Raw genomic sequence first — 57,671 nt, forward strand, 5'->3', positions numbered from 1 at the left:
TGGAATGAAACGGCTTTAGAAGTGATGCTTCATAAAGCGCTTAATAAAGCGAATGAAATCTGCTTCGGCTAGCTTCGCGCACTTCAATGTTTGGGCGTGAGACAGTTCTACATCTCCCAAGCCTTCTGCCATGTTGGTGATCGCACACACTGCCAATACGGGTAAGCCGCAATGCGCCGCAGAAATCACTTCTGGCACGACCGACATGCCCACCACATCACCACCGATGATTTGCATCATGCGGATTTCGGCTGCGGTCTCAAAGTTGGGGCCTGTGTAAGAGACAAACACACCTTCATTCAGGTGAATGCCATTGGCTTTGCCGACTTCAAACGCTTCTGCGCGCAGGTCTTTGTCGTACGCATTGGCGAGGCTGAAGAACCTCGGGCCGTACTCTTCATCATTCGGACCGATCATTGGCGATTCAGGCATGGTATTGATGTGGTCATGAAATACCACCAGAGAACCGACGTCGATGCGTTCAGGGCGAAGTGAGCCTGCCGCGTTGGTGACGAGCAGAAACTCACAGCCCAGCTTTTTAAAGGTGCGCACGGGCGTTGTCATGACCTTCATTGAGCCGTGTTCGTAGTAGTGACCGCGACCTTTCATGCACACTACGTCTACGCCGCCCATGGTACCAAGCACCAACTCACCAGAGTGGCCTTGCACGGTGCTAACCGGAAACCCTTCGAGCTCTTCGTATGGAATGACCACTTTGTCTTGTAGCTCGTCTGCCAATACGCCTAAGCCAGAGCCTAAAATAAACGCTGCTTTAGGTTGGAAGTTTGGTTTGCGTTCGCGAATGGTTTGTAGCGCGCCGATTACTGGATCCTGATTCATGTTAGTCACCTTCTGGTTGTGTGTTGATTCCATTGTGTGACTTTCTGCGCTGGTTATCTTTGCTTTATTCGCTACTATCATCCTTAAAAAGAGGATGATGAAATTCGCTAGGACTCAATGCATGAAGTCAGAACCATTTGAGCGCGTGACGCTGAAGATGCTGCGTTACTTTTACGCGGTCGCACAAACCAAGCATTTCACTAAGGCCGCCGAGAATCTCAATATCACCAATTCGCCGTTGAGCAATCGCATCAAAGAGTTGGAAGAGGTGCTTAACGTCAAACTGTTTGAGCGTGATTCAAGAAACGTCATGCTGACGGAGGCCGGGCGATTGTTGGAGTCCAAATGCCAACTGATTTTTCAGACCTTAAATGTCTCGCTCAATCAAGTGCAGCAAGTGGGTTTGAACCAGAGAAATATCCTGCGAGTTGGTGTGGTAAGTAGCGCATTTTGGGGCGGATTTGATCGTCTGTTGCAGGGCTTCCATGCTGAGCATGACACTTATCACGCCGACATTTTTGACCTCAACCCAGAGACGCAAAAGAAGCATCTGAGCGAGAAGAAAATCGACGTGGGCATTGTACGTTTTGCCGATGCACTCAACATTTATCCGTATCAGTCGGTGTCTTTGGGCAAAGATGTGTTTGTGGTGGCGGTGTCGGAGCAACATGAGTTAGCCAGCAAATCTTTGCTGCGGCTCCAAGATTTAAAGACGTGTGAGTTTGCGTTTATGAGCTTGGCGAATTCTGCCTCGGCAAACTTCACCATCAATGCCTGTCTGCAAGAAGGCTTTTCACCCCATATTGGCAAACAAGTGGTGGAGCCAAGCACCTTGATGGCGTATGTAGCAAACAGCAATACCGTGACGTTGGTGCCGTCGACGTTTTCTCAGCATCATTGGCATGGGATTCGTTTTATCAAGCTGAAAGAGTCACTGCGTGCAGACTTGTGTCTGATTCATGACGGTAAGCAGGAGAGTGCTATCAAAGCCGAGTTTATTCGCACGCTATTGGAGAATGCGAGTTAAGCATGGGCAAACAAAAAAGGTCACCCTAAGGTGACCTTTTCAAATGATTTGCTGAAATCAGCAATGCGATTAGCGCGCAATTAACGCATCGTTACGAACTCTTCAGAGCCCGTTGGGTGGATAGCCACAACAGAGTCGAAGTCTGCTTTGGTTGCGCCCATCTTCATTGCTACGCCGAAGCCTTGGATCATTTCATCTACCGTGAAACCGATGCCATGTAGACCAACAACCGTTTCTTCTTCACCCGCACATACAAGCTTCATTTTACATGGTTGACGGTGCTTAGTAACGGCGGTGTACATCGCAGTAAAGCCAGATGTGTAGACTTTGATGTTGTCTTTGCCGTACTTCTCTTCCGCTTCTTGCGTTGTAAGACCGATAGTGCCGATTGGTGGGTGGCTAAATACCACAGTTGGTACCAAATCGTAGTCCATCTTCGCGTTTGGTTTGTTGTTGAACAAACGCTCAGAAAGTTGACGACCCGCTTTCACTGCTACTGGTGTTAGCTCGATACCGCCTTCCATGATGTCACCCACACAGTAGATGCCTTTCACGTTGGTTTCTTGGTATTCGTCTACCTTAATGTAGCCTTTTTCGTTCGTTGCCACGCCAGTTGACGCTAGGTTGATTGCATCCGTTGCTGGGTGACGACCGATTGCCCAAATCAGTTGGTCAACGTTTTGGCTCTCACCGTTTTCTAGGTGCAGAGTTAGGCTGCCATCGGCTTCTTTTACCACTTCTTTTGGTACAGAATGGGTGTGCAGTGTTGGGCCTTCTGCTTCCATTACTTCAACCAACGTATCGATGATCATTGGGTCAAAGCTACGCAGTGGTGACTCTTTACGTACGAACAGGTGCGTTTCTGTACCTAGTGCGTGCAGTACGCCAGCAATTTCAACTGCGATGTAGCCAGCGCCGACAACCGCAACGCGTTTTGGTTGCTCTGCTAGGTCGAAGAAGCCGTTTGAATCGATGCCGTATTCAGCGCCTGGAATGTTTGGAATAGTAGGACGACCACCAACCGCGATTAGGATGTGATCCGCAGTATAATGTTCACCGTTTACTTCTACAGTTTTCTCGTCAACAAACTTAGCAAAGCCTTTAATCACGTTTACTTTGTTGTTGCCAAGAACGCGATCGTAAGATTGGTGAATACGACCAATGTACGCCTGACGACTCTCAACCAGTTTGCTCCAGTCGAAACCTTTCACGTCGACATCAAAACCGTAATCTTCTGCGTACAGGTTCATTGCTTCTGCGATTTGTGCGCCGTGCCACATCACTTTCTTCGGTACACAACCTACGTTTACACAGGTACCACCGAGATCTTGAGCTTCGATTAGCGCAACTTTCGCGCCGTACATCGCCGCACGGTTTGCAGATGCGATGCCGCCACTGCCGCCACCGATACAGATATAGTCAAAATGAGTCGCCATTACTTTCTCCAAGAGCTTATAAATTTTATCTGGTACATAGATAGATTGGGATGACCTTGCCTGAACTCAATGCCACCGTTATCCCACTATCATAAATCGAATGTAACGAATTCCTAAATGGGAAAAAGTGACATTGCTTATGACAAATAGCGATGAGAGGTACAAAAAGAAGAATAAGCGCGATCAGACGGCGGAGTTGAGAGCATAAAAAAGCGCAACGAAAATGTCGTTGCGCTGAGAGGTTTCGGTGCAGAAGTGTTTACTCTGGCACAATCCAGTCCACTTTCCAGTGGCCGGTGGCTGGTGCGATCGCGTCTTGCAGGAATGGCAGAATCTCTTTCATCTGGCTTTCTAGTTTCCACGGTGGGTTAATCACAATCATGCCGGATGCCGTCATGCCGCGCTCGTTGGTATCGGGTGCGACACCCAATTCGATTTGCAGAATTTTACGAATGCCAAGACCTTCTAGACCTTCAATCATGTCTTCGATGTCGTGACGGTTTACCACTGGGTACCAAATCGCGTAGATGCCCGTTGCCCAACGTTTGTGGCTTTGGTAAATCGCTTGCACCACATCGCGGTACTCTTTAGCTAGCTCGTATGGCGGGTCAATCAGTACCAAGCCACGACGTTCTTGCGGTGGTAGGCTGCCTTTTAGACGCTTAAAGCCATCTTCTTTGTAGATGCTGACTTGGCGGTCGCGATGGAATTCTTGTTCCAGCAATGGATGATCGGCTGGGTGCAGCTCTGTCAGTACCATGCGGTCTTGTGGGCGGATTTGCGCACGCGCCACACGCGGTGAGCCTGGGTAGTAGCGCAGCTTATCGCCGTTGTTGAGTGCTTTGATGGCATCGATGTAGATTTTGATGTCTTCAGGAATATTTGGGTTATCCCAAATACGTGCGATGCCTTGTTTGTATTCGCCCGTTTTCTCAGACCATTCGTGAGTCAGATCGTAACGGCCCACACCCGAGTGGGTATCGTGATAAACGAATGGCTTATCTTTTTGTTTCAGCGCATCAAGAATGAGGCTTTGAACGATGTGTTTGACCACGTCGGCATGGTTGCCAGCGTGGAAGCTGTGGCGGTAACTTAACAAATTAAACTCTCGAAACACTCTTTGGCTGAGTGTGGTCTGTGATTTCAGATACAATAAATTTTCGGTGTGTTGAGGGTATTATACCCAACATCCTTGCAGATGCAGAATCTCCGTTTGATTTTGCGCGACTTAAAATGCACTCACTATTGAAATCTCTTTAAGTCACCCATACTTACTAAACATATTGAACCTAAGTGGGATCGCAGTGCTCCAATAGAGTGCTCTGCCACTTAGGCAGAATAAGACTCAGGGACAGAGCAAGCTCTCGTTGATCATCCGGTCATCGCAGCATAGAGAAAGGGAACGGAGCTCCCCCAATCCATGTTGTCGGCTTACTTGTGCATTGGGTCCGCCTATTTTATGGGCAGTCATAGAGCCAAAACACAAAAGGAATTATTCATGTCTAATCCACTTCTAACGTTTACGGACCTACCTCCGTTTTCGCAAATCAAACCAGAACACATTAAACCTGCTGTCGAGCAGGCGATTGCAGATTGTCGCGCCAAAGTTGAAGAGGTGCTAAAAGACAACACCAACCCAACTTGGGAAAATGTGATTGCTCCTCTAGAAGAAATTGATGACCGTCTGAGCCGCATTTGGTCGCCAGTTGGTCACATGAACTCTGTGGTGAACAGCGAAGCTCTGCGTGAAGCGTACGAAAGCTGCTTACCAATTTTGTCGGAATACGGCACTTGGGTTGGTCAGCACAAAGGCCTGTACGAAGCGTACAAAACCATCAAAGCGAGCGAAGAATTTGCAACGCTAACGCGTGCCCAGCAGAAAACCATCACCGATGCGCTACGTGACTTCGAATTGTCGGGCATTGGCTTGCCATCAGACGAGCAGCACCGTTACGGCGAGAGCAGCAAACGCATGTCTGAGCTGAGCTCTAAATTCTCCAACAATGTGCTGGATGCCACCATGGGTTGGACCAAGCACATCACGGATGAGAAAGACCTCGCGGGTATGCCAGAATCGGCGTTGGCAGCAGCAAAAGCCGCTGCAGAAGCAAAAGAGCTCGATGGCTACCTGATCACGCTGGATATCCCATCTTACCTACCTGTCATGACGTACTGCGACAACCAAGAGTTGCGTAAAGAAGTGTACGAAGCGTACGTGACGCGCGCTTCTGATCGTGGTCCAAACGCAGGCAAATGGGATAACTCAGAAATCATTACTGAGCAGCTAAAACTGCGTCATGAAATCGCACGTATGCTGGGCTTCAACACCTTCAGTGAGAAGTCGTTGGCGACGAAAATGGCAGAAACTCCGGCTCAAGTGCTTGGCTTCCTAAATGACTTAGCGACACGTGCGAAACCGCAGGGTGAGCGCGAAATTGAAGAGTTGCGTCAGTTTACTAAGGGCGAATTTGGCGTTGAAGAGCTGAACGTGTGGGATATCGCTTACTACAGCGAGAAGCAAAAACAGCACTTGTTCCAAATCTCGGACGAAGAGCTGCGCCCATACTTCCCAGAGTCAAAAGTCGTGAGCGGTCTGTTTGAAGTGTTAAACCGCGTGTTTGGCATGACCGTTACTGAGCGTGAAGGCGTAGACACTTGGCACGAATCTGTGCGCTTTTTCGATATCTTTGACGCTGAAGGCACACTACGTGGCAGCTTCTACCTAGATCTCTACGCTCGTGAACACAAACGTGGCGGCGCGTGGATGGATGACTGTCGTGGTCGTCGTATTACGCTATCTGGCGAACTGCAAACGCCGGTTGCGTACCTAACCTGTAACTTCAACCGTCCAGTAGGCGACAAGCCAGCACTGTTTACGCACGATGAAGTTGTGACACTTTTCCATGAATTTGGTCACGGCATCCACCACATGCTGACGCAGGTAGAAACTGGCGCGGTATCAGGCATTAATGGCGTACCTTGGGATGCGGTTGAGCTACCAAGTCAGTTCCTAGAAAACTGGTGTTGGGAACAAGACGCGCTGGCGTTCATTTCTGGTCACTACGAAACGGGCGAGCCGCTACCAAAAGTGATGCTAGACAAAATGCTCGCGGCGAAAAACTTCCAATCTGCGATGGGTATTTTGCGTCAGCTAGAATTCGGCTTGTTCGACTTCACGCTTCATACTGAATATGACCCAGAAGTGGGTGCACGTGTGCTGGAAACCTTGGCAGAAGTGAAAGAGAAAGTGGCAGTTGTTCCAGCGGTTGAGTGGGCGCGTTTCTCACACAGCTTTGGTCACATCTTCGCTGGTGGTTACAGCGCGGGTTACTACAGCTACCTATGGGCAGAAGTGTTGTCGTCAGACGCATTCTCTCGTTTTGAAGAAGAAGGTATCTTCAACAAAGAGACGGGTCAAAGCTTCCTGAACAACATTCTAGAAATGGGTGGCAGTGAAGAGCCAATGGAGCTGTTTAAGCGCTTCCGTGGTCGTGAACCACAAATCGATGCACTGCTGCGCCATTCGGGTATTGCGGCGTAAATTGAGCAAAAAACACCAAGGCCAACCGTTCGGTTGGCCTTTTTTGTACATTTTTTATAAAAAATTTTACGGATTCACGTTGCGGTTGATCGGGTTTTGCAACGATATCAATGTCTCCGTGGACTGAACCTCATCAATGGCTTGCAGCTTATCAATCAGCACAAATTGCAGTTCTTCAATCGATTTGCACATCAATTTGACGAATATGTTATACGCGCCTGTGGTGTAGTAAGCTTCCACTACCTCATCGAGAGCATTGAGTTTTTCTAACGCGGAATGGTAGTCACGCGCCGCGTTAAGGTTAATACCAATAAAGCAACATACATCGTAGCCGAGCTTCTTGGTATTTACGATCACCTCCGTACCCTCGATTATGTCAGCCGATTTCATTTTCTCGATACGCACATGAATGGTGGCAGGGCTGACATCGAACTGCTTAGCCATTTCGGCGTAAGGCGTTCTGGCGTCTGCCATAAGTGTTTTTAAGATTGCGCGGTCAAGGTCGTCGAGTTTCGGCAGGCTCGCATTCATACTATTATTTCCGTTGGGTATGAGAGTTACGTCTCTTTTATACTCACAGCGGACACGATTCACAAGGTTTGGCAGGGGTAACTGCGGGTTAACTCCGATGCTATGGAGAGAATGTGCAGCGTTTTCTGATTTTGGTCGCCTTATTCTGGAGTGCATGTGCCTGGAGTGAACTGACACTTGCTCAAGAGCCGAAGGTGCTTGTCGTCCATTCTTATCACCAAGGATTCTTTTGGACGGACTCCATTCAGCGCGGGATCGATCAACAACTCGATGACCGCGAGATGGACATGCGCGTCTTATACTTGGATTCCAAGCGCAACCAGAGCGAGCAGTTTTTTACCCAGCTCGAATCACTCTATCGCACTAAGTTGAGCGATGAGCGTTTTGATGCCATTTTGGTGACGGACAACAATGCATTGGAATTGATGCAGCACTTGGCGCCGCTGATCAAAGACACGCCAGTGATTTTCTGTGGCATCAACAATTACCGTCCTTCCTTTCATCAATCACTTAACGCAACCGGCGTGATTGAGAACGTCGATTTAGAAGCGAACTTAGCGCTGATCGAGCGTTTGCATCCAGACAACAAGCAGATTTACATCATCAGTGATCATTCGGTGACTGGTGCGATACTTCGCGACGAGATTGACGATTTTATCCAACAACATGACCGTTATCGCAACAAGATCACTCAACTTGTCCCTGACAATGTTGAAGCATTGAAGCAAAAAATCGCTCAACTCAATAAAGAAAATGTGGTGCTGTTTTGGACTTACTACCGCGACAAAGATGGCGTGGTCGGCAGCGAGCGTGACTGGATTCAGATCAACAAGGCCTCCAACGCGCCATTGTTTATGGTGCACGATGTAGGATTGGGTCATGGTGCGGTGGGCGGCGTGATTCAAAGCGGTTATCGGCAAGGTGTTGAAGCGGCTAGATTACTTGAACAAGTGCTCGACCACCCACAAGAACCATTACCTCCGGTGGTGAATGGCGATTCTGAAATCAAGCTCGATTACCAAGCGGTCGTGCGCTGGGGGTTGGGCGCAGAGCAAGAATCCTCGGCGGTCTTTTTTAATAAGCCGATGGAATTTTCGGAGCGTTTCGCCAAAGAAATTCGCTTGTTTGGCAGTTTGTTCGTGTTGATGCTGGTGGCTATTTTGCTACTGAGCTACTACTTGCAACGCATTCGTCGCAGCGAGACAGCTGCTCGTGAAAGCCAAGCGATTTTAGAGTCCATTTTTGACCAAAGTATGCAGTACATGGGGATTTTGGATAAACATGGTTTGCTTAAATCTGGCAACGATCGTCTGCAATCTTTACTCTATCATCAGGAATTACGCTTAGATAAGCCACTTTGGCTACATCAAAACTGGAGTGAGCAAGCACGCCACGCGATCGCCGATTATTTTGACGCACCGCAGCAACAAGTTTCGACATTTGAAGCCGAAATCTGGAGCAAAGAGCACGGCTCTATGGTACTCGAAATTTCCTTAAAGCCGTTCTCCCAGCAGGTAGGCAAACAAAAGCAGTATCTGTTTGAGGCGCGTGATATCACCAGCCGTAAGTTGATGGAAGATAAGCTCTATCAGCGTGAGTCGAGCTTGCGTAATTACTACGAGCAGCAGCCCGTGATGATGGTGACGCTCGACACCCACAACCGCATCCAAGAAGTGAACCGATTCGCGCAACTGTTATTGGGCTACGAGCCGCTTGAGATGCTCGGCCATCGCCTGCGAGAGTTCTATCTTGATGACAAAGCACTGTTCCCACGCCAGGTGTTGTTGCAACCGAGTCATCAAGTTCATGATGTATGGAGACGTGAAATCGAGTATCGCCATGCTGACGGGCACAGTGTTTGGGTACGCGAAAACATTCGACCGCTCAACGATTCCGATCAGTTGCTGATTGTGGGTGAAGACATTTCAGAGACCAAGCTTTTGGCTGAGAAGTTAGAGTATCAGGCGCGTTATGATTTATTGACGGGGACATACAACCGCAACCACTTTGAGTTGGAGTTGAAAACTGCGCTGCGTGAAGTGGATAGCCACCGCCGAGTGCATGCGATGTTATACCTCGATCTCGACCAGTTGAAAGTGCTTAATGACACCGTTGGGCACGATGCGGGCGATGCCGCGATTCAATTTTGCGCCAGCATGTTGGAAGAGGTGCTGCCATACAATTCCGTGCTTGCGCGAATGGGCGGCGATGAATTCGCGGTGCTACTGAAAGATTGCGACGAGTATGGCGCGATCAATATTGCGAAGGTGATTATCTCCACATTGGGTGAGCACCTGTTTATCTGGGAAGACACACGCTTATTCATCAGTTGCTCGGTCGGCATTCGTATCATCGACCACACGGCAGAAACGCCGCAAATGGTGCACGCGCAAGCAGATTCGGCGTGCCATGCGGCGAAAGAGCAGGGGCGTAACCGTTACAATCTATTCAGCTTAGATAATGAAGAGTTGCAGCGTCGTCAGATGGAAATGCAGAGCGTCAACTTGGTGCACGAGGCGTTGTCTAATCAACGCTTGGAGCTGTTTGCTCAACGAGTGATGAATTTGCAGTCGCCAGAGTCGCTGATGTATTTTGAGATTTTGGTGCGTATTCGTGACGCGCAGGGTAACTACGTCTCTCCGGCGATTTTCATTCCCGCTTCCGAGCGTTATAACATTGCGCATTGGATTGATAAGCAGGTGATCAACCAAGCGCTTGAATGGTTTGAACAGCGACCAGACGTAGTGGAAAAGTTGGGGCGTTGCTCGATTAACCTTTCTGGTCAATCCATGGGGAATCAGGAATTTATCGATTTTCTCTTCGAACGATTGAAAAACTCGACCATGCCGTGCGAAAAAATCTGTTTAGAAATCACAGAGACGGCGGCCATGGGCAATTTGGATCAAGCCATCGACTTTTTCACCAGAGCCAAATCGCTCGGTTGTATGATTGCGCTGGACGATTTTGGTTCGGGCTTGTCTTCTTTTGGTTACTTGAAGAAACTTCCTGTAGATATCGTGAAAATTGATGGCCTTTTCGTACGAGATATCGACGTGAATGAAATGGACCGAGTAATGGTTCGCTCCATCAATGATTTGGCGAAGCAGCTTGGCAAAGTAACGGTGGCGGAATTTGTCGAAAACGAGCAAGTCATGCAGCACTTGATCGACCTTGGTGTGGATTACGGGCAAGGCTATGGCATTGGTCACCCGAAACCGTTGGCAGAATTGGTCGAGAATCTCTCTTCGCTTTAACCTTGGCATCTCGCCGCCAATCTAGCTTTTAGAGGTAACTTGGGTATACACTCAGCGCCAGTTACCTCGATTTTTATTGGAGCCTCCTTTTGCAACTGCAATTGATCTGTGAAGACCCGTCTCAACAATCTCATCTCGACGAACTGGCTGCGCGTTGGCAGCTTTCTCACACTGACGAGAGCGACTTTGCTTTGGTGCTGACTGCGGAGCGTTTAGAGCTGCGTAAAGTCGATGAGCCTAAGCTCGGTGCGATTTTTGTCGATTTGATTGGTGGCGCGGTGGGTCATCGCCGTAAATTCGGTGGCGGTAAAGGGCAAGCGATCGCAAAAGCCGCAGGCTTGAACAAAGGTGCGACCCCAACCGTGTTAGACGGCACGGCTGGCCTTGGTCGTGACGCGTTTGTGCTCGCATCGCTAGGTTGTAAAGTGCAGATGGTCGAGCGTCACCCAGTCGTGGCGGCCTTGTTGGATGACGGTTTGGCTCGCGCGAAACAAGACCCAGAAATCGGCTCGTGGGTATCTGAGCGTATGTCGCTGATCCATGCCTCCAGCCATGACGCGCTGGATCAACTGGCGCAAGACAGCGAGTTTGTGAAACCGGATGTGGTGTATCTCGACCCGATGTACCCACACCCAGAAAACAAAAAGAAATCCGCGTTGGTGAAAAAAGAGATGCGCGTCTTCCAATCTTTGGTGGGAGCGGATTTGGATGCCGATGGATTGCTCGAGCCTGCTCTGGCGTTGGCAACGAAACGCGTGGTGGTTAAGCGCCCGGACTACGCGAATTGGCTGAACGAGCAAAAGCCAAGCATGGCGATTGAAACCAAAAAGAACCGTTTCGACGTCTACGTCAAAGCCTCGATGGCATAACCTCCTGACTCGCAAAAACTTCTCGTCACAGCATTGAACCAAGTGCTGTGACGCTGCCATTCTTTCCTGCACACTATTGATAGTTTTCACTTGCTAATTCGACACTCTGACTGTATATCTAACTAAGAATTATTATTATTTCACTTGTTGTGATGCTGTCGATAATTGGGAAGCTGGAGTAGTCGAATGTCTAAACGCTTATGTAAGATGAACCGCAAACAAATTGCGGCCAACTTGGGTGACATTCACCGTTTGGTCGTCGCACCTAAGTTCGTGTGTCGCTCTTGTGCACGCTCTTCCGCTTCTAAAGACTCATTGTGTAAGCCTGCCGCAATTCCTCCACAAAAATGCCAAGACAAGCCGTTAAACGAGCAACAAGCATGCGGTCTGTTAGCTGAAGCGCTGCCTGCGCAATCCATTTCCGTCACGCCAAAACACAGCGCAGAAAAGGCGGCGATCGTGAAACGTGTGGTCGAGCGAGTGAAAGAGAAGAAACAAGCCGCGAAAGTGGTGACACCAGTGTCGATGGCGGCTCCTGCACTGTTTGATTTGGCCGATAAAAAAGCGCTTAAGAAAGCGAAAAAGGCACTGAAAAAACACTACAAACAGCAGAAAAAGCTGCTAAAAGTGGCAAAAAAGCAGCAGAAGTTGCTCAAGCGTCAACGCAAACTGGAAGCCCGCAATGCGAAGTTGGAAGTGTTGTTACCAACGCCGCCTAATGCGTTGATGGGCGCAAGCTCACAAGCCAAAGTGCATTAATTGAATTAAAAAAAACGCTCTCCAACTGGAGAGCGTTTTTTATTGCTGGAATATGTGTCGAGAAAGGCACGTTACTTATTGGCGTAGCTCATTTCAACGCGTTTTTTCACCCACGTTTCGTTAATCCACAGCGATAGCATGATGATCGCGCCGCCAATCGCGAGGCGCACGATGTCGACGTCTCGGTTCCAAATTACGATGTTCACAATCAGGCCTGCTGGCACTAACGCGTTGTTCATTACCGCTAACGCGCCGGCATTCACTAAGGTTGCCCCTTTGTTCCACGCAAAGTAACCAAAGCCTGATGCAATCAACCCAAGGTAGGTCAAAATGCCCCATTGGGTTGCGGTGGTTGGCAGTTTGTCGAGGTTGCCCATGAGCGCGAAAGCCACGGTTGCTACACAAAGCGCACCCAAGTAGAAGTAACCAAACACGGTGTGCTGTGGTAAATCGACGGGCTCACTTTCCATGATGTATTTGTAGCCCACCTGACCGATGGCAAAACAGAGGTTTGCCCCTTGTACGACCAAAAAGCCCATTAGGAAGTTTTCGTTAATGCCAGCGAATTTGATCCATGCCGCACCCGCGACTGCGATCAGCGCAGTGACTAAATACCAAGGCGAAAAACGACCTTTCAGGAAGTCATAAATCAGCGTCACATAAATCGGTGTGAATACAGTGAACAGCAACACTTCTGGAACAGAAAGGAGTAAGAAAGACTGGTAGTAGAAGCAGTACATCAAACCGAGTTGAAAGCCGCCGACGATCATCAGTTTCGCGATCAGAGATTTGCTTACGCCGCGAAATTTAAGGAAAGGAATGAATACAACGCTGGCCAGTGCCACACGCATGAACACGGAGAACCAAGAATCAACCTGACCAGCAAGGTAAACGCCGATCAGGCTGAATGAAAATGCCCAAAGCAGGGTAACTGCGGATAGATAAGCCATAGATGAGAATCTTTATCAACAACAAATGTGCCCGCAGTCTAACCAAGTTTTAACGTCGCGCCAATCAGTCTTTTAGCGGTACGACCAGCATATCGACTGGTGAACAGTTAATCAGTTGACGAGTTGAAGAGAGAATCTTGCTCCAGAAATCTTGGTGATGACCACAAACCACTAAATCGATACTGTAATCTTTGATGGTGTCGCACAACTCGTTACTTAAATCACCACTGCCGACTAAAGTATGAGTGATTGGGTATTGAGCGTACTCCGCAAAGTTTGCCAATTGGGTACGAGACGCTTCCATCGCTTGATGCTGCGCTTCTGCCATGTTGATATCGATAAGCCCGGTGTAGAGCTCTGCGTAATTCACGTCGATGTGAATAAAAGAGACTTTCGCATCCAGAGGTTTAGCCAGTGATACGGCTTTCTTAATCAACACTTTACTGTCGTCTGAAAGGTCGACTGCCACAAGTATGTGTTTGTAACTCATATTGCTATCTCCTTGTAAGGTCGTATACCTAAGCAACCTCGAACTGACCTCAGTGCCAAGGCCCTGACTTCGACATTTATGAAGTCACTTGGGTATAGTTTCAGATTAGCACTAACCCTTGAGAAATTTTGCCGAAGTGATCTCATATCATTATTGTAGGTACAAAGTCTTGTCTCAGTAATCATGTTATAGTGGTGTAAAACGCATGCACATAAATAGGAGTTAACATGCTGTCTCAAACTATGGTCGAACAATTGAATGAGCAAATTAACCTAGAATTTTTCTCATCCAATCTATACTTACAAATGAGTGCTTGGTGTGAAGACAAAGGTTTTGAAGGTGCGGCTGAATTTTTACGTGCACACGCCGTAGAAGAGATGGAGCACATGCAACGCCTGTTCACGTATGTGAGTGAAACTGGCTCAATGCCTATCCTAGGCGCGATTGAAGCACCAAAACATGATTTCGCAAGCCTAGGTGATGTTTTCCGTGAAACCTACGAACATGAGCAAATGATCACGGAAAAAATCAATAAATTGGCGCATGTTGCATTTACAAGCCAAGACTACTCAACGTTTAACTTCCTACAGTGGTACGTGTCAGAACAGCACGAAGAAGAGAAGTTGTTTAAAGGGATTTTAGATAAGATCGAATTAGTTGGTGAGGACGGCAAAGCATTGTTCTTCATCGACAAAGATCTAGCTCAAATGGCGAAAGAAGGTTCATCTTCAATCATGGGTGCTCCAGCTGCGTAAAGCGTTCTCAACGCGATAAGTAGCGGTTAAAAGACGAAGCATTGATCGTCTTTTTCTCTTGAGCATTGTTGAAGATGTAGGGAGGAAAAGATGATCAGTGGAGACACAATCTTATTTGCGCTAATGGTAGTAACGGGGGTCAATATGATCCGTTATCTCACCGCTCTTCGTTCTCTTATTTACATCATGCGTGAAGCGCACCCATTGTTGTATCAACAAGTGGATGGCAATGGTTTCTTCACCACTCACGGTAACGTCACCAAACAGGTGCGTTTGTTCCACTACATTAAAAGCAAAGAGTATCACCATCACCATGATGAGATATTCACAGGTAAGTGTGAACGGGTGCGTGAGTTGTTTGTGCTATCAACCGCGTTGCTTGGTGTTACCCTACTGGCGGCCTTCATCTTGTAGGTCTTTCCAGCTAAGCCGTACTAGGCGATGCTTGGAATTTAAGCGCTTTTCCCTTTCGACATTTGTCGGTAGAATGGCGCTCTTAGAAAGCAAGGATGTGCAATAAGCACATCCTTTTTTATTGTTTTGGATTTTGGATAGAGCCTAAGAGCGACCGATGAGTAAGAAATTTGATGTTGTTGTAATTGGCGCGGGAGCCGCGGGTTTGATGTGTGCTGCAGAAGCAGGCAAGCGCGGACGCAGTGTGCTTGTGCTGGATCATGCCAAAAAGCCAGGACGTAAAATCCTTATCTCTGGTGGTGGCCGCTGCAACTTCACTAACTACGACGTATCAGCCAGCAACTACCTATGCCAAAACCCACACTTCGTGAAATCGGCGCTGTCGCAATACACCAACTGGGATTTCATCTCCATGGTCAGCAAACACGGCATCGAGTTTGAAGAGCGCGACCACGGCCAATTGTTTTGTGTCGATGCCTTTACCGCCAAAGACATCGTGAAGATGCTGCTGGCCGAGTGTGACATGCCAAACATTCAACAGCGTTACCAATGCGATGTGCACACCATTGAGAAAACCGAAGAAGGCTTTCGTCTGCACGCGGGTACTGAGCCCGTTGAGTGCGAATCTTTGGTGATTGCGACCGGTGGCCTTTCCATGCCAAAACTGGGCGCGACGCCATTTGGTTACAAAGTGGCTGAGCAGTTTGGTCTGCCGGTAATCCCAACCACGGCGGGACTTGTGCCATTTACGCTGCACAAAGAAGACAAAGAAGATTTCGCTGAACTGTCTGGCATTGCTGTGCCTGCGGAAATTACCGCCGAAGACGGCACCATGTTCAAAGAAGCGCTGTTGTTTACTCACCGCGGCTTATCGGGCCCCTCGGTTTTGCAAATTTCCTCTTTTTGGAAAGCGGGTCAGAAAGTTTCTATCAACTTAGTTCCTAACGAAGACGTCGCTCTGCTGCTCGAGCGCAGCCTTGAGAAACATCCAAATCAATCGCTAAAGAACACCCTAGCAAAAGTGCTGCCCAAGCGTTTAGTGGAAGTGCTGATTGAGCGTAAAGAGCTGATGGATAAACCTCTCAAGCAGTTCAACCCGAAAGAGCTTGCTAGCGTGGTGGAGCGTTTAGAAAACTGGTCAATCGCACCTAATGGCACCGAAGGCTACCGCACGGCGGAAGTGACTTTGGGTGGTGTAGATACCGATCACCTGTCTTCTAAAACCATGGAATGTAAAAACATCAAAGGTTTGTACTTCATCGGCGAAGTGATGGATGTGACCGGATGGTTAGGTGGCTATAACTTCCAATGGTGCTGGTCGAGCGGCTTTGTGGCAGGTCAGTGGGTGTAATCCAGCGCTGCACGCAAAGATAGAAAGAGACGATGAAAAAGAGCACTGAATTCAATTCAGTGCTCTTTTGCTATTTTCGGTGTGTTTACTCGTCTTGATACTTTTCGAGCTTGTTGTACAGCGTTTTAACGCTGATACCCAGCTCCTGAGCCGATTCCGTTTTGTTGCCTTGATTCTCTTCAAGCGTATTGAGAATAGCGGCTTTTTCCAGCTCTTCTAACGATACGCCAGCAGGCACCATATCTTCTAATCGGGTGCCAGTTTCTAGTGGCGGCGTATCGAAAATCAGATGTTCATCTTTAATGGTATCGTCGGCGAGAATGAACGCTCGCTCGATGGTGTGTTTGAGTTCTCGAACGTTGCCAGGCCAATCGTGCATGGCGATTTTCTGGATTGCCGAGTCGAGAATCGTCTTGGTTTTGGATTCGTTAGCGTTGCGGTGCGCAATAAAGTGTTTGGCTAATCCGACGATGTCTCCGCCACGTTCGCGCAATGGTGGAACGGTTAACGGGAAGTGCGATAGCCTGAAAAATAGGTCTTCACGCAGAAATTGTTCTTCGATCGCGACTTTAGGATCGCGGTTGGTCGCCGCGACGATGCGGGTATTGGCGATGTGGACGGTATTACTGCCCACTGGGCGGTATTCGCCAGTTTCTAGCACACGCAGCAGTTTCACTTGATGCTCGATCGGCATCTCCGTAATTTCATCCAAAAACAGCGTGCCGCCTTCCGCTTGCTTAAATACCCCTTGGTGAGTTTTGTTCGCGCCAGTGAATGCGCCTTTTTCGTGGCCAAACAGTTCGCTATCGACCAGTTCAGGGCTAATGGCACCACAGTTGATGGCAATAAAAGGTTGCTGCTTGCGCTCGCTGGCGAGATGGATGGTTTGCGCCACAAGCTCTTTACCTGAGCCACTTTCACCGACAATCAATACGTTGGCTTCGGTTTTTGCGACACGGCGGATCATGCGGTACAGCTGGTGCATCGGAGAAGATGAGCCAACTAGCAGACCAAACTGATCCAAATCGCTGGTGGCGACTTTACGTCCTTGCTCCTGCTTGTGCTGATAATACTGGCTCACTTCGGTCAGTGTATCAGACAGGATAGTGAGATCGACGGGTTTTCTGTAGTGAAAAATGGCACCTAGGTTCATCAGTTTATCGAGGTTCTCGTTAGGCGCGCCTGAACTGATGATGATTAAGTCCATGTCGTAAATGGCTTCGATATCGGAAAGTCGCTGGTAATCAGCGTGAGTGAAATGCGCCACTTCGACAATCGCGACATCCGGTTGAACGTCGACGAAGTGATCAATCCAATCATCGTCCGTTTCTGTGTCATACAAACGGAACTTATGTAATTCCTGACAAGAAGCGATAGCCTCTTTGAGGGCGGGGTCTTGTATTCTTAGAAACAGGCTTGGCAGTGACATAGAAATGTCCTCTTCACTATAACAGAAACAATGTACGTGTATTATTTAAGCTGTACAAGACAAAATATTGTCAAAGTCTGTTTAGAATCTGGTTGGTTATTAATATAGTGAGATCAACAGCAAACTATATATCTACATCGTTTTTCTTTCCTTATTTGTTGTGTGGAATTGTAATCCTTAGAAATTAATCTCACTTGATGGTTTTTGCGTACAAAAATAAACGAAAGGATGAGATGTTATTTCTTCTCTATTTATCTTTTCTTCTTCAATGATTAAAAATTACATTTCTTCTGTGTAAATTATTCACGAATGGTTTCTCTCTCATCTTAAATATAACGGCTGTTTTAAAATAAACGCTTTAAAAATAGTTACTTATAAAGTTGGCACATGCTTTGCTCTATTAGAACTGCAACGTCAATATAGGAGAATTACCATGAATAACATCGCAGCTAAAATTGTACTTACTTCAGTTCTTGCAACGTCATCTACCGCAGTATTAGCCAGTGATAAATGGGAAAAAGAATCCATGGACGCTTGGCTAGATGGTAAAGCAGAAACCACCTTACTGCTTAATAGCAACCTGAACTCTTTTGATATCAACACTGATGTTGAAAATCAGGTGGTTACGCTGACAGGTTCGGTCAATAACGATTTGGAAAAGTCGCTGGCAGAAGAGTTGGTTTCAGGCCTTGATGGTGTGAAAAAAGTAAATAACGAGCTAACGGTAGTGAGTGAAAATAAACAAGATGCCGATTCTGATGCATTTGCTGCATTAACGGATTCAAAAATTACTACTATTGTGAAAACTCGTTTACTGATGGATACCAGCGTTAGTGGTACAGACATTGATGTCACCACAAAAAATAAAACCGTAACCTTAACCGGTAAAGTGAACTCAGATGCCGAGCACGATCTGGCATTATCGATTGCAAATAATACCAACGATGTAAATAAGGTTGTCGATAAGATTGAAGTTGTTCAGTAATAACTAATATTGAGCTTTCACTTTAAAAATAAGGAGACAACACCATGGTTCGTTGGATGTTTATTTTCCTTGCTTTGGCTCTCGTTTCAGCGGTGCTCGGATTTAGTGGTATTGCCGGTGCCGCCGCAGCTGTCGCGCAAGTGATATTTTATCTGTTCCTGTTGTCATTAATTGTATCAATAGTATTTGTGATACTTGGAAAGAAAAACGTAAATAGATAGGAGTTAGCATGCGAGTTACGTCATTTATTTATCGTATCGCCGCAGTATTTGGTTTGGTATTTGCTTTAGCGGCGTGTAGTGATGAAGGGCCAATGGAAAAAGCGGGCAAAAAATTGGATGAGACTGCGGAAGAAGCGCAAAACGCCATTGAAGATGGTTGTGAAAACCTTAAAGAGAATCTGAACGCGGAAGACAAAGATTGTTAAGCGTTCACCTCATCCATCAACAGCAAAAAAGGGCGGCGTGATAACCGCCCTTTGTTTTACCAACTATTCTTAATCCGATAAGGAGTCAGAGATGAAGAACATATTCGATGTGCTAACAGAAAGTCATGAAAAACAGCTCCTTTTGCTGGATGCACTGATGGAAACATCCGGAGATTCCCCAACTCGTCGAGAGTTTTATCGTGACCTAAAGCACGAGCTTGAGCAACATGCCGCCGCTGAAGAGCGTTACTTTTACGCACCGCTGATTGAGAGCGATAAGACGATCGATATGACACGTCACGGTATTGCTGAGCACCACGCCATCGACAAAGTAATCGCTCAGTTGGATGACACCGCGTGGAGCTCACCCGCTTGGCTTACGCACATGAAAACACTGCGCCACAAGGTACTGCACCATCTGGAAGAGGAAGAGCAACGCTTTTTCCAAATGGCAGGCAAGGTGATGTCCGATAAACAAAAACAACAGTTGGCCAATGACTATATCGAAGAGATGGCCAGCTAAGCGTTATCCCATCGCTAAGGATTAAGGAGGTCGAATGTTCATCGTCAAATATTATCTACTTGGCGCGCTGGTTGCGTTGCTCGCTGCTATCTACATACCTCAAATCGTAGTGAGTTTACTGCTGCTTTGGGTTTCGCTTTCCTTAGCGTTAGTCAGTGCGGCTTACTTGTTTGATTTCCCGTCCATTTTTAGAAAAAGCCAAGATGGAAAAATTGTCTGGTGGATTCGATGGGCATTCATTCCTTTCTTACTCGGGGCGAAAGCCTACAACGCCTGGGAGAGACGGTGCGATACTGTCCCTCCCATTCAGCAAGTCAGCGACAATCTTTATCTTTCTCGGCGCTTGTTCCCGAGCGATTTGGCGTTTCTCGACTCTCACGACATTTCCTGCATTGTTGATGTTACGGCGGAGTTCGCAGGTTTAGAAAGCGCCATGACTGACAAGCAATTCAACTACCTTTCTATTCCCGTGCTGGATCATAAAGCGCCGACCTTGGAGCGTTTACGTCATGCGATGAATTGGATTGATACCCAAATCGCCTGCGGGCGCTCTGTGGTTGTGCATTGCGCACTTGGGCGTGGCCGTTCGGTGTTTGTGGTGGCGGCTTATTTACTGAGTAAAGACCCATCGCTCTCGGTGGAATCGGTGATGCAGAAAATCAACCGCGTGCGCAGTACTGCAAGGCTCAATAATTTGCAGATCAAAACTCTGCGCGCGATCAGTGAGAAAGGCGTGCTAACACTCGATGAGCCGACCTGGATGGTGGTGAACCCTGTAGCGGGCGGTGGGAAATGGCTGCAATACGAACAACATGTGATTCGTGAGTTGACCAAAAAATATCGTCTCAGCATTCGCCAAACGGACGAAACCACCAGTGCAGAAAGCCTCGCACTGCAAGCTAAACAAAGTGGTGTGAATCAGGTGATTGTCTCTGGTGGCGATGGCACGGTGACTGAAGTGGCGAGCCAATTGGTCGGCACTGACATCAAGCTCGGCATCATACCGTTGGGGACGGCGAATGCGCTGTGCCATGTGCTGTATGGCGTCGGCGTGAAGTTATCACCGGTGGGAAAAGCGTGTGAAGCCATTCGCGCAGGTCATTGCCAACGTATAGATACCGCAGAATGTAATCAGCGTTTGATTCTGTTGGTGTTGGGGATTGGTTTGGAACAGAAGATGATTGAACACGCGCATCGTGAAGAGAAAAATACTTTTGGGCAACTGGCGTATTTAACGGGCTTTTTTAACGCTGTTATTTCCGAAGAGTTGCAAACTCTGCAAGTAACCCTCGAAGGGCAGGCGGCGAGTGAACAAGGATGGGAGAGTCAGGAGATGGACGTGCACAGCTTCGTCGTTGCCAACATCGCGCCATTCAGTACTGTGTTAGCGCAAGGTGGCGGCGCGCCGCAGCCAGATGATGGGAAATTGCACATTACCTACCTTGATAACACTCAGTCGCTGGGTGGACGCCTAGTGGCGTTGTCGGATCTAACATTAACCAGCGTCGGTGCGCAGGATGAGTCGAATCTGTTTCAGTACGCGAGCGCGACAGGGGTAACGATTACTGCGGATAAGCCGATTGACTACGTCATCGACGGTGAACTCTATTCTGACCGTCGTTTAGAGATCAAGATTCGTCCTCAGTCGCTTAATGTGTTTGTTCCCAGTTAACGCCGATGAAGACGACTGCGAATAGAGTCGAATACAAACAACGACGCAAAAAACGTATCACTTGTGATGCGTTTTTTTATGTCGAACGTCGACTAATGGTTGATGTGGATAGATGCAGAAAGTAAGCAAAGCTCGTGTTGGTCGATGTGTAGAATAGACAAAACAACAGACAGAAGGGCAAAAATAGAAAAGGTAAACGAAGGAAAAAGGTGAGCAGAGCTACTCACCTTGGGGTAAATGTTTTTCCAGCTCGTCGTTTTCGACTTGTAACGCCGCCACCCAGTACGAGATCAGCGCTGTTAAGTTGGCATCATCCAACTCTCGGAGGAGCTGTTTTAACTCACTCAGTAATTGCGCATTCATAAAATGCATCTCTTTATAATTACCGAGAGTAGCAATTCCCGTTTTGTTGGCGTGTTCTGCGATAAAGTCGTCGCCACTTTGATCAAAAAATAGATCGACCATTTTTTTGATCATCACTTTTTCTATTTTAACGAACCGATAGGCTGATCGAGCAATATTCATATGTGAATGAGGATCGACAAGCGGTAAACACGTTTGGCGATGGTGCGCCATTTTAATGAGTAATTCCCTTACTCGCGTATTATTCAATGTCATACTGACCTCTTTTTCAGTATTTCAGCATTATGCTTTGGTATGTGTGAATATTCATCAATGGTTCTGAATAAGAATGGCCAATAATGTTGACCATTCTTTTTAGGGTTATTTATCGATTAGCTGATCAGGCTAATATTGCTGAGTTTTTCTTTACAGCTTTTGATGTCACTGCGCACTTTGAGTAGCACGGCGTTATCTGCTTGCTCTGGCTGCGCGGTGATGACGTTTTCGATCTCTTTCAATACCTTACTTTCCACGCCTTCGAGCTGTTCCAAGTACATCGATTCTTTGTCTGACGACACTTCTTTCATGACGTCACTGTATACTTCGCGTGCCTTGATGGTGTAAGACACGGGCGTGTCGTCGGCAGTTTGAGGATTCGCAATCGCATAAGGTTTCAACTCTAATGCGGCGTGTTCTCGTACATGAACCAGATCCTGCAATACATGGTTTAGCGATGTGTTGTCGATGTTATCAATCGCTTTCTTGTAAATATCATTACCGCTGTGAATAAGCTCAATGATTGAGGCGATGTTTTCATTTCTCATATCTTCTCCTTTATTTTACTGCGGTTACTTTATTGCAGTGTTTAAGCGCAACTTATATTGCGATGACTTAGCCATTAAATATGAACAATATTTTTTATGTGGCATTTTATATCTAGCATTTTGTATGCCATGAATATTGAGTGTGAGTGATGCCAGACAATATAAGGAGTAAGTATGGAGGTGGTTATTTATTGCGCGTAATTTCTTGTGGGGAATAAGAAAAAATTACAAATAAGAATCTATTCAAAGGAAATAATTACAGGTCATTTTGCAATGATTGGGGCCATTTGAATTCTATTTCAATAAAAACAATAACTTATTAACTTGGCACAGTAATCGCAATACCACTCACGAGGAAACGAAAAGAATTCACTTTTATCAGATTACTTCTCAGCGGAATCACAACCGTTTAATCCAAGGTAATCTCAATCAACGGAGGCTAGTTATGGCTAATACAAAAGAAAGCGCAGTTAAACCTCAAGAGCAATTTGGAGAGGCGTACCACCTTGCAGAGCAAGCCACTTCAGAAGCGGTTGGCGCCATGAAAGAACATGCCAAAGAGAAGCTGGAAGTCGGCGCAGAGAACATTCAGCAAGCGACCAAATCCGCAGAAAACGTCATTAAAGAGCGTCCGCTGTTGAGTATCGGTTGTGCATTCCTGGTTGGTTGGGCGGTCTCTAAGCTCATCAAATAAGCCTGTTCCTTACATTTCGCTCTAATCATGAAGGAAGAGTTTTATGAATGACTCCGAGCATACCATCAATGAGCGCCAAGGCTCGGCTACTGCAGACAGTAGCCGAGCCCTAAATGGGGCTAAAAATCAGGAAGTTGAACAAGCCATTAATGGGCTACGAGCCATTTTGTCGCAGATTGACGACCTTTCGACGTCACTGCGAACGTGGTCGGGCTCGACGTTGGATTTGTTTCTGCTAGAGATGAAAGTCAACGTAGCGGCTGCGCGCCAAATCGTGATGTTCAGCATCATTTTTACACTGCTGTCGGTGCTGTTTATCTTCAGTGTGTGTTTGGTTGCGGGTGTAGTGACGTACCACTTTACCGCTCAACTACTGCTAAGTGTTGGCGTGTTTATTGTGTCGTTAGGTCTAGCGCTAGTTGGGTTGGCGTGGTGGCAGAAGCGGCTGACGCACTTCCTTGGTTTCAAAAATACAACCGACCAATTGCAGGAGGGCTGGCATGCGTTCTCTAACCAAACTCGACCGAGCCATGCAGATAAAACGCATCGAGGGTAAAGCGGCTTTGGAGCAATGCTTGCTGGATAAGCAAACCCTCAAATTTACCTCGAACCGATTCGTGCAAGAAAACCCGTGGACAGCGCTTGGGCTGAGCGCTTTTGCCGCGATTGCTGTTGCGAAAGCTGGGCGACTGTCTCGCGTCACGTCATCTCTCTCCTCCATCAGTTTGCTGCTCAATGGCGCGATGGATTGGAGTGGTCAGCTAGCCAAATCTTCTTCATCGTCTGCTGTATCCTCAAAAGAAGCTGGTGAAGAAGCGGCTCAACCATCCGATTTACCACCTCATCAGTAGAGGACGCGCATGAATGGAAAATTAAACCTTCCTATCAATACCGTGATTGGCGTGTCTCTGCTGGTGTTATTGCTTGTTCCTGCGCTCTACTTCGCCAAACCGGTGCTGTTACCTATGGTGATAAGTACGTTCGTGGCACTGCTGTTTAGCCCGCTGATCAATTATTTTGAAGATAAAGGCCTGCCACGCACGATAACCGTGGTGGTGACGTTGACGTTATTGGTGAGTGTTTCAATACTCGGTTTAGCGGCGATATCAGAACCCGCGAAACAATGGTGGGCTGAGTTGCCAAGCATCGTCCAAAACGTTTCGCAGGAAGTGAATGAAGTGACCAAAGCGTCGTCAGAGCACATGAACGCGCCGCTTGAGCTTGCCAGTGACATGAACATTGACGAGATGGGCAACAACACGGTGTTTTCTCTGCTGAAAGCGCTCGCGACCACCACACCAACGCTGTTAACTCAGGCGATGATTGTGCTGTTTATGGTGTATTTCATGCTTAATCATGGTCGAAGTCTGTTTCGTAAATCGGTATCGCGTTTGCGTGGTTTTTCGAAACAACGTCAGGCGGTGGAGTTGGTGCAGGCTCTGCAGAAAGATTTATCGCGCTACATCGGCACCATTACTTTGGTCAATGCGGGTTTAGGCTTGTGTGTAGGATTGGTGTTTTTTGTCCTCGGCCTTGAAGACCCATTTCTATGGGGTGCGTTTGCGGGGGTAATGAATTTCGCGCCGTATTTGGGACCAGTGATTTCGATGGTGAGCTTTGGTTTTGTCGCGTATTTGCAGCTAGATTCGGTCAGCTTTATGCTGACAGTGGTGTCGATATATCTGTTGCTGAATTTAATCGAGAGTCAGTTTGTCACCCCAACTTTGCTAGGGAGGCGGTTTAACCTCAACCCGTTAGTCATCTTTATGTGGCTGGTCTTTTGGGGTTGGTTGTGGGGCGGAATGGGGCTGTTGATTGGCGTGCCGCTGTTGGTGTGCATCAACATTTTAGCGGATCGTTTGGCGCTTTGCGGTTCGACGAACATCTAACCGCAAAGTTACCAGTGTATTGAACGTTGTGCTTAGTTAAATAACTTATCCGCCGCAACGGGTGGGCTGAATAAATATCCCTGACCGTAGATACAACCTTTGTCGACCAAGTAAGCCACTTGTTCTGGCGTTTCGATACCTTCTGCCACGACTTTGAGTGAAAGCGTAGTGCCCATCGCAATGATGGCGTTCACAATGGCGTTGCTGTCGTTGTCGTTAGGCACATCGCTGACAAACGAGCGGTCGATTTTCAGTTTGTTGATTGGCAAACCTTTGAGGTACGACAGCGAAGAATAGCCTGTGCCGAAGTCATCCAACGAAATCTCGATTCCGAGTTCACACAGCTGATTTAGCGATGCGATGGCCAGTTTTGGATCGATAAGCAAAAAGCTTTCGGTAATTTCCAGCTCCAAGCGATGCGCCGGGAATCCCGTTTCACGAAGGATGGTTTTGAGCTTGTTGATGAAGCGCGACTGTTGCAATTGAAGTGCTGATACATTGACTGCAATTTTGCCAAATTGAACGCCTCTCGCCAGCCAGTCAGTCCCTTGTAAACAGGCGTCTTTGAGTACCCATTCGCCGATGCTTTGAATCAAGCCCGTCTTCTCTGCGATAGGAATAAAATCCGCAGGTGGCACTAAGCCAAATTCTGGGTGTTCCCAACGCACCAAGGCTTCCACACCAATAATTGCGTTTTGCGCGAGGTTGTATTGCGGCTGATACATCAAATGCAGCTGTTCTTTTTCTATCGCTTCATGCAGCGCAGATTGAATTCGGACGTGCGATACCGATTTGTCAGTTAAATCCGGAGAATAGAACGCGTAGCCGTTGCGGCCATTTTTCTTCGCCAGATACATTGCGGTGTCAGCGTTTTTTAGCAGCGTTTCACTGTCTTGACCGTCGTTCGGGTAGAGTGCGATACCGATGCTGGTGGAGATCCGCAGCGAATCGTGATTTGCCAGATCGAACGGGCGGCGGAACACGCCCAAAATCGAGCTTAACGTTTCGAGTAACGGAGAGTCGCCGTCAATGTCTGGCAGTACGATGACAAATTCATCGCCACCGATGCGAGCCACATGCGCGTTCAGGTGCAAAATGTCTTGCAGGCGAACCGCCAGTTTCGACAACAGTTGATCACCGCAGAAATGGCCCATGCTGTCGTTAATGTGCTTAAAGTGGTCGATATCAAGAAACAACGTAGCAAAAGGTTGTTCCATCTCGATGTGCTGTTCCAGCAAGCTGATCAAATGGGTTCGGTTGGGCAAGTTGGTTAGCGGATCATAAAACGCCATGCGTTGCAGTTTCTCTTCGTGCGCTTTGCGCACTGAGATGTCCTCAAACACACAGATGTAGTTAATTAGGTGGTTTTTGTCATCCATTACCGCGCTAATAGTGGCTAATTGCGGGTAAATGCTGCCATCACGTTTGCGGTTGATAAACTCGCCTTTCCATTGGCCTTTGGTTTCAAGCTGCTGCCAAAGTTGTTGGTAAAAAGCATCATCATGGTGCCCAGAGCGGAGAATGTTGGGGTTCTTCCCAATCACTTCTTCGGCGCTGAATCCGGTGATCTGCGAGAACGCGTTGTTGACATCAATGATGTTGGCATTGCTGTCGGTAATGACCATGCCTTCTTGCGAGTTGTTGAAGATTTTCGACGCTAACGACAATTGCGTTTCCACCATCTTGCGACGGGTGATGTTGCGCGTCATGCCCAAAATGCCGATCAGGTCGCCGGCCTGATTTCGTACCGGTGATTTGATGGTTTCCAGCCAAGTTGGGTTGTTGTTTTCATCAATTTGGCGACACTCTTCAACGATGTTCTGTGTGCCAGTGGCGACCACTAATCGGTCGGCATCAATGAATTTTTCCGCGCGTTCGGCGCTGAAAAGGTCAAAGTCGTTCTTCCCGACAATGTCATCGTTAGACTTTTTCCACGCCTGTTCCACGCTGCGGTTAGTCATGGCGTACAGACCATCGGTGGTTTTTATCCAGATGTGGTCATCCAGACAATCGATGAATTCTTGCAGCGTTGGTAGTGGCTTGTTGGCGTGTGAGTGATGACGTTTGAGCTCTTGATGATAATGCTGGCTAACATCAAAACTGATGCGGCCTGCCAGTGCGCTCAGCCACGCAGAAACGGTTTGCTTTTGCTGCGTTGAGTGCGTCAACGTCACAACGGCAAACAGCTCCTCATTCGGTAGCCATACTGGGCACAGGCTCAGGTTTTCATCATCAAATTGTGAGCAAACTACGTCAAAGTGCGGCGCGGAAAATTGCGCGCAGTTTTGCTCAATCATCGCCACGATGGCGCGGTGATTTTGTGGCGAGGTGGATACCTCACTGGATAGCCATTGTTTGGTGTAGCTCAGGGTATAAAGTTGTCCCTGAGCTTGAGTGGCATCACAGCATTGCTGCAGAGCGTGTTGCCAGTCAGTCATCAACGGTGAAGGAATAGCGAAGCGAAACATAATTAGTAAAGTATCCTGAAGTGCCCACAAATATTTATAGGAATGTCGCCGCGTTTAGCGGCTGGGCTTTGGTTATATCGTATCCAACGCTTGAACAATTCCAAGCGACTGAAGGCACTTTCGATCAATAAAATGTTAGCGAGCTCTCTTTTTTATCCAACTCGTTTCATTTCTCCGTTTTCATATTGTCCTAAGTTTTTCGGGCATGACCAACTATTGCGATGCGTTCGCCGCCTTGGCTTTTTTACCCCAAGTCACCTGTTGGATGACCAAACCACTGATGATTAAGACAAGTCCAATCAACGTCGATGGATGAATTTTTTCACCAATAATGGTGGCCAGTAACATCAACGAGATAAATGGCGAAGCAAATATCAGGTTACTGATGCGCGCCGTGTTTTGGGTTAACTTTAAGGCGCTCAACCACAGCACAAACGTCACTCCCATCTCAAACAAGCCGACGTATGTCACCGCCGCCCAGCCTTTGATGGAAATAGAGTACCAGCTTGCGCCTTCGTACCAACTCAACGCGATAGTGAATGGGATGGCAACCAAAAAGCCCAGCAAAACACCAACCACCGGATCGGCTTTGTTTTTGGTGTTGAGAATCCAGTAACCCGCCCAAAGTAACGTCGACAGCAGTGCCAAGCCAACGCCTAGCGGACTCTCAAACTGCATGCCAAGCACATTGCCTTGCGTTGCAATCACGATCACGCCGAGGTAACTGAATCCACAAGCTATCCAATCTTTGCCACGAATCTTTTGCCCCAAAAACACCGCTGCCATCAGGGTGAGCGTAATGGCCCAGCTGTAGTTGATGGCCTGCGCTTGAGAAGCGGGCAGCAAATCGTACGCTTTAAATAGGATCAAGTAATACGCCAACGGGTTGATCAAACCAAGCAGCAAGTAGTGCCAAGGATTAGAGAGAAAAGTAGCACTTAGCTGGTTTAATTTACCTTGCACACCGCACACAATCGTAAGCGCGATGGCAGAAACCATACTGGCGATACACAGCATTTGGATCGGCGTAAATTCCGCTAATGTCAGTTTAAATGCGGTTGCAACCGTTGACCACAGTAATACTGCTGAGAGCCCAAATCCTAGGGCACGACGCTCGTTCATGATGCCTCTGTGTGATGATGTGCCGCTCTTTACTGAAAGAGTGAGCGGGAGTGAGTATGTTGTACGGAGTGCCTAGTGTATGCGAGGATTTTTCATCCAACAAACTGGACATTTATCCAGTGTCTAAATACCATTGATAAAGATATAAAACATAGGCTAACTCGCTATTATGCAATGGATTCTTGAGCATCAATCTCTCATTCTTTCTTCTCTTTTTGCCGCGACAGCGAGCGGTGTCGCCGTGGGTTGGTGGGTAAAGCAGCGCTTTATTACCCAGACTCAACTACTCGAACAGCAGTTGGTGTCAGAAAAACAGCTTCACCAACAACAGCTTGAACAAGTAAAGCAAAGCCTTGCCGATGCGCAGCAAGAGTTGGATGAACTCGACAACGAGCGCGATAAAGCGGCCTTTGAAGTGCGACAATCGCACGGCAAGTTGATGGCGGCCATGGAGAAATTGCGTTACTTCGAAGCCGTCAAACAAGAACGTCAGCAGTACTTTGATGAGCTGGGCCAAATGCGTGAACAAAAATCCCGTTTGGAAACGCAGCTTCGTGAGCAGCAGGCGCGCCACGAACAAATGAATCAGGCTAATGCGGAAAAACTGCAAATTTTAGAGCAGGCAGAAGTGCGTCTGAAACAACAGTTTGAGCACCTTGCCAATCAACTGTTTGAAGAGAAAACCGCGAAAGTCGATTTGCAAAACCGTCAAAGTTTAGAAGGGTTGTTGTCACCGTTAAAAGAGCAGTTAGAAGGTTTCAAAAAGCAAGTCAACGACAGCTTTAGCCAAGAAGCTAAAGAGCGTCATACGCTGGTGCATGAGCTGAAAAATCTGCAACGCCTCAATGAAGAAATGACACGAGAAGCCGTGAACCTGACCCAAGCGCTCAAAGGCGATAACAAACAGCAAGGTAACTGGGGTGAAGTGGTGTTGGCGCGCGTTTTAGCCGAATCGGGACTGCGCGAAGGGCACGAGTACGAAACGCAAGTGAACCTACAGAGCGAAGCGGGCAAGCGTTACCAACCGGATGTGATTGTGCATTTGCCACAAAACAAGCAAGTGGTGGTCGATTCGAAAATGGCATTGGTGGCGTACGAGCGCTACTTTAATGCCGAAACGGATGCTGAACGCGACCGCGCGTTAAATGCTCACCTCACCGCACTGCGTGCGCACATCAAAGGTTTGAGCATGAAGGATTACCACAAGCTCAAAGGCATCCAAAGTCTCGATTATGTGCTGATGTTTATACCGGTAGAGCCAGCGTTCCAAGTGGCGATTCAAGCCGACCCAAGCTTGATCAAAGACGCGATGGAGCAAAACATCATCTTGGTTAGCCCAACCACGTTGCTGGTGGCACTGCGCACCATCGACAATTTATGGCGCAACGAACGTCAGAATGAAAACGCCAAACTGATCGCCCAGCGCGCCACCAAACTGTACGACAAACTGCGTTTATTCATCGATGACATGGAAGGGTTGGGCGGCGCATTAGACCGAGCGAACCAAACCTATCAAGGCGCTATGAACAAGCTGGCGACAGGTCGTGGCAACGTGATTCGTCAAGCAGAAAGCTTTAGGCAGTTGGGGGTTGAAATCAAACGACCGATTTCTTCTGACCTTGCGCAGTTGGCGCAAAGTGATGCATTTTCAGAAAATGAATCACCAAATGAATCGTTAGTAGAAAGACATCCGGCTGAGGATAAAGTAAACTAATCGCCCGCAGTACAGAGGGCGACTTTCATTGTCAGCAAACGCCCTGTAGTGAACAAGTGCTGCCCAAGAGGAATTAGAATGACGGACACAAGCTTGCAATCCAATACAGCGTTAGAGAACGAAACGACCCACTTTGGTTTCACCACAGTGGCGAAAGAAGAAAAAGTGACCAAAGTTGCCGAAGTTTTCCACTCAGTGGCAGCGAAATACGACATCATGAACGACCTGATGTCAGGTGGTATTCACCGCCTTTGGAAGCGTTTTACGATCGATTGCAGTGGCGCTCGTCCTGGTCAGCGCATTCTGGATCTAGGTGGTGGTACGGGTGACCTAACCGCGAAATTCTCGCGTATTGTGGGTGACCAAGGCCACGTTGTTCTGGCAGATATTAACAACTCAATGCTGAATGTTGGCCGCGACAAACTGCGCGATAACGGCATTGTGGGTAACGTACACTACGTACAAGCTAACGCAGAAGAACTGCCTTTCCCAGATGATTACTTCGATGTGATCACCATCAGCTTCTGTCTTCGTAACGTAACCGACAAAGACAAAGCACTGCGTTCAATGTTCCGCGTCCTCAAGCCAGGTGGTCGTCTATTGGTTTTGGAATTCTCTAAACCAGTTCTCGAACCACTATCAAAAGTGTACGACGCGTACTCATTCCACCTATTGCCAAAAATGGGCGAATTGGTCGCGAATGACGCAGAAAGCTACCGCTACCTTGCTGAATCTATTCGCATGCACCCAGACCAAGAAACACTGGAAGGCATGATGCAAGACGCTGGCTTCGAAAACACCAAATACTACAACCTAACGGGTGGTATTGTGGCGTTGCACCGCGGTTACAAATTCTAAGGGTTAACGGCATGCCATTTGAACCTCTTATCACTGCTGTCATTGAAACTTCGCTGAACACACTGATTAAAGACGATCCTGCATTGGGTCGTCGTTTAGCGCGTCTCAAGGGCCAAGTTATCCAAGTTCACCTCAAAGAAATCGACAAGACGCTGACGTTTGTTTTCAGTCAGCAGATTGATGTGCTGGGTAACTACGAAGGTCAGCCTGACTGCTATCTCTCGTTGAACTTGAGTGTGCTGCCTGAGCTGCGTGACCAAGCCAACATCACTCGCTTGATCAAGCAAGACAAGCTTGAACTTGAAGGTGATATTCAACTGGCGCAGAAATTTTCTCAGTTGATGACCGATTGCAAACCGGACATTGAAGAGTGGTTATCTCGCGTAACAGGCGATGTAGTTGCACACACTTTGGTACAAGGCACCAAAAACGTGGGTGGTTTCTTCGTTTCTCAAGCGGAAAAACATCAGCGTCACCTTGCCCAAGTGGTCACAGAAGAGTGGAAATTGGCACCCGCACCATTGGAAGTCGCGTATTTTTGCGATCAAGTGGATGAGGTACGCAGCCAAGCTTCTCGCGTTGAAGCGCGTCTTAATGCTCTATTGAGCAAAGTTGGTTCGGATAAGCCAGCGCTGGAGAAACCATGACGCCAGCAGAATTAAAGCGCTTATACCACATCATCAAAGTACAGCTGGAATACGGCTTGGATGAGTTGTTGCCCGACCATCAACTGACCAAAGCGCCATTATTGATGCGCAAGAGCCTATTCTGGATTAAGAACCAACACCCAGAAAAACCGCTTGGCGAGCGCTTACGTCTTGCGCTGCAAGAGCTTGGCCCTGTGTGGATTAAGTTCGGTCAGATGATGTCAACGCGCCGCGACTTATTTCCTCCGCATATCGCCGATCCACTGGCGCTGTTGCAAGACCAAGTTGCGCCGTTTGACGGCGAGCTGGCCAAGCAGCAGATGGAAAAAGCGTTAGGTGGGCCGTTAGAGAACTGGTTTACCGAGTTTGACATCAAACCGCTGGCGTCAGCGTCCATCGCACAGGTGCATACTGCGCGATTAAAAGACACTAACCAAGAAGTGGTATTAAAGGTTATCCGTCCAGATATTCGCCCGGTCATTGATTCAGATCTAAAACTGATGCACCGAATGGCGCGTATAGTCGCCGGAGCGATGCCTGAAGCACGTCGTTTAAAACCCGTTGAAGTCGTACGCGAGTACGAAAAAACCTTGCTCGACGAGCTCGATTTACGTCGTGAAGCGGCGAATGCCATTCAACTGCGTCGTAACTTCGAAGGCAGTGAAGAATTGTATGTTCCTGAAGTTTTTCCTGACTTCAGTAATGAAACTGTCATGGTTTCTGAGCGAATATATGGCATCCAAGTCTCTGATATTGAAGGCTTGGATGCAAATGGCACCAATATGAAGTTGCTGGCGGAACGTGGTGTGAGTGTGTTCTTCACTCAGGTGTTCCGAGATAGTTTCTTTCATGCCGATATGCATCCCGGGAATGTGTTCGTTAAACCTGAACACCCAGAGAACCCAATGTGGATCGGGCTAGATTGCGGGATCGTTGGTACACTTAATAGTGAAGACAAGCGTTATCTGGCGGAAAACTTCCTCGCGTTTTTCAATCGTGACTATCGCCGAGTGGCGGAGTTGCACGTTGATTCAGGCTGGGTTCCGGCAGATACCAATGTCGATGAATTTGAGTTCGCGATTCGCATTGTGTGTGAGCCAATTTTTGCTAAGCCACTATGTGAAATCTCCTTTGGACATGTGCTGTTGAACCTGTTCAACACCGCACGTCGCTTTAATATGGAAGTGCAACCTCAATTAGTGCTGCTGCAAAAAACGCTGCTGTACGTTGAGGGGCTTGGTAGACAATTATATCCGCAGCTCGATTTGTGGGAGACCGCAAAGCCATTCCTTGAAGAATGGATGATGAATCAAGTGGGCCCGCAAGCTTTGGTTAATTCAATCAAAGATCGCGCGCCATTTTGGGCGGAGAAATTGCCGGAACTGCCGGAGCTACTTTACGATAGCCTCAAACAGGGTAAAGCGATGAACCAGCGTATGGATCAGCTTTATCAAGGCTATCGCCAAAGTAAGCGCCAGCAGGCGACAGGAAAGTTTTTATTTGGCGTTGGCGCCACTTTAGTCGTATGCTCGGCAATATTGGTGGATAACGCTTATGAGCAGCTTTCGATGGCCAGCGGTATCGCAGGTGTCACATTTTGGCTGCTTAGTTGGCGAGCTTATCGTCAATAGACGTTAAACTCTTGAAATAATTTTGTTTAAAGACCCGAGGTAAAAAGAATGGGTGGTATCAGTGTTTGGCAACTTCTAATCATTGCTGTAATTGTTGTATTGCTATTCGGAACTAAGAAACTACGTGGCATCGGTGGCGATCTAGGTAGTGCCGTTAAGGGCTTCAAAAAAGCAATGAGCGATGAAGATTCTGCGAAAAATGAAAAAGACGCAGACTTCGAGCCAAAAAGTTTAGAAAAACAGCAGCAAAAAGAAGCTGCACCTGAAACTAAAAAAGACAAAGAGCAGGCATAAAACGTGTTTGATATCGGTTTTTGGGAACTGGTATTAATATCTGTTGTTGGTCTGGTCGTTCTTGGACCGGAGCGTTTGCCTCATGCTATTCGAAGCGTGTCTCGCTTTATCGGTGCTGCTAAGAATATGGCAAATAGCGTTAAAGACGAATTGTCGCACGAGCTAAAAGTCCAAGAGCTGCAAGAAAACTTGCGCAAAGCTGAGCAAATGGGGATGGAAGATTTATCTCCTGAGCTCAAATCTTCGGTCGAAGAATTGAAGAAAGCCGCGCAATCTGTAAACCGCCCTTACGCTGATAAGGCGCAATCAGAAACGGAACCTGCAAAAGCAGAACCAGTGGCTGAAAGTGCAGAAAAAGTGGAAGAGATTAAGGTTTCAGCGGCAGATAAGAAAGCCGAATAGTCTCATTAGGAGGAGCTACTAGTGAGTGGTAGCTCCTTTTTGATCTGATTTTTAATAAGAGGTTTGCCATGTCTACCGTCGAGCAGACACAGCCTTTAATTAGTCATTTGTTGGAGCTTCGCAACCGACTACTGCGTTCAATTTTGGCAGTGTTGGTGGTGTTTGTCGGGCTAATTTATTTCTCTAACCACATTTACGAGTTTATCTCTGCACCTTTGGTTGAACGTTTACCAGAAGGCGCGACGATGATCGCAACCGATGTGGCATCACCATTTTTCACCCCTCTAAAACTGACGCTTATCGCTTCAGTATTTGTTGCGGTGCCGTTTATTTTGTATCAGGTTTGGGCTTTTGTTGCGCCAGGTCTGTACAAGCACGAACGTCGTTTGATCATGCCATTGCTGTTTTCTAGCTCGTTGCTGTTTTACTGTGGCGTGGCCTTTGCGTATTACGTTGTATTTCCACTGGTATTTGGCTTCTTTACTGCGATTTCTCTCGGTGGGGTTGAGTTTGCGACCGATATTTCGAGCTACCTAGATTTTGTGCTGGCGCTGTTTATGGCGTTTGGTATTGCGTTCGAAGTGCCAGTGGCGATTATCCTACTTTGTTGGACTGGGGCGACCACGCCGCAAGACCTAAAAGAGAAGCGTCCATACATTATTGTGGCTGCGTTCGTTGTCGGCATGCTGCTGACGCCGCCAGACATGATTTCGCAGACGTTACTTGCGATCCCAATGTGTTTACTGTTTGAGGTTGGTCTGTTCTTTGCTCGTTTTTACACTCGTAAAGATGAGGAAGAAGAGGAGTAATCCTTCAGTTTTTAGACAGTAAAAAGCGGCTCAAATGAGCCGCTTTTTTGTTGCGGTTGGTTTGCTATTTTGGGCTAACTACTTAACTTTCAACACGTAACCACATTTAGTACAAACATAAACTTCTTTGATGCCTAGCAGCTTTTGAAAAAAGTTGCGTGGTACGCGTTGCAAGTAAGCACCATGTGTACACATTTCAATATCCGTATTCATGTTGTTTTACACCTGTGCTAAGACGTAGGCGAATAGCAGTATAAGAAAAGAATGTGTCGAGTTGTCGACAGTCACAAGAAGCGTACTGATGGAATACGCATGATGCGAAGTGGGTAGGGTTACAAGTTAATAGTTATGTCTATCAACACTACAGTATTGCTGGTTGAGTCGTTTCAGGTTTGGTCTGTTCACCCAACCATTTAGGCAATAAAAAAGCGACCTAGTGTGGCCGCTTGTTGCGTTTGTTGTCTTGCTTAGATCTTGAATAAGTTTTTTGCATTTTCCGTGGTGATAGCATCTATGATGGCGACCTCTTCACCACGCAAGTCTGCCACTCGCTGCGCGACGAGCGACGTGTAAGCAGGTTCATTGCGTTTACCGCGATGCGGCACTGGCGCCAAATATGGGCAGTCTGTTTCTAAGATGATCCATTGCATGTCTAAGTGTGGAATGACTTGGTCCATGCCGCCGTTTTTAAATGTCGATACACCGCCTAAACCAAGGTGGAAGCCCAACTCGTTAATTGCTCGCGCCTCTTCTAAGCTGCCACCAAAACAATGGAACACGCCACGCAGGCGACCGTCTTGCTCTTGACGAAGCAGAGTCAGCGTTTCTTCGATGGAATCACGGGTGTGGATCACCACAGGTAAATCCATCTCTTTTGCCCAATTGAGTTGGGTTACGAAAGCCATCTCTTGCTCTGCTTGGTGGGTTTTATCCCAATACAGGTCGATGCCGATTTCGCCCACGGCGATAAAGTTGTGTTTTTCGAACCAGCCTCGGATGATTTCTAGCGTTTGATCAACGTTGCTATCAACGTAACATGGGTGCAAACCCATCATTGAGTGGCACACTTCCGGATACGCTGCTTCGGTCTGCAGCATCGGTTCAATCGAGTCCAGATCGATATTCGGCAGCAAAATTTTAGTGATGCCTTGAGTTAAGGCGCGCTCAACCACTTCATCGCGGTCGTTATCAAATTCGCTCGCGTATATGTGCGCGTGGGTATCGATCATGGTCTTTCTCTGTACTTTGTCCGTTTGGTACGAGAAGTATACTTGAGTGTGAGTGCTGGGTCATTTTCAGTTTTTTTCATCGCCTTTTTCCAGATTGTCACTCGCAAGGTGCATCAAGAGTGATATGATTTTGTTCACCAGATGATTTGATCATCATAACCGTCCAGACAAGGAGAAAATGGTGTCTGTATCAATTCAAGGTCCATTCCCTGCACGCCGTATGCGTCGTTTACGTAAACACGATTTTAGTCGTCGTTTGATGGCTGAGAACCAACTTTCCGTGAATGATCTGATTTACCCAATGTTCATCCTTATGGGTAAAGATCGTCGTGAGAGCGTGGAATCCATGCCGGGTGTAGAGCGTTTGTCGATTGATTTAATGCTAGAAGAAGCACAATACCTCGCAAATCTAGGCGTTCCTGCCATCGCGCTTTTCCCTGTCGTAAACCAAGACGCTAAAAGCTTATGCGCTACCGAAGCTTACAATCCAGAAGGTTTGGTTCAGCGCGCAGTACGTGCGCTAAAAGAGCACGTGCCACAAATTGGTGTGATTACAGACGTCGCACTAGACCCGTTCACCACACATGGCCAAGACGGCATCATTGATGAAGATGGCTATGTGATGAACGATGAAACTACCGAAGTGTTAGTTAAGCAGGCATTGTCTCATGCCGAAGCGGGCGCAGATGTGGTTGCGCCATCAGACATGATGGATGGTCGTATCGGTGCAATCCGAGTTGCGCTAGAAGAAGCGGGCTACATTCATACTCAAATCATGGCTTACTCGGCTAAATACGCATCAAACTACTACGGCCCATTCCGAGATGCCGTCGGTTCTTCATCTAATCTAAAAGGTGGTAACAAGAAAAACTACCAAATGGACCCAGCAAACATTGATGAAGCAATGCATGAAGTCGCAATGGACATCAATGAAGGGGCAGACATGGTGATGGTTAAGCCAGGTATGCCATACTTAGATGTAGTTCGCCGAGTGAAAACCGAGCTGCAAGTTCCGACATTTGCTTACCAAGTATCGGGCGAGTACGCGATGCACAAAGCGGCGATTCTTAATGGCTGGTTAAAAGAGCGCGAGACAGTAATGGAATCACTACTGTGCTTTAAGCGTGCGGGCGCCGATGGCATCCTGACTTACTTTGCAAAAGACGTAGCAGAGTGGTTAGCGGAAGAGAATGCACAAGCTGCTCAGCACCTAAAGATGGCTCGAGAAGCGACAGAAGAGTAATTATCGCTCAGTGAGAAAAACCAGACCGACAATAGTTGTTCGTCTGCATATACCCAAGTAACCTCAGGCGGATTACAAAAGGCTTGTATATCCCAAAAAATCCAAGGTGCTTGGGTATATTTATTTCTGGAGAAGAGAACAATGACAATGCTGATTCGTGAAGGCACGTTGGAAGAGGCACTTCAAGTGGTCACTCGAGTGAAAGAGTTTGCCAACGGAGAAACCTTAGATTCGATGTCACAGCGTCTTGGAGACAAAAACAGCCTAATCCTAGTGGCTGAGAAAAACGGTGCTATTGTCGGTTTTAAAATCGGCTACGAACTGGATGAAGACACCTTCTATAGTTGGTTTGGTGGTGTTGCGCCGCAAGCTCGAAATGAGGGAGTCGCGCAGATGTTGTTAGAGGCTCAAGAAGAATGGGTCGCAGAACAAGGCTATAAAACACTAAAAGTGAAATCTCGAAACCAATTTCCTGCCATGCTCAGATTGTTGTTGAGAAATGGATATCTTATTGAAAAGTTTGAAGAAAAAATTAATCTTCGTGAATCGAGAGTGCATTTCATTAAAGCAATGTGAAAATAAATGAGATTTTTTCTCATTTAACTGTTGACTGTTAAATGAGAATCATTATTATTAATCCTGTCTTAGGGAATGAGGAAAGTTCACAAGGACGTTGAATTACTGATTAACAGAAGTTGATTAACTGGTGTTGAGAAGGTGATGAAACATTTATCCAAGAACTTGCACGAATTCTTTTTGACACGACATTGCTCACATTGCTTCCAGTGTAATTTATAGCTTCTTGGTTAAGCTGCCATGATATGGAACTGGCTTTACCACTTCTGCTAGGCGACCCAATTGGGTCGCTTTTTTCTTTTCTACGATTTCCATTTGACGTCACTATCCGTAACTTTTCCACATGACATGATCATTTTAAGATCGTTGATCTTCTCGCCTTGTTTAAAAATAATCCTTTAAAAACAATAATATATATTTGTATTTTTTTGTCTTTTCTATCATTGTACAATCTGTGGATAATTTATATAAACAGAGTTATCCACAGATGGTGGTAGTTTTCTTGAATAAATCGGAAAATTTCCGCGATCTGGATCGAACGAACAAGATAGATTCGGATCAGCAGTCATGGCATCCTAGGCAGATCTATTAAGTACTGATTTGGATACAGACAATTATGGCAAGTATTCCTGAAAATCCGCTGATTCTTATCGACGGTTCTTCTTACCTATATCGCGCTTTTCACGCTTACCCGGGCACGATGAGTAATGGTGAAATCCCAACCAACGCAGTTTACGGTGTGGTGAACATGCTACGCAGTATGATGCGTCAATTTGCGTCTGAGCGTATTGCGGTGGTGTTTGATGCGAAGGGTAAAACCTTCCGTGATGAGATGTATTCAGAATACAAAGCGAATCGTCCACCAATGCCGGACGATCTGCGTTGCCAAATTGAACCATTGCACAACGTTATTCGTGCGATGGGTTTGCCGTTGATCTGCGTTCCTGGCGTGGAAGCAGATGACGTCATCGGTACGTTGGCTTACCAAGCCTCGCAACAAGGCATGCCTGTTTTAATCAGTACTGGCGATAAAGATATGGCTCAGCTGGTGGATGACAACATTACCTTGATCAACACCATGACGAACGTCGTGATGGATCGTGAAGGGGTGGTGGAAAAATTTGGTATTCCGCCAGAGTTGATCATCGACTATCTAGCGTTGATGGGCGATAAAGTCGATAACATCCCTGGTGTACCGGGCGTGGGCGACAAAACGGCGACCGCTTTGCTGCAAGGCATTGGTGGCCTGACTAAGTTGTACGAAAATCTGGATGATATCGCGGCACTTGGTTTCCGCGGTTCGAAAACCATGGCGAAGAAGCTGGTCGACAACAAAGACAACGCTATGCTGTCTTATGAGCTGGCTACCATCAAGCTGGATGTGGAACTGGAAGAAACACCAGAGTCGCTACTGAAAGCAGAGCCAAACAAAGACGAATTGATCAAACTGTATGGTCAGTTGACGTTTAAGTCTTGGTTGAACGAACTGCTTGAAGGCGGCTCAGGCACTGTCGAAACGGTTGAACTTGCAGGCTCTGCGCAAGCATCATCATCTTCTTCTTCGCATGCTGAAATGGAAACCTCAGCGGTAACGATTGATCGCAGTCAGTACGAAACCATTTTGGACGAAGCTTCTTTCAATGCGTGGCTAGAAAAACTCAAAGCGGCAGAGCTGTTTGCCTTTGATACCGAAACGGACAGCCTTGATTACATGGTGGCGAACCTCGTCGGTTTGTCATTTGCTATCGATGAAGGTATTGCGGCTTATGTTCCTGTCGCACACGATTATTTGGATGCGCCAGAGCAACTGGATCGCGATTGGGTTCTGGAGCAGCTGAAACCAATTCTTGAAGACGACGCTCAAGCGAAAGTCGGTCAGAACCTAAAATACGATGCGTCTGTGCTGGCACGTTACGGCATCGAGATGAAAGGCATCAAATACGACACTATGTTGGCGTCTTACGTTTACAACAGCGTAGGCGGCAAACACGACATGGACAGCTTGGCACTTCGTTTCCTACAACACAGCTGCATTTCATTCGAACAAATCGCGGGTAAAGGTAAAAACCAACTGACCTTCAACCAAATCGAGCTTGAGCAAGCATCGCCATACGCAGCTGAAGATGCAGACGTCACGCTTCGCTTGCACAATCGTCTGTTTGCTAACATCGAACAAGATGAAAAGCTAAAATCGGTTTACGAAGAAATCGAAATGCCGCTAGTCCCTGTTTTGTCTCGCATTGAGCGCACTGGTGTTCTGATTGATGACATGAAGCTGAGCGCTCAATCGGTAGAAATCGCGGCCCGTTTAGAAGAGCTTGAACAAAAAGCTTACGAAATCGCAGAACAAGAGTTCAACATGAACTCGCCAAAGCAGTTGCAAGCCATCCTATTTGAAAAAATGGGTCTACCTGTTGTGAAAAAAACGCCATCTGGCACACCTTCAACCAATGAAGAGGTGTTGCAGGAGCTTGCGTTGGATTACCCACTGCCAAAACTGATCCTAGAATACCGTGGCTTAGCGAAGCTGAAGTCGACATACACAGACAAGCTGCCGAAGATGATCAACCCTTCAACTGGTCGTGTACACACCTCTTACCATCAAGCGGTGACTGCGACAGGTCGTTTGTCGTCTACTGATCCAAACTTGCAGAACATTCCAATCCGTAACGAAGAAGGTCGTCGTATTCGTCAGGCGTTTGTAGCTCCTGCTGGTTACAAGATTCTGGCTGTCGACTACTCGCAAATCGAGCTGCGTATTATGGCGCACCTTTCTGGCGACCAAGCGCTGCTTGATGCCTTCCGCGACGGTAAAGACATTCACGCAGCAACCGCAGCAGAAATCATGGGAGTGTCTATTGATCAGGTATCAAGTGAGCAGCGTCGCCGTGCAAAAGCGGTGAACTTTGGTCTGATTTACGGTATGAGCGCATTCGGCTTGGCAAAACAGCTGGGCATTCCTCGTGGTGAAGCGCAAGCTTACATGGACAAATACTTCGAGCGTTACCCAGGTGTAATGCAGTACATGGAAGACACGCGCAGCGCAGCAGCTGATAAAGGTTATGTAGAAACCATTTTTGGTCGACGTTTGCATCTGCCAGAAATCAAATCGCGTAATGGTATGCGTCGTAAAGCAGCAGAACGAGCGGCGATCAATGCGCCAATGCAAGGCACTGCAGCGGACATTATTAAGAAAGCGATGCTGCTAGTGGATCAATGGATTCAAGAAGAAGGCAATGGTCGTGTAAAACTTTTGATGCAAGTACACGATGAACTGGTATTTGAAGTCGAAGAGTCGTCTTTGTCCGAAATTGAAAGTAAAGTACAAAAATTGATGGAATCTGCAGCAGAGTTGAAAGTGCCTTTGGTGGCAGAAGCTGGTCACGGTGACAACTGGGATCAAGCACACTAATCATTTTTAAATCAATTTGGTCGATTTAGTATGAGCCAGCGCACAAACGCTGGCTTTTTTGTGTCATTAAAAAAGCAACTTGGATTTGAAAATTAATGTTGCTTAATAAAACTTTCATGAAAAAAAACTACAAAAAATCTTTGCAATTCTGACCAATTGTTGTACATTAGATCGCGTAGGGTACAGAGGTAAGATGTTCTATCTTTCAGACCTTTTGTTTCACGTTATTGGATTAGGCTGATTCAGCCGCCCCAGTCAGTTTTTGACTGGGGCGTTTTTTATTGGGCGAAAGAAAAATTCCTTTTAACTCAGTTTCTTATCCATTTTGGCGCTGTCCTCGCAATTCTCTCTCGCTAACTACTTGCTTCCACTGATTTTTTGTCGTTATTTCTTCGACTCATTCATCCTGTAAATTTACGCCATTCACACTATTATTTTTTCTCGAAAGAAAGTAAGTCGGCCTTTCTGAGGGGTGAAACTTATCTAACTTATTGAATTTAATTTTCTTTATTAATGTTTGGTAAACGAAAAGACTCAAGATTAGAAAAGCAGATGACTTTTTGAACTATTGAAATCATTCGATAGTTCAGTAATGCTTTGCAACATAACAATAATTACCAATTTTTCTCTCCCGTTATCCCTGCCAGGAAGGTGGGGATTTTTATTGCCTGAAATTCCGGTTTTTGCTTTGTCTAGATAAACAAAAGCCCCACCAAATGGCAGGGCTGTGTCGAAAAAATTTAACAAATATTGTTAATTATTCTTCGTTGCTCTCTGGCATCTCTAGATCGTCTTCTTCAATCAGGTGAGCCAGTGCTGGTGCAAACCAGGTATCCAGTTTCGCGCGCAGCTGATCGACCCCTAATCCTTTTAAAGAAGAGAAAACATCAACCGAAACGTCACCACCGAAAGTTTCCACTTGTTTGCGAATTTTCAGAAGTGTCTGTTTACGTGCGCCACTTTTTAGCTTATCAGCTTTAGTTAGCAACACTTGTACTGGAATACGGCTATCGATAGCCCAGAAAATCATTTGCTGGTCGAGATCTTTCATTGGGTGACGAATGTCCATCAGAACCACTAGGCCTTTTAGGCACTCGCGTTTCTGTAGGTATTCACCTAAAGATTTCTGCCATTTGTTTTTCATCTCTACCGGTACTTGAGCAAAACCATATCCCGGTAGATCGACAATGTGACAACCTTCTTCTACTTTGAATAGGTTGATCAATTGGGTACGACCAGGTGTTTTTGATGTCTTGGCTAAGCTTTTTTGATTAGTTAGACGGTTAAGTGCACTCGATTTACCAGCATTTGAGCGTCCTGCAAACGCAATTTCGACACCTTCGTCCTCCGGTAAGTGGCGAATATCGGGCGCGCTGGTGATGAAATGCGTATTTTGGTAATGAATTTTTACGCTCACTGTTAACTCCATCTCGACTTTGTGTAGTCGATTGATTACTTTTTTGTGAAATTGTGTAAAATAACCGTGCTCGGCATAAGGTCGCCTATTGTACCATGAGTGTACGCGGTATGTTCACATTCCGTGGTACTGGAAGCTTGATAATTATAATGGAATGTCATGAAGAAATTAGCGCTAATTTTGAGTCTTTTAGCCAGTTGCTCAGTATGGGCCCAAGGTAATATTGAGGCTGGTAAAGCAAAATCACAAACCTGTGTCGCCTGTCACGGAGCAGATGGCAACAGTGCAATCGCAATGTACCCTAAACTAGCAGGCCAACACGCTAAGTATCTTGAGAAGCAGTTAAAAGATCTTAAGCTAGGTATGACAAGTGGTGGTAAACAAGGTCGTTACGATCCTGTAATGAGTGGCATGGCAATGCCGCTAAGCGATGAAGACATCGCAGATCTTGCAGCATACTACTCTTCTCTACCAACTTCAGAAAGCTCGACACCTGAAGATGTGGTAGCAAAAGGTAAAGTGCTTTACACCGCGGGTGATGCAGAGCGTGGTCTAACGGCATGTATGGCATGTCACGGTCCGCGTGGTAACGGTACTGAGCTTTCAGGTTTCCCTAAAATTTCTGGTCAGCACGCTGACTACATCAAAGCTCAGTTAGAAAAATTCCGTGATGGTAACCGTGGCAACGATATGAATGCCATGATGCGTGACATCGCGAAGAAAATGACAGATGAAGATATCGAAGTTCTGTCGAAATACGTTGGCGGTCTGCACTGATACCCCTACATAGTTCGAGCAAAGTTGTACAAAAATGCCCCAGCGATTTCGCTGGGGCATTTTTGTTGGTGATGTGGCTCACACGTGATTTTTGAGGGTGTCATCGATATCTGCTCGAAAGCTTGTAAGACATTTGCCATACCTTCGATTGCGAATGTCTTCTTCTTATTTTTAACCTTTTGATTAATTGATATTTTTAATTTTTGCGAAAAAATCATCGCTAATATTTCCTGCTGCTAACTTGTGAGTGCGTCGGGATTACGTAAAGTAGAAAGCGTTCACAGGGGGTGAATTGCAGGATTTCAGACCACGGATTCAAGGTCTTCATGGACGCAAGCTAGGATAGCTTGGTGATCGGAAAACGGAATTAGGTAGGCAAGGAGCCTGCTCGATACGGATGGTCATCTCGTCTTATGGTTAAGACAGTGGAAAGGATCAGGCACAGGAAGTTGCTCAGAAGACAGGAAGTAAAGGGATAGCCAAAACTCATCAGGAAGATGAAAAACAACACTTTTTGGCAAGGAAAGCACGAAAAACAAAAGGATTCTTGGTGCACTAAATGCGTGCAACACAGTTTCGCCACTTGATGGCACTTAGAAAGCGACAGTTTGACTGTCGCTTTTTTTATGCCGTTTTTTCTCGGCAACCACCAATCTGAAGAGGGATTACTACACTGATGCCTTTCGATGGGTTCTTAAACAAAGTTTTTTAACAAAAACTGCTGAAAAAGTATTCAGTGCCTCTCCAATCTGAGTCCACTTTCTGGTATGTTTCGCATCCCTGTTTGAGGAAGTCAGCATGCATACCTGTCCTTTATGCCACAATCAGCATACTCGTCACTATTTTGAAGATAAGCATCGCGAATATCTTCAATGTGAGCAGTGCTACTTGGTATTCGTTAATCCAGACCAACGTTTGGATGCGGAAACTGAAAAAGCTCACTATGATTTGCATGAGAACAACCCAGAAGATATGGGCTATCGACGTTTTTTGTCGCGTATTGCTGACCCAATCACAGAGCGAATTTCACCACAATCGAACGGAATCGACTTTGGTTGTGGTCCGGGCCCGACGCTTTCCTTAATGCTAGAAGAAGCAGGGCACAACATGGCGTTGTACGATATTTACTATCACCCAGATACTGCGGTGCTAGAAAAGCAGTATGACTTCATGACAGCGACAGAGGTGATAGAGCACCTCTACCACCCCGATGTGGTGTGGAAGCAATGGTTGAATTTAGTTAAGCCAGGGGGCTGGATTGGCCTGATGACGAAAATGGTCATCGACGTGGAGGCTTTTAAATCATGGCACTATAAGAATGACCCAACTCATGTGGTGTTCTTTAGCCGTGATACCTTCCAGTTCCTTGCTGAGCGGGATAAGCTCGAACTCGAATTTATTGGTAATGATGTAATTTTACTGAGGAAGACCCAGTAATGAGCCGTAAAAAGAAATCTAGAAAGCCGGGTGCCGCTGGCGCACCTGAGTTTGTTGTAACTCGTAACCGTACCGAATCTGACGTTGAAGGCCGTCTACGCAAGCGCGCGAAAAAGCGTAAAGGCTTGAAGACAGGTAGCCGCAACTCAGAAGTTAACGAACAGAAAAAGCAATCTTCTGCGCAAAATCGTGACCCACGTTTAGGCAGCAAGAAGAAGATCCCTCTGATTGTTGAACCAGTGAAGAAGATGACGAAGCAAGAGCGTCGTCTATCTGCGGAACAAGAGCTAGAAATGCTAGAAAATGACGCGCAATTGAACGTGTTGTTGGATCGCATTGAAGCGGGTGAAAACCTAGGTACAGGCCTACAAAAATACGTGGATGAGAAGCTTGATCGTATTGAAAAGCTAATGGACCAACTTGGTCTGCTAGAACCTGAAGAAGAGGAAGATTTTACCGTTTCTTCTGCGAAAGGTTCTCGTAATGACGATGATTTATTAGCGGATTTCGACGATATTAACTTCGAAGACTACAAAGGATAATTAAGCCATGAATGTAACCTTATTAGCTATTGCGGGTGCAGTGATCATTATCGCGCTGGCTTCTTATGCAGGTTACCTTCTGCTTCAATTGAAAAAGCAAAAGGAATTGCAGCTGAAGCATCAAAAGTTGGCGATCGATAAACGTAATGCCAACATTTTTGAGAATGTGCATACCTTGTGTCAGGCAGGCATTCAAGGCCAGTGCGATTTGTCGGAAATCAGTATTCGCGTGTACTGCATCATGGATTATGTTCAAGGTGAGAATCGTGTGAACTTCGACGAAGTGTACCCTGCAATTTCCGAGCTTTACCATATCGTAAAAGATATGGCGCGCGGTGAAGACCGTCAGCAACTTGCCAAGAAAGAACGTATGCAACAGAACCTGACGCGTCAGAAAGCAGAAAGCCGCTTAACAGATGCGATCATCGAGGAACTCAAAGTGTTGCAGAAAAACGTCCAGCCACTGAATAATCAAATCAATATTCAGATGCTTTAACGATAATCCCCATTGGTTTGTTTTATGACCATTGGGGCTATCGTGATCACGCTAGCACTTCTTTGGATTTATAATTAAAAAGCCATCAGGTGTTGCCACGGTTGCCATCGTCGTATGGCAAAATAGCGATTCTGAATATCGGGTGACGGCTTTCGTTGCCCTAGCATTTAACGGAAAGTACCACCATGTCGAATCAACACACTGAATCGAAACAGCAAATCGTCTGGGATCAAGCGGTATTGGATAAGTACAACTATTCCGGTCCTCGCTACACGTCGTACCCAACGGCGCTGGAGTTTCATGAAGCGTTTACCATCTCAGACTATGATATGGCATGCACTCAGTACCCAGAGCGTCCGTTATCGCTGTACGTACACATTCCGTTTTGCCATAAGCTTTGCTACTACTGTGGTTGTAATAAAGTCATTACACGCCACTCGCACAAAGCGGATGAATACCTCGACGTGCTTGAACACGAAATTCGTCAACGTGCTGCATTGCTCGTTGGTCGCACCGTGACGCAATTGCACTTTGGTGGTGGTACACCGACGTTTCTATCTGAAAAGCAAATCACTCGCGTGATGAACTTGCTACGCCAAGAATTTACATTCAGTGATGATGCAGAAATCAGCATTGAAGTAGACCCGCGTGAAATTCAGATCACCATGTTGGATCACCTTCGTAGTGAAGGCTTCAACCGCCTGAGCATCGGCGTTCAGGACTTCAACAAAGAAGTGCAAAAACTGGTGAACCGTGAACAAGATGAAGAATTCATCTTTGCGATGGTGGCACGTGCGAAAGAGTTGGGTTTCCGTTCGACCAACCTCGATTTGATCTACGGTTTGCCGAAGCAGACCAAAGCCTCTTTTGCGAAGACGTTAGAACAAGTGCTGGAAATGCAGCCGGGTCGTCTGTCGGTCTTTAACTACGCACACATGCCGCAATTGTTTGCTGCGCAGCGTAAAATTAAAGACGAAGATTTGCCAAAAGCAGAAGAGAAAATGGCGATCCTGCAAGATACGATCGCAACCTTGACGGGGGCTGGCTACCAGTTCATCGGCATGGACCATTTTGCGATGCCTGACGACGAACTTGCCGTTGCGCAGCGCGAAGGAGTGTTGCATCGCAACTTCCAAGGCTACACCACGCAAGGTGAGTGTGACTTGGTGGGCTTTGGTGTTTCTGCGATTTCAATGATTGGTGGTGCGTACGCACAAAACCAAAAAGAGCTCAAGAAGTACTACACTCAAGTAAATGACCTTCGCCACGCATTGTGGAAAGGTGTCTCACTCGATTCGGATGACTTGCTCCGTCGTGAAGTCATTAAGCAGCTGATTTGTAACTTTAAGCTTGATAAAAAAGCGATCGAATCTGAATTCAGAGTGAAATTTGATCAGTACTTCAAAGAAGACCTGCAATTGCTACAAACGTTCATCAATGATGAGTTGGTGGAAGTGGATGACAATGAAATTCGAGTGACACTGCGTGGTCGCCTGCTTATCCGTAACATCTGTATGAGCTTCGATAAATATCTGCGAGCAAAAGCGCGTCAGCAGCAATTCTCTCGCGTGATTTGATCATCACTTGCCGATTCCAAATGCAAAAAATGCCAGCAAATGCTGGCATTTTTTATAATTTTGCGCTGATTAAACGCGATCTTTAACTTTTTCTTTCAGTTCTGCTTTTTCTGCATCAGAAATGAAAGCAAGCTCAAGGCCATTGATTTGCGCTTGGCGAATCTGCTCTTGGCTCAGGCCGGCTGCTGGCGCCGCCACTTCGTATTCGTAAGGTAGCTCAATACCTTCTACCGCAGGATCATCCGTATTTAGACACGCTAGAACGCCGTGGTCTAGGAACTGTTTCAGTGGGTGATTTGCTAGAGAATCGACCGTACTGGTTTGGAAGTTCGACGTCAGGCACGATTCGATACCGATACGGTTTTCCGCTAGGTAATCCATCAGTTTTGGATCGTGAATCGCTTTCACACCGTGGCCGATACGCGTTGCACCAAGCTCTTGAATGGCTTGCCACATGCTTTCAGCGCCCGCCGCTTCACCAGCGTGAACTGTCACGTTTAGGCCTGCATCACGTACTTGTTTGAAGTGAGAGACAAAGCGATCGCCCGGTTGACCAAGCTCATCACCTGCAAGGTCTACTGCTACGATGTGGTCTTTCTGGCTTAGAATGGCATCCAGTTCTTGCTGACATGCATCTGTGCCAAATGTGCGGCTCATGATACCGATAAGGTTCGCTTTGATGCCAAAGTCTCGCATGCCTGCTTGTACGCCATCGACAACCGCTTCAACCACGCCAGCGACTGGCAATTTGTGTTTCATCGCCATGTAGTATGGTGAGAAACGCAGTTCGGCGTAATCAATTTGTGCGTTTAGCGCATCTTCAACGTTTTCATAAGCAACGCGACGACAAGCGTCAAGATCGCCCAGTACTGCTACGCCCCAGTCAAGCTTGGAAAGGAAAGCAACAAGAGATGGTTCCGCTTCGACAATTTGAACGTGTGGAGTGAGAGACTCAATATCGTACGCTGGCAGAGCAATGCCAAATTTTTGGCCAAGCTCAAGGATAGTCTTAGTACGAATGTTACCGTCAAGGTGGCGGTGCAAATCAGTTAGAGGAAGATTCTTAGTTATCATTATGTCGATCCGGATAGTTATGAACTGGAACAGGGCCCAAACATTATCTGTGACAATACATGGGTAAGATTTGCAGTTAAGTATAAATAACAGTTAGGTAGATTGTCAGTAGAGGATGACTAGGAATTCAACGATTCTCGCTCTTTTCTACTTCATGTTAACCAAATGTGTTGGCCATTCATCCAGAGGAATTGGGCGACTGTAATAGAAACCTTGGACTTGATGGCAGCCCAGCGAACGCAACAGTTGCGCTTGCGTGCTGTCTTCTACACCTTCTGCCACGACATTGGTTTTTAATCCTGCGGTGATATTGATCACAGCGGCTACTACTGAGCTGTCGAGGTTCTCTTTGGTGAGCTGATTGATGAACGTGCGATCGATCTTCAAGCAGGTGAACGGCAGTGAATGCAAATAACCAAGGGAAGAGTAACCCGTACCAAAATCATCAATGGCAATGCCAATGCCCATATCACGCAACTTCGTCATGTTTTCCAGAGTCGTTGGTGCGCTATCAATAATGCGCGACTCGGTGATCTCTAAAGTGAGGTTTTTGGCGGGCAGTTTGGTGACATCCAGCACTCGTGTCACGGTGTCGACAAACGCCGGACAGGAGAGCTGATTGACCGAAATGTTCACGTGCAATTGGAAGTCTGACGGCCACTGTTTGTTCTCGATGGCTTTGTATGTGTCTCGGCACGCTTGCAGCAAGATTTGTTGGCCAATGGCTTTGATCATGCCGCTTTCCTCTGCGATTGGGATGAAATCTAATGGTGAGATCATACCGCTTTCGCTATTCCAGCGAGCTAGGGCTTCGGCGCCACATACGTTACCACTCGCGAGATCGATGATCGGCTGATAATGAGGCACAAATTCGCGCTTGTCGATGCCCGTTTGCATCTTCGTGAGCAGCTGAGTACGAAACTTCGATGCGCTCGCGAGTTCTGGGCTGTAGTAACAAATGCCCGTCAGTGGATCTTGCTTCGCGTAGCTCAGAGCAATGCTGGCATTGCGTAGCCAAAGCGGCATGTTCTCACCATGCTTGGTTTGCACAATCCCTAGTGAGATCTTCATCACCACGCTTTCACCTTCAACCATAAATGGTGCTGCGAACAGTTGTTGTAGGCGACGTTCTGTTAAACGGATGTCTTCGTCTTTATCCATATCTGGCATAAACAGAGCGAACTCATCACCACCAATTCGGGCCAGCATGGTGTTGTCTGGGAATTGCTGCTTCAGCCTTTCTGCGATGCTAACCAACAGCTGATCACCATTGTGGTGTCCCACGCTGTCGTTGATATCTCTAAATTTGTTGATCCCCAATAAGAACAAACTACCGTGACACAAATTGGGTTTGTTTTCGCAGATTTCGATTAATCCTTGGCGGCTGTAGAGTCGAGTTAATGAGTCATACACCAGCTGATCGCGCAGCGCCTTAAATGAGGCTTTGAGGTTGCTGGCCATTTCATTAAAGGCTTTTGCGAGCACGGTCGTTTCGTACACACGGCCAGGTTGGGGCATTGAGCTATCCCAATCGCCATTTGCTAGGTGTTGAGCCGCATCGGCAGTGGCGTTGATTGGTCGAGTCACGCGTTCGAAGATGACCCAACTAAAGCCGATACCAAACAAGCTGACGACGATACCAACAATCCAGCTTTTCTCTTGGCTTTTCGGTAAGAGGCCAAGCAAATCAGATTCCGAGATAGAAGTGCCGATGAACCAAGTTAAACCGTTTGGATCGTAGTAGGGCGTGATGCGGCTAAAAATACGTTGGCCGCTGTGGTCAAACTCAAACGTGTACGGTTGGTCTGTATGGTACAAGTCAAAACCACGCACGCGGGAGGCGCTGATTTTGATGATCGGGTCTGCGCTTTCAGAGGCGAACAAGCGTTGACCTTTATCTGAAAACTTTGTGCCCCAAGACACCACGCTGCCAGGGCCAGAATGTGCCACTAATCGGTGTTCTTGGTCCATGATAAAGACCGATGCTTTGGTGTTCTTCTTGATGACGCGTAGAAACTCGTTGAAGGTATTGATACGAATATCCGTCACCAATACGCCCGCAAATTCTTGGTGTTCGTACACCGGTGTCATAGCAGACAAGGTGATGTCTTGGCGTTCATCCGCATTGGTGTAGATTTTTGACCACATCGGTTTTTCGTCTTTGGCGACGGGTTGATACCAAGGACGAGTTCTTGGGTCGTAAGGCGTGATGACAGTACGAATATCATTACTGACATGATCTGTGCCGTAGATGATTAACTTACCATCTGTGTATTTATCTTGAACCATCAAGGTGTAATCGTCGGAGATCTCGCGACGAAAACCCGCGAAATCGCCAGTTTCCGAACCAAAAGCAATCACGTCCAGCTGCGGAATAGAACGGTATAGGTTCTGAAACGCGCTCAATAAGTAGGCTTGGACATCTCGCGTATCATGGGGATGGTACAGGTTGTGATAACTCACGTTATGAGCAAGCGTCATCACCGCCGTAAACGGCTTTCGCAGATAACTATTGAGGTGGTCGTAGACACTTTCGGTCAACACCGACAGCTGTTTATCGCTGATGTCGGTCACCACCTCTTCATAGCTTTGTTTTTGGACGTAGACAATCACACCGATAGCCAGTAAGAAAATCATCACAAAAGGGATGAGTACAGCAGTACGTAGTGTAATTTGAGTCTTTGCAGTAGACATTGCCTAGTCACATTAGGGATGGTTCACCTTAATTGTACTGACATTTCTATTAATATCGAGCGATAAGCACTCTCATTGTTAACTCACTGCTTAAGTGACGGTCAGTACAACTCTTTTAACTTTCTGGTTAGCGTATTGCGTCCCCAGCCTAATACTTTAGCGGCATCTTGCTTGTGACCTTTAGTGTGCTCCAATGCAGCTTCTAATAAAATGCGCTCAAATTCTGGTAATGCGAAAGAAAGTAGTTCTTTATCCCCCGCAGCGAGCGATTGACGTGCCCAGTCCGCCAATTGTTCTTGCCAGCTACCTTTGGTTGAATCCGAAACGGTCTTCTTCTCTTCCAAAAGCTCTGAAGGCAAATCGTTCGGTAATACTTCACTGCCACTCGCCATCACGGTTAACCAGCGACAAATGTTTTCTAGCTGACGTACGTTGCCCGGCCAATTGAGTCGATTGAGAATTTCGACTGTCGACGGGTGCAAGGTTTTGGTTTCCACTCCAAGCTCATCTGCGGCGCGTACCAGAAAGTGTTGTGTGAGCTTTTCAATGTCTTGTTTGCGTTCACGAAGCGCAGGAATTTGTACGCGAATGACGTTCAAGCGGTGGAACAAGTCTTCACGAAAATCGCCTTGGTGTACCAGCTTTTCGAGGTTTTGGTGCGTGGCGGCGACAATACGTACATCGACACGAATCGGAGAGTGACCACCAACACGGTAGAACTGACCATCCGCCAACACGCGCAGTAAACGTGTCTGGATATCCAGCGGCATGTCACCGATTTCGTCCAAAAAGAGCGTGCCTCCGTTGGCTTGCTCGAAGCGGCCTTGACGAACACTGTTCGCGCCCGTAAATGCGCCTTTTTCGTGACCGAACAACTCAGACTCAATCAAGTCTTTTGGAATCGCGGCCATATTGAGAGCGATAAAAGGTTTGTTGGCGCGGGGGCTATGGCGGTGAAGGGCATGAGCAACCAGCTCTTTACCCGTACCGGACTCCCCGTTGATCAAAACGGAAATCGACGAGCGAGAAAGGCGGCCAATAGCGCGGAACACTTCCTGCATTGCTGGCGCTTCACCGATGATCTCTGGCGTGTCGGCTGGGGCATCTTCTGAAGACAATTGCTCGCGTTTGTTTTCATGGCTGTGGGCAATCGCACGTTCGACCAGCGTTAAGGTTTCATCGATATCAAACGGTTTTGGCAGATACTCGAACGCGCCTTTTTGATAGGCGTTAACGGCGGCATCTAAGTCGGAATGCGCGGTCATGATGATCACGGGCAAATCAGGGTAATCACGTTGCACTTGCTTGAGCAGTTCTAATCCGTCGATACCGGGCATGCGAATATCAGACACCAGTACGTCTGGCACTTCGCGCTCAAGCGCCATCAAAACGCTTTCCCCGTCAGCGTAGGTTTCGCACTTTATGTTGGCTGAAGAGAGGGTTTTTTCCATCACCCAGCGAATTGAACTGTCGTCATCGACGACCCAAACATATCCTTTACTCATGTACTAATCCTTGCAGCAAAAACCGTAAATTGGCGCTCAACGAAATCCATTCGTGAGGTCAAATCGGCAAATAAATTGTAAAAGTGGTGTGGCCAGGCCAGCTTTCAACGTCGATTTTTCCGTTGTGCTGGTCGATCAAATTTTGTGAGATGGACAACCCAAGTCCGGTGCCGCCTTCGCGCCCGCTGACCATGGGATAAAACAAGGTGTCCTGTAATTCTGGTGGAATGCCCGGCCCGTTATCGGTGATCTCGACGCGCGCCGCTAATTTGCAGCGTTTGCCATGAATGTTGGCTTGATGCACCGTTCTGGTGCGAATGGTGATGTTGCCGTGCTCTTGATGAGCAAGAATTTGTGCCGCGTTGCTGACGATGTTCAGCATCGCTTGTTCTATTTGATCTGCATCCATCAAAATCTCGGGCAAGCTCGGGTCGTAGTCACGTTCGATGATGATAGAGTTTTGAGATTCTAACTCGACCAGTTGGCGTACTTTCTCCAGAATTTGGTGTAGATTTTCTTGTGTCTTTTTGCCCGGTTTCTGTGGGCCAAGTAGGCGGTCGACTAACGCTCTTAATCGATCTGCTTGTTCGATAATGATGTGGGTGTATTCGGTTAACGATGGATCGGGCAACATTTTTTCCAGCAGCTGCGCCGCACCGCGTAATCCGCCAAGTGGATTTTTGATCTCATGAGCTAAACCGCGCACGAGCAGTTTGGCGGCTTGTTGCTGTGCGTGTTGGTTGAGCTCTTGAGTGAGGCGTCGTTGTTGATCTATTTTGCGCATTTCAACCAATAGCATGAGCTGTCGTTGCCAAGTGATTGGACTTACTGTGACTTCCAGCATTAGCGGACGCCCATCGACGACAAACGTCACGTCACTATCGGTAATGCTTTGGCCACTTTGCAATGGCTGAGTCAGTAAGGCCAAGTCCAACGAAGCATGCTGAATCAGTTGAGAAAGCGATTGTTCGACAATGCGTTTGGCGCTTTGCGAAAACAACAGCTCAGCGGCTGGATTGGCATAGCGGATGGCCAATCCATCATCAAGAATCAGCGTTGCTGTGACCATGTTGTTGAGTATGGCACTAGGGAGACTGGTATCCACATTACGTCCTTGTTTGCGTTGAGATTGTGCAATGCACAATAATGGTGCAATAGAACGTTAAGTATGGCGAAGAAAGCTCAGAAGAAAAAGTAAAAAGCCTCATTGTGATGCGACTTTTTTACTCCGATTTTCTATTTTGCCCCTTTTACGGTCGGCTTAACGCTTGCTCTATGTAAATGCACCGTTATAGGGCTAATAGATGCAATAAGCTTGCCGCTTCGTTTAGCATGAACCGCGATAGTATGTGTGCCGCGATCGATGTTGTTTAATTGCCAAGTGAGCTGCGTTTGAGGTGCGCCATAAGGTTTCCCATCGAAGAACAGTTGCAGTTGTTCACCAATGCCCAGCTTACGATTGGCTTCCAGCTGGATATTGATCAAGCCACGATTACTACGAATGGTTTCATTGTGTTGAGGTGTGAGCATCGCCAGCTGCAAAGGTTGAGGCTTATCCGATTTCTTTTCTAGCTCTTCTTCTGGCTCGGGGGCTGCTTTGGCTTGTGGCGCAAGTGATTCAGTGCTCTCGACTTCTGGTGCTGGTGCACTGGCTTCAAGATTGGGCAATGCGATGGTCTTCGCGCCTTGGTTTGGGGTGTCACTGAAGTGCACTACGCCGTTTTCGTCTACCCAAGTGTAAGCGACCTGAGCCGAGGCTACAGAGGCCAGTAGCGTGCCGCTGAGTACACATAGCGATGGAATAAGCTGAACTTTCATGGCTCACCTTCTTTTGATCGATGATTTCACGTTTCAATGGCTTAGGCCTTTGACCTACAAGGTAAAAATAGCCCAAGCGTATTTTTATTATCCCCTCATGTTAAACGGCGAATCTTGACTGACGAATACAAAAAAGGCTCGCCTGCGAGGCGAGCCTAATATTTTGTTACTGTGTTTACATTTTACACAGTTTGAACCTTATACAGAGTAGTAAAGTTCGAACTCAAGTGGGTGAGTTGCCATGTTGATGCGCTCAACGTCTTTTGACTTAAGTGCGATGTAAGAATCGATAAAGTCGTCAGAGAATACGCCGCCCGCTGTTAAGAACTCACGGTCTTCGTTTAGTGCATTTAGAGCCACTTCTAGAGACTCAGCCACTTTAGGAATCTCAGCTGCTTCTTCTGCTGGTAGATCGTAAAGGTCTTTGTCCATCGCTTCGCCTGGGTGGATCTTGTTCTTGATACCGTCAAGACCAGCCATCAGTAGACAAGCAAACGCTAGGTATGGGTTTGCTGCTGGATCTGGGAAGCGAGCTTCGATACGACGTGCTTTCGGGCTTGGTACCACTGGGATACGGATAGAAGCTGAACGGTTACGTGCAGAGTAAGCAAGCATAACTGGTGCTTCAAATCCAGGTACAAGACGCTTGTACGAGTTTGTTGATGGGTTAGCAAACGCGTTGATTGCACGAGCGTGTTTGATGATACCGCCGATGTAGTAAAGCGCTGTTTCAGATAGACCGCCGTACTTGTCGCCAGCAAACAGGTTAACGCCGTCTTTTGCTAGAGATTGGTGAACGTGCATGCCAGAGCCGTTGTCGCCAACGAGTGGTTTAGGCATGAATGTCGCTGTTTTACCAAATGCGTGAGCAACGTTATGTACTACGTATTTGTAAATTTGGATTTCGTCAGCTTTCGTTGTTAGCGTATTAAAACGAGTTGCGATTTCGTTTTGACCCGCAGTCGCCACTTCGTGGTGGTGCGCTTCAACAACTAGGCCCATTTCTTCCATGATTAGACACATTGCAGAGCGGATGTCTTGAGAAGAGTCAACAGGAGCTACTGGGAAGTAACCGCCTTTAACGCCTGGACGGTGGCCTTTGTTACCGCCTTCGATGTCGCTGCCTGTGTTCCATGCTGCTTCGATGTCGTCAATCTTGAAGAAAGAACCTGACATGTCGTTAGAGAACTTCACGTCATCGAATAGGAAGAATTCTGGCTCAGGACCAACAAGCACTGTATCTGCGATACCTGTTGAGCGCATGTAGTCTTCAGCGCGCTTTGCGATAGAGCGTGGGTCACGGTCGTAACCTTGCATTGTTGCAGGTTCTAGGATATCACAACGGATGTTTAGCGTTGCATCTTCCGTGAATGGGTCAAGCACAGCTGAAGATGCGTCTGGCATCATTACCATGTCTGACTCGTTGATGCCTTTCCAGCCAGCAACTGATGAACCATCGAACATTTTACCTTCTTCGAAGAAGTCTGCATCGATTTGGTGAGCAGGAATCGAAATGTGCTGCTCTTTACCTTTTGTATCAGTGAAGCGTAGGTCAACAAACTTTACTTCGTTTTCTTGGATCAGCGATAGAACGTTTTCTACTGACATCTTGGATAACCTCCAGTGTTAATAAGCGGTAAAAGCTCGATTTATGAAATATTCATGAACCCGGCATTGATTAATCTTTTTGACTTTTCATTAATCGATGCTGTGTTTACTAAAGCCAAAACCGTGCCAAAAAAAATATTCCATTAATTTCAATGAATTGTGTTTTTAGATGCTAGTTTGGTGCAAATGATTGCACCAAAATGATCTACGTTTGCACTAAAGTGGTGCGAATTAAGATTGTTGCACCACAATGTGACAGCAGCATTGCTTATTCAGCCCAGTTTTTGAGCAAGAGTCAATTTGTATTGTGCAACGATTAGAATAAAGTTGTGTTTTATCAATTCGTTCAGCGGAAGGAAAGTGGGCATTAGGCGTAAAATTCACAGAAATGCTCGGGAGTAGATCACATATTTCTAGGCTTTTTGCTAAAATCTGGTACATTATGGCCGTTTTTTTAATCAGCAAATGTCACCAGAGAGCACCCGTTCTCAGCGTGGGGGCATTTCATCTATCTAAGTGAATCAATATCCATGGCTACTCCACAGATTGATAAATTAAGAAATATCGCGATTATCGCGCACGTTGACCACGGTAAAACAACGTTGGTTGACAAGCTGCTACAACAATCAGGCACGCTAGAGTCTCGCGGTGAAGCTGAAGAGCGAGTCATGGACTCGAACGACATCGAGAAAGAGCGCGGTATTACAATCCTTGCTAAAAACACAGCAATTAACTGGAACGATTACCGTATCAACATCGTAGATACTCCGGGACACGCGGACTTCGGTGGTGAAGTAGAACGTATCATGTCGATGGTAGACTCTGTACTACTTATCGTTGACGCGGTTGACGGCCCAATGCCACAAACGCGCTTCGTAACGCAAAAAGCATTTGCGCACGGTCTTAAGCCAATCGTTGTAATCAACAAGATTGACCGCCCAGGCGCTCGTCCTGATTGGGTTATGGACCAAGTGTTCGACCTATTCGACAACCTAGGTGCAACTGATGACCAGCTAGACTTTAAAGTGGTTTACGCATCAGCACTTAACGGTTGGGCTTCTCTAGAAGAAGGCGAAACTGGCGAGAACATGGAACCACTATTCCAAACTATCGTTGATGTTGTTGACGCACCAAATGTTGACCTTGATGGTCCACTACAGATGCAAGTTTCTCAGCTAGACTACAGCTCTTATGTTGGTGTTATCGGTGTTGCTCGTGTAACTCGTGGTAGCGTTAAAGCAAACCAACAAGTAACCATCATTGGTGCTGACGGTAAAACTCGTAACGGTAAAGTTGGCACAGTAATGGGCTACCTAGGC

The 57,671-nt window shown here is 47.0% G+C and carries 53 protein-coding genes (1 of these 53 running past the window's edge); 34 read left to right on the forward strand and 19 right to left on the reverse strand.

Going from position 1 to position 57,671, the window contains the following annotated elements:
• Positions 1-15 precede the first annotated feature (15 nt).
• A complete protein-coding gene (xapA, locus tag DYB02_RS01540; protein ID WP_015296049.1) occupies positions 16-840 on the reverse strand; it encodes a xanthosine phosphorylase in 825 nt (274 codons plus the stop codon).
• Positions 841-961: 121 nt separating this feature from the next.
• Between xapA and DYB02_RS01545 the strand changes: the two genes are divergently transcribed.
• Entirely contained in the window at positions 962-1,867 is a 906-nt protein-coding gene (locus DYB02_RS01545; protein WP_029807014.1) for a LysR family transcriptional regulator, read from the forward strand.
• An 80-nt stretch (positions 1,868-1,947) separates the two neighbouring features.
• On the opposite strand, the gene gorA is transcribed toward DYB02_RS01545, so the two are convergent.
• On the reverse strand, positions 1,948-3,303 hold the full coding sequence (gene gorA / locus DYB02_RS01550; RefSeq protein WP_005478739.1) for a glutathione-disulfide reductase: 1,356 nt from the start codon (positions 3,301-3,303) through the stop codon (positions 1,948-1,950).
• Positions 3,304-3,562: 259 nt separating this feature from the next.
• Complete coding sequence (locus tag DYB02_RS01555; protein ID WP_029806700.1) at positions 3,563-4,402, reverse strand: 23S rRNA (adenine(2030)-N(6))-methyltransferase RlmJ; 840 nt, start codon at positions 4,400-4,402, stop codon at positions 3,563-3,565.
• Positions 4,403-4,801: 399 nt separating this feature from the next.
• Here DYB02_RS01555 and prlC point away from each other — a divergent pair, with 399 nt between their 5' ends.
• Complete coding sequence (prlC, locus tag DYB02_RS01565) at positions 4,802-6,844, forward strand: oligopeptidase A (protein ID WP_029862546.1); 2,043 nt, start codon at positions 4,802-4,804, stop codon at positions 6,842-6,844.
• Positions 6,845-6,910: 66 nt separating this feature from the next.
• On the opposite strand, the gene asnC is transcribed toward prlC, so the two are convergent.
• A complete protein-coding gene (gene asnC, locus DYB02_RS01570; RefSeq protein ID WP_005465258.1) occupies positions 6,911-7,375 on the reverse strand; it encodes a transcriptional regulator AsnC in 465 nt (154 codons plus the stop codon).
• Positions 7,376-7,488: 113 nt separating this feature from the next.
• Between asnC and DYB02_RS01575 the strand changes: the two genes are divergently transcribed.
• From DYB02_RS01575 to DYB02_RS01585, 3 genes are all read left to right on the forward strand, one after another.
• Entirely contained in the window at positions 7,489-10,629 is a 3,141-nt protein-coding gene (locus DYB02_RS01575) for an EAL domain-containing protein (protein WP_029806471.1), read from the forward strand.
• A gap of 89 nt (positions 10,630-10,718) precedes the next feature.
• The gene (locus tag DYB02_RS01580) at positions 10,719-11,498 is read left to right on the forward strand and encodes a class I SAM-dependent methyltransferase (RefSeq protein ID WP_025502333.1); all 780 of its coding nucleotides are present in this window, start codon (positions 10,719-10,721) and stop codon (positions 11,496-11,498) included.
• Positions 11,499-11,684: 186 nt separating this feature from the next.
• Positions 11,685-12,257: a hypothetical protein gene (locus DYB02_RS01585; RefSeq protein WP_020904396.1), complete on the forward strand. Its 573-nt coding sequence runs from the start codon at positions 11,685-11,687 to the stop codon at positions 12,255-12,257.
• 71 nt (positions 12,258-12,328) lie between these two features.
• On the opposite strand, the gene DYB02_RS01590 is transcribed toward DYB02_RS01585, so the two are convergent.
• Both DYB02_RS01590 and uspA read right to left on the reverse strand, forming a co-directional pair.
• Positions 12,329-13,207 carry a carboxylate/amino acid/amine transporter gene (locus tag DYB02_RS01590; RefSeq protein ID WP_005467602.1) on the reverse strand — a complete coding sequence of 293 codons (879 nt, stop codon included), beginning with the start codon at positions 13,205-13,207 and terminating at the stop codon, positions 12,329-12,331.
• A gap of 64 nt (positions 13,208-13,271) precedes the next feature.
• Positions 13,272-13,697, reverse strand: a complete 426-nt coding sequence (gene uspA, locus DYB02_RS01595; protein WP_005467601.1) for a universal stress protein UspA — start codon at positions 13,695-13,697, stop codon at positions 13,272-13,274.
• Positions 13,698-13,924: 227 nt separating this feature from the next.
• Between uspA and ftnA the strand changes: the two genes are divergently transcribed.
• From ftnA to DYB02_RS01610, 3 genes are all read left to right on the forward strand, one after another.
• On the forward strand, positions 13,925-14,452 hold the full coding sequence (gene ftnA / locus DYB02_RS01600; RefSeq protein WP_005467599.1) for a non-heme ferritin: 528 nt from the start codon (positions 13,925-13,927) through the stop codon (positions 14,450-14,452).
• A 90-nt stretch (positions 14,453-14,542) separates the two neighbouring features.
• Positions 14,543-14,866, forward strand: a complete 324-nt coding sequence (gene uspB / locus DYB02_RS01605; RefSeq protein ID WP_005394407.1) for a universal stress protein UspB — start codon at positions 14,543-14,545, stop codon at positions 14,864-14,866.
• 157 nt (positions 14,867-15,023) lie between these two features.
• Positions 15,024-16,217, forward strand: coding sequence for a BaiN/RdsA family NAD(P)/FAD-dependent oxidoreductase (locus tag DYB02_RS01610; RefSeq protein ID WP_029845626.1), 1,194 nt, complete (start codon positions 15,024-15,026; stop codon positions 16,215-16,217).
• A gap of 85 nt (positions 16,218-16,302) precedes the next feature.
• On the opposite strand, the gene DYB02_RS01615 is transcribed toward DYB02_RS01610, so the two are convergent.
• Complete coding sequence (locus DYB02_RS01615) at positions 16,303-17,646, reverse strand: sigma-54 interaction domain-containing protein (protein WP_005478617.1); 1,344 nt, start codon at positions 17,644-17,646, stop codon at positions 16,303-16,305.
• Positions 17,647-18,079: 433 nt separating this feature from the next.
• Between DYB02_RS01615 and DYB02_RS01620 the strand changes: the two genes are divergently transcribed.
• The 5 genes from DYB02_RS01620 (at position 18,080) to DYB02_RS01640 (ending at position 21,253) form a co-directional block, all read left to right on the forward strand.
• Positions 18,080-18,631, forward strand: coding sequence for a BON domain-containing protein (locus tag DYB02_RS01620; protein ID WP_005478674.1), 552 nt, complete (start codon positions 18,080-18,082; stop codon positions 18,629-18,631).
• A 44-nt stretch (positions 18,632-18,675) separates the two neighbouring features.
• On the forward strand, positions 18,676-18,852 hold the full coding sequence (locus tag DYB02_RS01625) for a DUF1328 family protein (protein ID WP_005478615.1): 177 nt from the start codon (positions 18,676-18,678) through the stop codon (positions 18,850-18,852).
• A gap of 8 nt (positions 18,853-18,860) precedes the next feature.
• Complete coding sequence (locus DYB02_RS01630; RefSeq protein WP_005466987.1) at positions 18,861-19,058, forward strand: hypothetical protein; 198 nt, start codon at positions 18,861-18,863, stop codon at positions 19,056-19,058.
• A 91-nt stretch (positions 19,059-19,149) separates the two neighbouring features.
• Positions 19,150-19,581: a hemerythrin domain-containing protein gene (locus DYB02_RS01635; protein ID WP_029806183.1), complete on the forward strand. Its 432-nt coding sequence runs from the start codon at positions 19,150-19,152 to the stop codon at positions 19,579-19,581.
• A gap of 34 nt (positions 19,582-19,615) precedes the next feature.
• Positions 19,616-21,253: a diacylglycerol kinase family protein gene (locus DYB02_RS01640; protein ID WP_029806181.1), complete on the forward strand. Its 1,638-nt coding sequence runs from the start codon at positions 19,616-19,618 to the stop codon at positions 21,251-21,253.
• A 219-nt stretch (positions 21,254-21,472) separates the two neighbouring features.
• On the opposite strand, the gene DYB02_RS01645 is transcribed toward DYB02_RS01640, so the two are convergent.
• Positions 21,473-21,871 carry a hypothetical protein gene (locus DYB02_RS01645; RefSeq protein ID WP_025441132.1) on the reverse strand — a complete coding sequence of 133 codons (399 nt, stop codon included), beginning with the start codon at positions 21,869-21,871 and terminating at the stop codon, positions 21,473-21,475.
• A gap of 116 nt (positions 21,872-21,987) precedes the next feature.
• Positions 21,988-22,419 carry a ferritin-like domain-containing protein gene (locus tag DYB02_RS01650; protein WP_005466482.1) on the reverse strand — a complete coding sequence of 144 codons (432 nt, stop codon included), beginning with the start codon at positions 22,417-22,419 and terminating at the stop codon, positions 21,988-21,990.
• A gap of 445 nt (positions 22,420-22,864) precedes the next feature.
• Here DYB02_RS01650 and DYB02_RS01655 point away from each other — a divergent pair, with 445 nt between their 5' ends.
• From DYB02_RS01655 to DYB02_RS01670, 4 genes are read left to right on the forward strand one after another with little or no spacing between them, the layout of a single operon-like run.
• On the forward strand, positions 22,865-23,113 hold the full coding sequence (locus tag DYB02_RS01655) for a hypothetical protein (RefSeq protein ID WP_029806179.1): 249 nt from the start codon (positions 22,865-22,867) through the stop codon (positions 23,111-23,113).
• Positions 23,114-23,156: 43 nt separating this feature from the next.
• Positions 23,157-23,669: a phage holin family protein gene (locus tag DYB02_RS01660; RefSeq protein ID WP_021486857.1), complete on the forward strand. Its 513-nt coding sequence runs from the start codon at positions 23,157-23,159 to the stop codon at positions 23,667-23,669.
• Positions 23,614-23,964 (forward strand): hypothetical protein, encoded by a 351-nt coding sequence (locus DYB02_RS01665; protein WP_077280417.1) that lies wholly within the window; start codon positions 23,614-23,616, stop codon positions 23,962-23,964. Before DYB02_RS01660 ends, DYB02_RS01665 begins: the two co-directional genes overlap by 56 nt.
• 9 nt (positions 23,965-23,973) lie before the next feature.
• Positions 23,974-25,002 carry an AI-2E family transporter gene (locus DYB02_RS01670; RefSeq protein ID WP_025501981.1) on the forward strand — a complete coding sequence of 343 codons (1,029 nt, stop codon included), beginning with the start codon at positions 23,974-23,976 and terminating at the stop codon, positions 25,000-25,002.
• Between the two features lie 32 nt (positions 25,003-25,034).
• On the opposite strand, the gene DYB02_RS01675 is transcribed toward DYB02_RS01670, so the two are convergent.
• Positions 25,035-27,470 carry a sensor domain-containing protein gene (locus DYB02_RS01675; RefSeq protein WP_029805386.1) on the reverse strand — a complete coding sequence of 812 codons (2,436 nt, stop codon included), beginning with the start codon at positions 27,468-27,470 and terminating at the stop codon, positions 25,035-25,037.
• A gap of 213 nt (positions 27,471-27,683) precedes the next feature.
• Positions 27,684-28,592, reverse strand: a complete 909-nt coding sequence (locus DYB02_RS01680; RefSeq protein ID WP_029845623.1) for a DMT family transporter — start codon at positions 28,590-28,592, stop codon at positions 27,684-27,686.
• A gap of 169 nt (positions 28,593-28,761) precedes the next feature.
• On the opposite strand from DYB02_RS01680, the gene rmuC reads away from it, so the two are divergent.
• The 7 genes from rmuC to tatC all read left to right on the forward strand — a co-directional run bounded on the left by rmuC (position 28,762) and on the right by tatC (position 34,947).
• Positions 28,762-30,306, forward strand: coding sequence for a DNA recombination protein RmuC (gene rmuC, locus DYB02_RS01685; protein WP_029805382.1), 1,545 nt, complete (start codon positions 28,762-28,764; stop codon positions 30,304-30,306).
• Positions 30,307-30,384: 78 nt separating this feature from the next.
• Entirely contained in the window at positions 30,385-31,164 is a 780-nt protein-coding gene (gene ubiE / locus DYB02_RS01690) for a bifunctional demethylmenaquinone methyltransferase/2-methoxy-6-polyprenyl-1,4-benzoquinol methylase UbiE (RefSeq protein WP_005456853.1), read from the forward strand.
• 11 nt (positions 31,165-31,175) lie between these two features.
• Positions 31,176-31,811, forward strand: coding sequence for a ubiquinone biosynthesis accessory factor UbiJ (locus DYB02_RS01695; protein ID WP_005456848.1), 636 nt, complete (start codon positions 31,176-31,178; stop codon positions 31,809-31,811).
• Positions 31,808-33,442: a ubiquinone biosynthesis regulatory protein kinase UbiB gene (gene ubiB / locus DYB02_RS01700; protein WP_029805380.1), complete on the forward strand. Its 1,635-nt coding sequence runs from the start codon at positions 31,808-31,810 to the stop codon at positions 33,440-33,442. Before DYB02_RS01695 ends, ubiB begins: the two co-directional genes overlap by 4 nt.
• 48 nt (positions 33,443-33,490) lie before the next feature.
• Positions 33,491-33,736, forward strand: a complete 246-nt coding sequence (tatA, locus tag DYB02_RS01705; RefSeq protein WP_005456852.1) for a Sec-independent protein translocase subunit TatA — start codon at positions 33,491-33,493, stop codon at positions 33,734-33,736.
• A gap of 3 nt (positions 33,737-33,739) precedes the next feature.
• On the forward strand, positions 33,740-34,138 hold the full coding sequence (gene tatB, locus DYB02_RS01710; RefSeq protein ID WP_005496675.1) for a Sec-independent protein translocase protein TatB: 399 nt from the start codon (positions 33,740-33,742) through the stop codon (positions 34,136-34,138).
• 68 nt (positions 34,139-34,206) lie between these two features.
• A complete protein-coding gene (gene tatC / locus DYB02_RS01715) occupies positions 34,207-34,947 on the forward strand; it encodes a twin-arginine translocase subunit TatC (RefSeq protein ID WP_005459771.1) in 741 nt (246 codons plus the stop codon).
• A 467-nt stretch (positions 34,948-35,414) separates the two neighbouring features.
• Here tatC and DYB02_RS01725 read toward each other — a convergent pair whose 3' ends face one another.
• A complete protein-coding gene (locus DYB02_RS01725; protein WP_023583840.1) occupies positions 35,415-36,176 on the reverse strand; it encodes a TatD family hydrolase in 762 nt (253 codons plus the stop codon).
• A 181-nt stretch (positions 36,177-36,357) separates the two neighbouring features.
• On the opposite strand from DYB02_RS01725, the gene hemB reads away from it, so the two are divergent.
• From hemB to spfP, 4 genes are all read left to right on the forward strand, one after another.
• The gene (gene hemB, locus DYB02_RS01735; RefSeq protein WP_005489689.1) at positions 36,358-37,419 is read left to right on the forward strand and encodes a porphobilinogen synthase; all 1,062 of its coding nucleotides are present in this window, start codon (positions 36,358-36,360) and stop codon (positions 37,417-37,419) included.
• A gap of 141 nt (positions 37,420-37,560) precedes the next feature.
• Positions 37,561-37,995 carry a GNAT family N-acetyltransferase gene (locus DYB02_RS01740; protein ID WP_005459779.1) on the forward strand — a complete coding sequence of 145 codons (435 nt, stop codon included), beginning with the start codon at positions 37,561-37,563 and terminating at the stop codon, positions 37,993-37,995.
• 616 nt (positions 37,996-38,611) lie between these two features.
• Entirely contained in the window at positions 38,612-41,407 is a 2,796-nt protein-coding gene (gene polA / locus DYB02_RS01750) for a DNA polymerase I (RefSeq protein WP_029806373.1), read from the forward strand.
• A 193-nt stretch (positions 41,408-41,600) separates the two neighbouring features.
• Positions 41,601-41,648 (forward strand): small protein SpfP, encoded by a 48-nt coding sequence (gene spfP / locus DYB02_RS26180; protein ID WP_438356636.1) that lies wholly within the window; start codon positions 41,601-41,603, stop codon positions 41,646-41,648.
• Positions 41,649-42,164: 516 nt separating this feature from the next.
• Here the strand turns inward: spfP and yihA are convergent.
• Positions 42,165-42,824, reverse strand: a complete 660-nt coding sequence (gene yihA, locus DYB02_RS01760) for a ribosome biogenesis GTP-binding protein YihA/YsxC (RefSeq protein WP_005456829.1) — start codon at positions 42,822-42,824, stop codon at positions 42,165-42,167.
• Between the two features lie 159 nt (positions 42,825-42,983).
• Here yihA and DYB02_RS01765 point away from each other — a divergent pair, with 159 nt between their 5' ends.
• The 5 genes from DYB02_RS01765 (at position 42,984) to hemN (ending at position 47,653) form a co-directional block, all read left to right on the forward strand.
• Positions 42,984-43,601, forward strand: coding sequence for a c-type cytochrome (locus DYB02_RS01765; protein WP_005478649.1), 618 nt, complete (start codon positions 42,984-42,986; stop codon positions 43,599-43,601).
• Between the two features lie 798 nt (positions 43,602-44,399).
• Positions 44,400-45,038 (forward strand): class I SAM-dependent methyltransferase, encoded by a 639-nt coding sequence (locus DYB02_RS01780; RefSeq protein WP_005456816.1) that lies wholly within the window; start codon positions 44,400-44,402, stop codon positions 45,036-45,038.
• Positions 45,038-45,580 carry a Der GTPase-activating protein YihI gene (gene yihI / locus DYB02_RS01785; protein WP_005496687.1) on the forward strand — a complete coding sequence of 181 codons (543 nt, stop codon included), beginning with the start codon at positions 45,038-45,040 and terminating at the stop codon, positions 45,578-45,580. The genes DYB02_RS01780 and yihI overlap by 1 nt, the downstream gene beginning before the upstream one ends.
• 7 nt (positions 45,581-45,587) lie before the next feature.
• Positions 45,588-46,076 (forward strand): DUF2489 domain-containing protein, encoded by a 489-nt coding sequence (locus DYB02_RS01790; protein ID WP_005456843.1) that lies wholly within the window; start codon positions 45,588-45,590, stop codon positions 46,074-46,076.
• Between the two features lie 185 nt (positions 46,077-46,261).
• On the forward strand, positions 46,262-47,653 hold the full coding sequence (hemN, locus tag DYB02_RS01795) for an oxygen-independent coproporphyrinogen III oxidase (RefSeq protein ID WP_029806597.1): 1,392 nt from the start codon (positions 46,262-46,264) through the stop codon (positions 47,651-47,653).
• 69 nt (positions 47,654-47,722) lie between these two features.
• Here the strand turns inward: hemN and add are convergent, their stop codons facing one another.
• The 6 genes from add to glnA all read right to left on the reverse strand — a co-directional run bounded on the left by add (position 47,723) and on the right by glnA (position 56,352).
• Positions 47,723-48,727 (reverse strand): adenosine deaminase, encoded by a 1,005-nt coding sequence (add, locus tag DYB02_RS01800; RefSeq protein WP_015296070.1) that lies wholly within the window; start codon positions 48,725-48,727, stop codon positions 47,723-47,725.
• 147 nt (positions 48,728-48,874) lie between these two features.
• Positions 48,875-51,421: a phosphodiesterase GepA gene (gene gepA, locus DYB02_RS01805; protein ID WP_020904381.1), complete on the reverse strand. Its 2,547-nt coding sequence runs from the start codon at positions 51,419-51,421 to the stop codon at positions 48,875-48,877.
• 101 nt (positions 51,422-51,522) lie between these two features.
• Positions 51,523-52,926 (reverse strand): nitrogen regulation protein NR(I), encoded by a 1,404-nt coding sequence (glnG, locus tag DYB02_RS01810; RefSeq protein WP_005456831.1) that lies wholly within the window; start codon positions 52,924-52,926, stop codon positions 51,523-51,525.
• A gap of 58 nt (positions 52,927-52,984) precedes the next feature.
• Entirely contained in the window at positions 52,985-54,064 is a 1,080-nt protein-coding gene (gene glnL / locus DYB02_RS01815; RefSeq protein WP_031776386.1) for a nitrogen regulation protein NR(II), read from the reverse strand.
• Between the two features lie 98 nt (positions 54,065-54,162).
• On the reverse strand, positions 54,163-54,744 hold the full coding sequence (locus DYB02_RS01820; RefSeq protein WP_029806117.1) for a DUF4124 domain-containing protein: 582 nt from the start codon (positions 54,742-54,744) through the stop codon (positions 54,163-54,165).
• Positions 54,745-54,942: 198 nt separating this feature from the next.
• Entirely contained in the window at positions 54,943-56,352 is a 1,410-nt protein-coding gene (gene glnA, locus DYB02_RS01825; RefSeq protein ID WP_005456818.1) for a glutamate--ammonia ligase, read from the reverse strand.
• A 530-nt stretch (positions 56,353-56,882) separates the two neighbouring features.
• Here glnA and typA point away from each other — a divergent pair.
• Positions 56,883-57,671, forward strand: partial view of a translational GTPase TypA gene (gene typA / locus DYB02_RS01830; protein ID WP_005456840.1) — the start only. Its footprint extends 1,041 nt past the window's final position; only the first 789 of its 1,830 coding nucleotides appear in the window; the start codon lies at positions 56,883-56,885; its stop codon lies off the right edge, out of view.

The organism is Vibrio parahaemolyticus, assembly GCF_900460535.1.
GTDB classification, from domain to species: domain Bacteria; phylum Pseudomonadota; class Gammaproteobacteria; order Enterobacterales; family Vibrionaceae; genus Vibrio; species Vibrio parahaemolyticus.

Coding starts and splice junctions, on each gene's coding strand:
- DYB02_RS01725 (WP_023583840.1), bottom strand. CDS start 36,176: ATGATCGATACCCACGCGCACATATACGCGAGCGAATTTGATAACGAC.
- DYB02_RS01675 (WP_029805386.1), bottom strand. CDS start 27,470: ATGTTTCGCTTCGCTATTCCTTCACCGTTGATGACTGACTGGCAACAC.
- DYB02_RS01635 (WP_029806183.1), top strand. CDS start 19,150: ATGAAGAACATATTCGATGTGCTAACAGAAAGTCATGAAAAACAGCTC.
- DYB02_RS01665 (WP_077280417.1), top strand. CDS start 23,614: ATGCGTTCTCTAACCAAACTCGACCGAGCCATGCAGATAAAACGCATC.
- DYB02_RS01590 (WP_005467602.1), bottom strand. CDS start 13,207: ATGGCTTATCTATCCGCAGTTACCCTGCTTTGGGCATTTTCATTCAGC.
- ubiE (WP_005456853.1), top strand. CDS start 30,385: ATGACGGACACAAGCTTGCAATCCAATACAGCGTTAGAGAACGAAACG.
- DYB02_RS01660 (WP_021486857.1), top strand. CDS start 23,157: ATGAATGACTCCGAGCATACCATCAATGAGCGCCAAGGCTCGGCTACT.
- prlC (WP_029862546.1), top strand. CDS start 4,802: ATGTCTAATCCACTTCTAACGTTTACGGACCTACCTCCGTTTTCGCAA.
- DYB02_RS01765 (WP_005478649.1), top strand. CDS start 42,984: ATGAAGAAATTAGCGCTAATTTTGAGTCTTTTAGCCAGTTGCTCAGTA.
- asnC (WP_005465258.1), bottom strand. CDS start 7,375: ATGAATGCGAGCCTGCCGAAACTCGACGACCTTGACCGCGCAATCTTA.
- uspB (WP_005394407.1), top strand. CDS start 14,543: ATGATCAGTGGAGACACAATCTTATTTGCGCTAATGGTAGTAACGGGG.
- DYB02_RS01640 (WP_029806181.1), top strand. CDS start 19,616: ATGTTCATCGTCAAATATTATCTACTTGGCGCGCTGGTTGCGTTGCTC.
- DYB02_RS01650 (WP_005466482.1), bottom strand. CDS start 22,419: ATGAGAAATGAAAACATCGCCTCAATCATTGAGCTTATTCACAGCGGT.
- DYB02_RS01620 (WP_005478674.1), top strand. CDS start 18,080: ATGAATAACATCGCAGCTAAAATTGTACTTACTTCAGTTCTTGCAACG.
- ubiB (WP_029805380.1), top strand. CDS start 31,808: ATGACGCCAGCAGAATTAAAGCGCTTATACCACATCATCAAAGTACAG.
- DYB02_RS01545 (WP_029807014.1), top strand. CDS start 962: ATGAAGTCAGAACCATTTGAGCGCGTGACGCTGAAGATGCTGCGTTAC.
- tatA (WP_005456852.1), top strand. CDS start 33,491: ATGGGTGGTATCAGTGTTTGGCAACTTCTAATCATTGCTGTAATTGTT.
- gepA (WP_020904381.1), bottom strand. CDS start 51,421: ATGTCTACTGCAAAGACTCAAATTACACTACGTACTGCTGTACTCATC.
- DYB02_RS01740 (WP_005459779.1), top strand. CDS start 37,561: ATGACAATGCTGATTCGTGAAGGCACGTTGGAAGAGGCACTTCAAGTG.
- polA (WP_029806373.1), top strand. CDS start 38,612: ATGGCAAGTATTCCTGAAAATCCGCTGATTCTTATCGACGGTTCTTCT.
- uspA (WP_005467601.1), bottom strand. CDS start 13,697: ATGAGTTACAAACACATACTTGTGGCAGTCGACCTTTCAGACGACAGT.
- ftnA (WP_005467599.1), top strand. CDS start 13,925: ATGCTGTCTCAAACTATGGTCGAACAATTGAATGAGCAAATTAACCTA.
- tatC (WP_005459771.1), top strand. CDS start 34,207: ATGTCTACCGTCGAGCAGACACAGCCTTTAATTAGTCATTTGTTGGAG.
- glnG (WP_005456831.1), bottom strand. CDS start 52,926: ATGAGTAAAGGATATGTTTGGGTCGTCGATGACGACAGTTCAATTCGC.
- xapA (WP_015296049.1), bottom strand. CDS start 840: ATGAATCAGGATCCAGTAATCGGCGCGCTACAAACCATTCGCGAACGC.
- DYB02_RS01790 (WP_005456843.1), top strand. CDS start 45,588: ATGAATGTAACCTTATTAGCTATTGCGGGTGCAGTGATCATTATCGCG.
- DYB02_RS01630 (WP_005466987.1), top strand. CDS start 18,861: ATGCGAGTTACGTCATTTATTTATCGTATCGCCGCAGTATTTGGTTTG.
- add (WP_015296070.1), bottom strand. CDS start 48,727: ATGATAACTAAGAATCTTCCTCTAACTGATTTGCACCGCCACCTTGAC.
- rmuC (WP_029805382.1), top strand. CDS start 28,762: ATGCAATGGATTCTTGAGCATCAATCTCTCATTCTTTCTTCTCTTTTT.
- DYB02_RS01645 (WP_025441132.1), bottom strand. CDS start 21,871: ATGACATTGAATAATACGCGAGTAAGGGAATTACTCATTAAAATGGCG.
- DYB02_RS01615 (WP_005478617.1), bottom strand. CDS start 17,646: ATGTCACTGCCAAGCCTGTTTCTAAGAATACAAGACCCCGCCCTCAAA.
- hemN (WP_029806597.1), top strand. CDS start 46,262: ATGTCGAATCAACACACTGAATCGAAACAGCAAATCGTCTGGGATCAA.
- DYB02_RS01585 (WP_020904396.1), top strand. CDS start 11,685: ATGTCTAAACGCTTATGTAAGATGAACCGCAAACAAATTGCGGCCAAC.
- DYB02_RS01625 (WP_005478615.1), top strand. CDS start 18,676: ATGGTTCGTTGGATGTTTATTTTCCTTGCTTTGGCTCTCGTTTCAGCG.
- DYB02_RS01680 (WP_029845623.1), bottom strand. CDS start 28,592: ATGAACGAGCGTCGTGCCCTAGGATTTGGGCTCTCAGCAGTATTACTG.
- yihI (WP_005496687.1), top strand. CDS start 45,038: ATGAGCCGTAAAAAGAAATCTAGAAAGCCGGGTGCCGCTGGCGCACCT.
- DYB02_RS01655 (WP_029806179.1), top strand. CDS start 22,865: ATGGCTAATACAAAAGAAAGCGCAGTTAAACCTCAAGAGCAATTTGGA.
- DYB02_RS01820 (WP_029806117.1), bottom strand. CDS start 54,744: ATGAAAGTTCAGCTTATTCCATCGCTATGTGTACTCAGCGGCACGCTA.
- DYB02_RS01610 (WP_029845626.1), top strand. CDS start 15,024: ATGAGTAAGAAATTTGATGTTGTTGTAATTGGCGCGGGAGCCGCGGGT.
- gorA (WP_005478739.1), bottom strand. CDS start 3,303: ATGGCGACTCATTTTGACTATATCTGTATCGGTGGCGGCAGTGGCGGC.
- glnA (WP_005456818.1), bottom strand. CDS start 56,352: ATGTCAGTAGAAAACGTTCTATCGCTGATCCAAGAAAACGAAGTAAAG.
- DYB02_RS01780 (WP_005456816.1), top strand. CDS start 44,400: ATGCATACCTGTCCTTTATGCCACAATCAGCATACTCGTCACTATTTT.
- DYB02_RS01695 (WP_005456848.1), top strand. CDS start 31,176: ATGCCATTTGAACCTCTTATCACTGCTGTCATTGAAACTTCGCTGAAC.
- DYB02_RS01670 (WP_025501981.1), top strand. CDS start 23,974: ATGAATGGAAAATTAAACCTTCCTATCAATACCGTGATTGGCGTGTCT.